Annotated in this window: 42 protein-coding genes (2 of these 42 only partly in view); 27 read left to right on the forward strand and 15 right to left on the reverse strand. The window is 66.2% G+C overall.

The window, feature by feature from the left end; genetic code table 11:
* The 4 genes from PQU89_RS00560 to PQU89_RS00575 all read right to left on the reverse strand — a co-directional run.
* On the reverse strand, positions 1 to 789 hold the 5' portion of the coding sequence (locus PQU89_RS00560) for a homoserine dehydrogenase (protein ID WP_272764122.1). It extends 279 nt beyond the left edge of the window; 789 of the gene's 1,068 nt are visible here — the first part of the coding sequence; it begins with the start codon at positions 787 to 789; its stop codon lies beyond the left edge, outside the window.
* A gap of 87 nt (positions 790 to 876) precedes the next feature.
* On the reverse strand, positions 877 to 1,389 hold the full coding sequence (locus PQU89_RS00565) for an Lrp/AsnC family transcriptional regulator (protein WP_272764123.1): 513 nt from the start codon (positions 1,387 to 1,389) through the stop codon (positions 877 to 879).
* Between the two features lie 16 nt (positions 1,390 to 1,405).
* On the reverse strand, positions 1,406 to 2,065 hold the full coding sequence (locus PQU89_RS00570; protein ID WP_272764124.1) for a hypothetical protein: 660 nt from the start codon (positions 2,063 to 2,065) through the stop codon (positions 1,406 to 1,408).
* A gap of 258 nt (positions 2,066 to 2,323) precedes the next feature.
* Positions 2,324 to 3,088 (reverse strand): transporter substrate-binding domain-containing protein, encoded by a 765-nt coding sequence (locus PQU89_RS00575; RefSeq protein ID WP_272758609.1) that lies wholly within the window; start codon positions 3,086 to 3,088, stop codon positions 2,324 to 2,326.
* 276 nt (positions 3,089 to 3,364) lie between these two features.
* Here PQU89_RS00575 and PQU89_RS00580 point away from each other — a divergent pair, with 276 nt between their 5' ends.
* The 6 genes from PQU89_RS00580 to astD all read left to right on the forward strand — a co-directional run bounded on the left by PQU89_RS00580 (position 3,365) and on the right by astD (position 10,300).
* The gene (locus PQU89_RS00580; RefSeq protein ID WP_272764344.1) at positions 3,365 to 3,595 is read left to right on the forward strand and encodes a DUF3079 domain-containing protein; all 231 of its coding nucleotides are present in this window, start codon (positions 3,365 to 3,367) and stop codon (positions 3,593 to 3,595) included.
* A gap of 528 nt (positions 3,596 to 4,123) precedes the next feature.
* On the forward strand, positions 4,124 to 5,095 hold the full coding sequence (locus tag PQU89_RS00585) for a GlxA family transcriptional regulator (protein WP_047965697.1): 972 nt from the start codon (positions 4,124 to 4,126) through the stop codon (positions 5,093 to 5,095).
* A 271-nt stretch (positions 5,096 to 5,366) separates the two neighbouring features.
* Entirely contained in the window at positions 5,367 to 6,608 is a 1,242-nt protein-coding gene (locus tag PQU89_RS00590) for an aspartate aminotransferase family protein (RefSeq protein ID WP_272764125.1), read from the forward strand.
* Between the two features lie 57 nt (positions 6,609 to 6,665).
* On the forward strand, positions 6,666 to 7,706 hold the full coding sequence (locus PQU89_RS00595; RefSeq protein WP_255908881.1) for an arginine N-succinyltransferase: 1,041 nt from the start codon (positions 6,666 to 6,668) through the stop codon (positions 7,704 to 7,706).
* On the forward strand, positions 7,706 to 8,731 hold the full coding sequence (astA, locus tag PQU89_RS00600; RefSeq protein WP_272764126.1) for an arginine N-succinyltransferase: 1,026 nt from the start codon (positions 7,706 to 7,708) through the stop codon (positions 8,729 to 8,731). The genes PQU89_RS00595 and astA overlap by 1 nt, the downstream gene beginning before the upstream one ends.
* A 102-nt stretch (positions 8,732 to 8,833) precedes the next feature.
* Positions 8,834 to 10,300 carry a succinylglutamate-semialdehyde dehydrogenase gene (gene astD / locus PQU89_RS00605; RefSeq protein ID WP_272764127.1) on the forward strand — a complete coding sequence of 489 codons (1,467 nt, stop codon included), beginning with the start codon at positions 8,834 to 8,836 and terminating at the stop codon, positions 10,298 to 10,300.
* A gap of 240 nt (positions 10,301 to 10,540) precedes the next feature.
* Here astD and PQU89_RS00610 read toward each other — a convergent pair whose 3' ends face one another.
* Positions 10,541 to 13,012: a bifunctional diguanylate cyclase/phosphodiesterase gene (locus PQU89_RS00610; protein ID WP_272764128.1), complete on the reverse strand. Its 2,472-nt coding sequence runs from the start codon at positions 13,010 to 13,012 to the stop codon at positions 10,541 to 10,543.
* Positions 13,013 to 13,421: 409 nt separating this feature from the next.
* Between PQU89_RS00610 and PQU89_RS00615 the strand changes: the two genes are divergently transcribed.
* Entirely contained in the window at positions 13,422 to 13,769 is a 348-nt protein-coding gene (locus PQU89_RS00615) for a hypothetical protein (protein WP_272764129.1), read from the forward strand.
* A gap of 116 nt (positions 13,770 to 13,885) precedes the next feature.
* Here the strand turns inward: PQU89_RS00615 and gcvA are convergent, their stop codons facing one another.
* The gene (gene gcvA / locus PQU89_RS00620) at positions 13,886 to 14,803 is read right to left on the reverse strand and encodes a transcriptional regulator GcvA (protein WP_272764130.1); all 918 of its coding nucleotides are present in this window, start codon (positions 14,801 to 14,803) and stop codon (positions 13,886 to 13,888) included.
* A gap of 151 nt (positions 14,804 to 14,954) precedes the next feature.
* On the opposite strand from gcvA, the gene PQU89_RS00625 reads away from it, so the two are divergent.
* The 4 genes from PQU89_RS00625 to PQU89_RS00640 all read left to right on the forward strand — a co-directional run bounded on the left by PQU89_RS00625 (position 14,955) and on the right by PQU89_RS00640 (position 21,926).
* Complete coding sequence (locus tag PQU89_RS00625; protein ID WP_272764131.1) at positions 14,955 to 16,001, forward strand: DUF1338 domain-containing protein; 1,047 nt, start codon at positions 14,955 to 14,957, stop codon at positions 15,999 to 16,001.
* 111 nt (positions 16,002 to 16,112) lie between these two features.
* On the forward strand, positions 16,113 to 19,187 hold the full coding sequence (gene ydiJ, locus PQU89_RS00630) for a D-2-hydroxyglutarate dehydrogenase YdiJ (RefSeq protein ID WP_272764132.1): 3,075 nt from the start codon (positions 16,113 to 16,115) through the stop codon (positions 19,185 to 19,187).
* Between the two features lie 318 nt (positions 19,188 to 19,505).
* A complete protein-coding gene (locus tag PQU89_RS00635) occupies positions 19,506 to 21,227 on the forward strand; it encodes a thiamine pyrophosphate-binding protein (protein ID WP_272764133.1) in 1,722 nt (573 codons plus the stop codon).
* Between the two features lie 189 nt (positions 21,228 to 21,416).
* Complete coding sequence (locus PQU89_RS00640) at positions 21,417 to 21,926, forward strand: DUF1993 domain-containing protein (protein WP_272764134.1); 510 nt, start codon at positions 21,417 to 21,419, stop codon at positions 21,924 to 21,926.
* 283 nt (positions 21,927 to 22,209) lie between these two features.
* Here the strand turns inward: PQU89_RS00640 and PQU89_RS00645 are convergent, their stop codons facing one another.
* On the reverse strand, positions 22,210 to 23,088 hold the full coding sequence (locus PQU89_RS00645; RefSeq protein ID WP_272764135.1) for a LysR substrate-binding domain-containing protein: 879 nt from the start codon (positions 23,086 to 23,088) through the stop codon (positions 22,210 to 22,212).
* A 194-nt stretch (positions 23,089 to 23,282) separates the two neighbouring features.
* On the opposite strand from PQU89_RS00645, the gene PQU89_RS00650 reads away from it, so the two are divergent.
* The 6 genes from PQU89_RS00650 to PQU89_RS00675 all read left to right on the forward strand — a co-directional run bounded on the left by PQU89_RS00650 (position 23,283) and on the right by PQU89_RS00675 (position 28,879).
* On the forward strand, positions 23,283 to 24,500 hold the full coding sequence (locus PQU89_RS00650) for a cyanate transporter (protein ID WP_272764136.1): 1,218 nt from the start codon (positions 23,283 to 23,285) through the stop codon (positions 24,498 to 24,500).
* Positions 24,501 to 24,634: 134 nt separating this feature from the next.
* Positions 24,635 to 25,402 (forward strand): ABC transporter substrate-binding protein, encoded by a 768-nt coding sequence (locus PQU89_RS00655; protein ID WP_272764137.1) that lies wholly within the window; start codon positions 24,635 to 24,637, stop codon positions 25,400 to 25,402.
* 45 nt (positions 25,403 to 25,447) lie between these two features.
* Positions 25,448 to 26,137 carry an ABC transporter permease gene (locus PQU89_RS00660; RefSeq protein WP_272764345.1) on the forward strand — a complete coding sequence of 230 codons (690 nt, stop codon included), beginning with the start codon at positions 25,448 to 25,450 and terminating at the stop codon, positions 26,135 to 26,137.
* Positions 26,134 to 26,856, forward strand: coding sequence for an ABC transporter permease (locus PQU89_RS00665; protein WP_272764138.1), 723 nt, complete (start codon positions 26,134 to 26,136; stop codon positions 26,854 to 26,856). The genes PQU89_RS00660 and PQU89_RS00665 overlap by 4 nt, the downstream gene beginning before the upstream one ends.
* Before the next feature lie 23 nt (positions 26,857 to 26,879).
* Positions 26,880 to 27,647: an ABC transporter ATP-binding protein gene (locus PQU89_RS00670; protein WP_272764139.1), complete on the forward strand. Its 768-nt coding sequence runs from the start codon at positions 26,880 to 26,882 to the stop codon at positions 27,645 to 27,647.
* 23 nt (positions 27,648 to 27,670) lie between these two features.
* Positions 27,671 to 28,879 (forward strand): amidohydrolase family protein, encoded by a 1,209-nt coding sequence (locus tag PQU89_RS00675; protein ID WP_272764140.1) that lies wholly within the window; start codon positions 27,671 to 27,673, stop codon positions 28,877 to 28,879.
* Positions 28,880 to 28,903: 24 nt separating this feature from the next.
* Here PQU89_RS00675 and PQU89_RS00680 read toward each other — a convergent pair whose 3' ends face one another.
* Together PQU89_RS00680 and PQU89_RS00685 are read right to left on the reverse strand one after the other, a co-directional pair.
* Positions 28,904 to 30,262 carry an MBL fold metallo-hydrolase RNA specificity domain-containing protein gene (locus tag PQU89_RS00680; RefSeq protein ID WP_272764141.1) on the reverse strand — a complete coding sequence of 453 codons (1,359 nt, stop codon included), beginning with the start codon at positions 30,260 to 30,262 and terminating at the stop codon, positions 28,904 to 28,906.
* A gap of 268 nt (positions 30,263 to 30,530) precedes the next feature.
* Positions 30,531 to 32,417 (reverse strand): methyl-accepting chemotaxis protein, encoded by a 1,887-nt coding sequence (locus PQU89_RS00685; RefSeq protein WP_272764142.1) that lies wholly within the window; start codon positions 32,415 to 32,417, stop codon positions 30,531 to 30,533.
* 441 nt (positions 32,418 to 32,858) lie between these two features.
* Between PQU89_RS00685 and PQU89_RS00690 the strand changes: the two genes are divergently transcribed.
* Positions 32,859 to 34,175 carry a methyl-accepting chemotaxis protein gene (locus PQU89_RS00690; protein WP_272764143.1) on the forward strand — a complete coding sequence of 439 codons (1,317 nt, stop codon included), beginning with the start codon at positions 32,859 to 32,861 and terminating at the stop codon, positions 34,173 to 34,175.
* 37 nt (positions 34,176 to 34,212) lie between these two features.
* On the opposite strand, the gene PQU89_RS00695 is transcribed toward PQU89_RS00690, so the two are convergent.
* A complete protein-coding gene (locus PQU89_RS00695; RefSeq protein ID WP_272764144.1) occupies positions 34,213 to 34,776 on the reverse strand; it encodes a lipocalin family protein in 564 nt (187 codons plus the stop codon).
* Positions 34,777 to 34,943: 167 nt separating this feature from the next.
* Between PQU89_RS00695 and ahpC the strand changes: the two genes are divergently transcribed.
* The 3 genes from ahpC to PQU89_RS00710 all read left to right on the forward strand — a co-directional run bounded on the left by ahpC (position 34,944) and on the right by PQU89_RS00710 (position 39,634).
* Positions 34,944 to 35,507, forward strand: coding sequence for an alkyl hydroperoxide reductase subunit C (gene ahpC, locus PQU89_RS00700; RefSeq protein WP_272764145.1), 564 nt, complete (start codon positions 34,944 to 34,946; stop codon positions 35,505 to 35,507).
* A gap of 175 nt (positions 35,508 to 35,682) precedes the next feature.
* Complete coding sequence (ahpF, locus tag PQU89_RS00705) at positions 35,683 to 37,257, forward strand: alkyl hydroperoxide reductase subunit F (protein ID WP_272764146.1); 1,575 nt, start codon at positions 35,683 to 35,685, stop codon at positions 37,255 to 37,257.
* 562 nt (positions 37,258 to 37,819) lie between these two features.
* A complete protein-coding gene (locus PQU89_RS00710) occupies positions 37,820 to 39,634 on the forward strand; it encodes a hypothetical protein (RefSeq protein WP_272764147.1) in 1,815 nt (604 codons plus the stop codon).
* 119 nt (positions 39,635 to 39,753) lie between these two features.
* On the opposite strand, the gene PQU89_RS00715 is transcribed toward PQU89_RS00710, so the two are convergent.
* Positions 39,754 to 41,412 (reverse strand): NEW3 domain-containing protein, encoded by a 1,659-nt coding sequence (locus PQU89_RS00715; protein ID WP_272764148.1) that lies wholly within the window; start codon positions 41,410 to 41,412, stop codon positions 39,754 to 39,756.
* Between the two features lie 940 nt (positions 41,413 to 42,352).
* Positions 42,353 to 43,066, reverse strand: coding sequence for a DsbC family protein (locus tag PQU89_RS00720; RefSeq protein WP_272764149.1), 714 nt, complete (start codon positions 43,064 to 43,066; stop codon positions 42,353 to 42,355).
* Positions 43,067 to 43,586: 520 nt separating this feature from the next.
* Between PQU89_RS00720 and PQU89_RS00725 the strand changes: the two genes are divergently transcribed.
* From PQU89_RS00725 to PQU89_RS00735, 3 genes are all read left to right on the forward strand, one after another.
* The gene (locus tag PQU89_RS00725; protein ID WP_272764150.1) at positions 43,587 to 43,997 is read left to right on the forward strand and encodes a hypothetical protein; all 411 of its coding nucleotides are present in this window, start codon (positions 43,587 to 43,589) and stop codon (positions 43,995 to 43,997) included.
* Between the two features lie 14 nt (positions 43,998 to 44,011).
* A complete protein-coding gene (locus PQU89_RS00730) occupies positions 44,012 to 45,802 on the forward strand; it encodes a PAS domain S-box protein (RefSeq protein ID WP_272764151.1) in 1,791 nt (596 codons plus the stop codon).
* 261 nt (positions 45,803 to 46,063) lie between these two features.
* Positions 46,064 to 46,441: a YkvA family protein gene (locus tag PQU89_RS00735; RefSeq protein WP_272764152.1), complete on the forward strand. Its 378-nt coding sequence runs from the start codon at positions 46,064 to 46,066 to the stop codon at positions 46,439 to 46,441.
* 157 nt (positions 46,442 to 46,598) lie between these two features.
* Here PQU89_RS00735 and chrA read toward each other — a convergent pair whose 3' ends face one another.
* Positions 46,599 to 47,963 (reverse strand): chromate efflux transporter, encoded by a 1,365-nt coding sequence (chrA, locus tag PQU89_RS00740; RefSeq protein WP_272764153.1) that lies wholly within the window; start codon positions 47,961 to 47,963, stop codon positions 46,599 to 46,601.
* Between the two features lie 415 nt (positions 47,964 to 48,378).
* On the opposite strand from chrA, the gene PQU89_RS00745 reads away from it, so the two are divergent.
* Together PQU89_RS00745 and PQU89_RS00750 are read left to right on the forward strand one after the other, a co-directional pair.
* Positions 48,379 to 51,777: an EAL domain-containing protein gene (locus PQU89_RS00745; RefSeq protein WP_272764154.1), complete on the forward strand. Its 3,399-nt coding sequence runs from the start codon at positions 48,379 to 48,381 to the stop codon at positions 51,775 to 51,777.
* Between the two features lie 57 nt (positions 51,778 to 51,834).
* A complete protein-coding gene (locus PQU89_RS00750) occupies positions 51,835 to 54,048 on the forward strand; it encodes an FUSC family protein (RefSeq protein WP_272764155.1) in 2,214 nt (737 codons plus the stop codon).
* A 14-nt stretch (positions 54,049 to 54,062) separates the two neighbouring features.
* Here the strand turns inward: PQU89_RS00750 and PQU89_RS00755 are convergent, their stop codons facing one another.
* On the reverse strand, positions 54,063 to 56,564 hold the full coding sequence (locus PQU89_RS00755) for a cation-translocating P-type ATPase (protein ID WP_272764156.1): 2,502 nt from the start codon (positions 56,562 to 56,564) through the stop codon (positions 54,063 to 54,065).
* 153 nt (positions 56,565 to 56,717) lie between these two features.
* Positions 56,718 to 57,488: a transporter substrate-binding domain-containing protein gene (locus PQU89_RS00760; protein ID WP_272764157.1), complete on the reverse strand. Its 771-nt coding sequence runs from the start codon at positions 57,486 to 57,488 to the stop codon at positions 56,718 to 56,720.
* Between the two features lie 140 nt (positions 57,489 to 57,628).
* Here PQU89_RS00760 and PQU89_RS00765 point away from each other — a divergent pair, with 140 nt between their 5' ends.
* Positions 57,629 to 57,671, forward strand: partial view of a fumarate hydratase gene (locus PQU89_RS00765; RefSeq protein ID WP_272758640.1) — the 5' end (the start) only. 1,484 nt of this gene lie beyond the right edge of the window; the window shows 43 of its 1,527 coding nt (coding positions 1-43); it begins with the start codon at positions 57,629 to 57,631; the stop codon falls past the right edge of the window.

Consider the following 57,671-nt stretch of genomic DNA (forward strand, 5'->3'; position numbering starts at 1 on the left):
GTGGATGTCGCTACTAGTGAGGCCGGTGATGCCGCGGCAGGGCACATCGGCGCGGGTCAGGCCGGCCTGCCACAGCGTATTGGCGAGAATCACCACCTTCAGCTGTACGTCGCCACCGCCGAGGTCGGCGCTGGGATCGGCCTCGGCGTAGCCGAGCGCCTGCGCCTCGCGCACCGCGGCGTCGAAGTCGTGGCCCTGCGCCAGCCGTTCCAGCACGAAGTTGGAGGTGCCGTTGAGGATGCCGGCAAAGCCGTTGATCTCGCAGCCGCGCAGCGTGGTGCCGATCTGGCGCAGCACCGGCGTGCCGCTCATCACTGCGCCCTCGTACTTGATGGCGGCACCGTTGGCCGCAGCCAGGGCGGTGAGCGACTGCTGTGCCAGCGCGATCGGGCCCTTGTTGGTGGTGATCACGTGCTTGCCGTGGCTCAGCGCGGCACGGCAGTGTGACAGCGCTGGCTCGCCAGTGTGCGGGTCGGTGAAGGTGGCCTCGACCACCACGTCGACGTAGTCGGCGGTGACCAGTTCGAGGGTGGCGGCGAGGTCGATGTGTTCGCTGATGCGGGTCGACGGATCGCGGCGCAGCGCGTCGGTGCTGAAGCCGCTGTCGGCGGTGGCCAGCAGTGCGTCCAGGTCGATGCCCTGCGGGTTGCTGACCACGCCCAGACGCAGGTCGGCCAGCGCAGTGATGCGGAAGTCGAGGCCGCCAAGCTTGCCTTGTTTTGCCTTGAGCAGAGCCACCAGGCCCTGGTTAACGCCGCCGAAACCAATCAGTGCCAATCGGAAAGTCATCGCTGGATCCCTTCGTATTCGAGTGTGGAACTTCATGTTACGGCGGCGAAATGTCGCAAACAATCGACTAATTGACGCTAAAAACGGTTATTTTGTTGCGTTTTGGCTGCTGTCGGCTGCGCTTTGCCCGTCGCCTTCCACCGGGATGAACAGCGAGGTTTTCAGCGTGTTGAGCACCACGTTGGTGGTGATGCGGCGGATCATCGGGTTGTTCTCCATCACCCGTGCCGTCAGGCGGTCGTAGGCCTCGACATCCTGGGCGGTGATGATGACGATCAGGTCGGCGGCACCGGTCACGTAGTAGATCTGCTGGATGGCGTCGATCTGCTTCGCCCACTCGCGGAAGCGGTTGACGGTGTCGTAGTTGTCGCGCTCGATTTCCATGGCGGCGACAAAGCTCATCGGCCGCCCAACCAGTGCGCGGTCGAGCACGGCCACTTCGGCGGTGATGATCTTTTCCGCGCGCAGCCGTTTGAGGCGCTTCTGCACGGCGGAGGCGGACAGGCCGATGGCCTCGGCGATCACCTCCGCCTTGATCGAGCAGTCGCGCTGCATGATGGTGAGGATCTTCTGGTCGAACGAATCAAGGCTTGTGCTCATGGCGGATACCGGAAAATTAGAGATAGAACGCGGTGGCCGAGCCGGCCCCCGCACCGCGGCGCACCTGGTCCAGCACCTGGATCAGTGCGCGCCTGCGCTCGGCGTCGAAGCCGTCCAGGCGCACCGCCGGCAGTTCGATGCGGTCAACGCCCGGTGGCAGCGGATAGGCCCGTTCCGAGCCTTGCTGGCGCTTGGCGATCAGCGCGCTGCCCTGCAGCGCCAGCAGCGTCATCTGCAGCGAGCAGGGCGCCGGCAGCGCCAGCGCGTCGGCCAGCGGCAGCAGCAGCGGGGTGATTTGCTGCAACAGCGGGATCTCGTACACCCCCGGCCACCAGGCGTGCGCGTGCGGCGGCCAGTAGCCGGTGGGCAGCACGGCGACCATTTCCACGCTGCGGTCGCCGCGCAGCAGCGCATAGGCCGGCACCCGGCCGTCGGCGTCGGCAGCGGCGTGACAGCACAGGCCCGCCGGGTGCGGCACCGGCGGCGCCAGCGTGATGCCGGCCGGACGCAATTGCTGCAGCAGCGCCAGCGCGTGTTGCCGCTGCAGGGCAGGCAGCGGGCGGCCGGCGACGCCGGGGGCCGGCAACAGCCGGCAGCGCCACTGCGGGCCGGGCGGCATCGCGATCCCGCCGTCGTGCGGCAGCGGCAATTCGCCGGCAAAAAATGGTTCACGCATACGACCCCTCCCGTCTTGCTGCCGCCCCGGACTCGGTCTCCGGCGGCGACACCTTGACTGTCATTATGCAGAGAGTGATCGCGGCGAAAGCGCAATGTGATGGGCTTTTGCTACGTCATCGCGCCAATTTTCCGATTTTTGTTCCGGTTGGCTGCGTTGATGACGGTGGCAAACGTTGGCCGCGGCAAAACAAAACCCGCACCGGGGCGGTGCGGGTTGCGGGGGTCCGGCGCGGCGCTGGCGCGCCGGCGGTAGTGCTTACTTGAACGGGTAGATGTCGTTGCTGAAGTACTTGTCCTGGATCTTCTTGTAGGTGCCGTCCTTCAGGATTTTCTTCAGTGCCACGTTGATCTTGGCCAGCAGTTCCTTGTTGCCTTTCTGTACCGCAATGCCGCAGCCCTGGTAGTACTTCGGATCGTTGAACACCGGGCCGACAAAGGCGTAGCCCTTGCCCTTGCCGGTTTTCAGGAAGTCTTCCTCACCGACGGTGGACTCCAGGAACACCGCGTCCAGGCGCTGGCTGGACAGGTCGAGGAAGGCGTCGGTGATCTTGCCGTAGACCTTGATCTGCGCGCCTTTCGGCTTCAGCTTGTCGTTGGCTTCCTGCTGCTGCACGGCGCTGCGCAGCACGCCGATGTTCTTGCCCTTGTACCAGGCGTCGTTGATCTGGGTGCCTTCCTTGGCCAGCAGGCGGCCGGGCACGTTGAAGTACATGTCGCTGAAATCGACGATCTTGGCGCGCTCTGGCGTGATGCTCATCGAGGCGATGGCGACTTCGAACTTCTTGGCCTGCAGTGCTGGCACGATGCCGTCGAAGTCCATCGCTTTCAGTTCGCACTGCAGCTTGGCCTCGGTACAGATGGCGCGGGCGATGTCCGGATCGAAGCCGGTGATGCTGCCGTCGGCGGCCTGTTTCGAGAACGGCGGGTAGCTGACATCGGTGACGATGCGGATGGTTTGGGCTTGTGCCAGCAGCGGCAGCGAGCAGATGGCGGTCAGCGCCAGCAGGTGTTTGTAGTTCATGGGGTCTCCGTTTTCCTTTGTCGTTGCGGTGTGTGTCGCACTCCGCGGCTGTTTCTATCTTAATCGCGGACGCGTGCCAACCGTGCGTCAATTGTGTATACATTTGTGCGGCTTTTTTGCCAGTGCGACATGAAAAATCCGGCGGCAGTGGTTTTCCGGCGCTTGACTGCCATCAATGCCGTGCTGGCGCGGGTGGCTACAATGGGCGCTGACCCGTCGCCGCCCAGCGCGACACCGGGCCGGGACGGCTTCCCGGCACCACGCCCGCACCACGCCATGGCCAAGAAATTCCCGCTGCACCCCAAGCACCCGGAGCGCATCTGCTGGGGCTGCGACAAGTACTGCCCGGCCAGCTCCTTGCAGTGTGGCAACGGTTCCGGCCGCACCCAGCACCCGGCCGAGATGCTCGGTGACGACTGGTATCTGTGGGGCGACTGGGGCATCACCCCGGACGACGATGCGGCGCAGCCGGCGCCCGTCACTGAGCCTGCCGCCAGCAGCAGCTGAACGCCGTCGCGGGCAAAGGTTGGCCGCAAGGCTGTGCCGGCCCGCTGCCAGCGCGACCGCGGCCAGGCGTCGCCGCACCGCCCGCCACTTGCGTACAGGTGACATCGCTGTACAGAAGCGGCACCGTCGCCGCTTGCCCTTTCTAGTAGTAAAAAATTTTATCTCCTTGATAAGGCTGGATAATTTTCCTGTTTTGGCCGATTGCTGCGTCGCGTCAATCTCGCCGCCGGCCGTTGTGGGGCGCGGGGATTGCTGAAATGATGCGTACGCAACAGGCTGGGTGCGTCCGTTCGCGCCGCCGGCACCGGTAACCGTCGTTGCCGCGCCGGGCGTCGCGGTGGCCGTGCCCCCGCCGTGCGCGTTGCGCGCCATCCCGATTCTTCCGCTGCCGCCGGCAGCGTCAGCCGCCAAGGAGTGAAGCATGTCCCTGCCCGTCATTGCCGCCCGGCAACTGCCCGTCGCCGCCGCTGGTGTGGCGCCGCCGTTCGCGGTGTCGGCCGGCAGCGCCTGCGCCGCGGGGGCGGGCCGATGACGGCGCCGCTGCAGCTGGCGGTGCTGCTGCTGCCGCCGTGTTCACCGTTCGGCATCGGCTGCTTTGCCGAGCCGTTCCTGCAGGCCAACCGTCTGGCCGGCAAGACCCTGTACCAGTTGCGCTTCTATAGCTGGAACGGCCAACCGCTGCCGATGGCCGGCGGCATGCGCTACCCGGTGAGCGGCGCGCTGCGCGACGCCGAAGCCTGCGACCAGCTGTTCGTGCTCAGCGAGGGCGTGCTGCCGTTCAGTGATGCCGCGCTGTGCTGCCATGCGCTGGCGCTGCTGGCGTCCCGCGTGTCGCTGCTGGGCGGGGTGCACTGCGGTGCCTGGTGGCTGGCCAGTGCCGGGCTGCTCGACGGCTACCACGCCACCATCCACTGGCCGGAACAGCCGGCCTTTGCCGAGCGCTTTCGCAGTGTGGTGGCGTCGCAGCACGTGTACGAGCTGGATCGCGGCCGCTTTACCTGTGCCGGCGGTCTGGCGCAGATCGACGGCACGCTGGCGCTGATCGGGCGCCAGCACGGCGTCGAGCTGGTGGAGTCCATCGCCGCGGTGCTGTGCGCCGAGCGCGTGCGCGGCAGCGACGAACGCCAGCGCGTGCCGCTGCTGGCGCGGGTGGGCGAGAAACACCCCAAGCTCACCGAGGCGGTGATGCTGATGGAAGCCAATATCGAGGAGCCGCTGACCACCGACGAGCTGGCGCGGCTCACCAACCAGTCGCGGCGCCAGCTGGCGCGCCTGTTCAAGCAGTACCTGGACGATTCGCCGTCGCGCTACTACCTGCAGCTGCGGCTGGAGCGCGCGCGGCAACTGCTGCGCAACACCGGCAAATCGGTGGTGCAGATCGGGCTCTTGTGCGGCTTTTCTTCCGGGCCGCACTTTTCCACCGTGTACCGGACTCATTTCGGCATCTCGCCGCGCGAGGAGCGCTTCCCCGGCGACAGCGACTTGGCCGACGAAGGCTGAGGCCGTCTGCGGCCAACGTTGGCCGCAGGTGACCCGGCTGCCCCAAGCCGTTCGTCGCCCGGATAAGCGCAGCGCCTCCGGGAACATCGGAGCCCCTCCCGGATGCGCCTGTGGCTTATCCGGGCTACTTGCTGACACGCGATGCGGCCAACGTTGGCCGCAAGCGACCCGGCTGGCCCAAACAGAAAGCTGCGTGTCTTGATTCTGGACGGAAAGTTTGACGCACCTGCCTAGAATGGCTCCATCTCAACGCCAGATGAAGGATTCCCAGATGTCCGCTCCCGTTACCCGCCAAACCTTTGATGAAGTGATGGTTCCCAACTACGCCCCGGCCGCGTTCGTACCGGTCAAGGGTGAAGGCTCCCGCCTGTGGGACCAGCAGGGCAAGGAATACATCGATTTCGCCAGCGGCATCGCCGTAACCAGCCTGGGCCATCTGCATCCGGAACTGACCAAGGTTCTGCACGAGCAGGTGGACCGCCTGTGGCACCTGTCCAATACCTTCACCAACGAGCCGGCACTGAAACTGGCGCGTCGCCTGACCGAGACCACCTTTGCCGAGAAGGTGTTCTTCTGCAACTCCGGCGCCGAAGCCAACGAAGCCGCGCTGAAGCTGGCCCGTCGTTACGCCTTCGACCATTTCGGTGGCAGCAAGACCGGCATCGTGTCCTGCAAACAGGCTTTCCACGGCCGTACCCTGTTCACCGTGTCGGTCGGCGGCCAGCCGAAGTACACCGAAGGCTTCGCCCCGCTGCCGGGTGACCTGAACCACATCGAATTCAACAATCTGGCAGCCGCCGAGGCCGCCATCAACGCCGGCACCTGCGCGGTGATCGTGGAGCCGGTACAGGGCGAGGGCGGCGTGCTGCCGGCCACCAAGGCCTACCTGCAGAAGCTGCGCGAGCTGTGCGACAAGCACAACGCGCTGCTGATTTTCGACGAAGTGCAGATCGGTGTCGGCCGCTCCGGCGCGCTGTACGCCTACCAGGCCTACGGCGTGACTCCGGACATCCTGACCAGCGCCAAGGCTCTGGGCAACGGCTTCCCGGTCGCCGCCATGCTGACCAGCAACAAGGTCGCCGCCTCCTTCGTGGTCGGCACCCACGGTTCCACCTACGGCGGCAACCCGATGGCTTGCGTCGTGGCCGACAAGGTGCTGGAACTGATCGACACCCCGGAAGTACTGGACGGCGTCAGCAAGCGTCACCAGCTGCTGAAGGACGGCCTGGCCGCCATTAATGCCAAGCACGGCGTGTTCAAGGAAGTGCGCGGCATGGGCCTGTTGATCGGCGCCGAGCTGCAGGGCGCGTTCCACAACAAGGCCAAGGACATCGTCAACGCCGCCGCCAAGCACGGCCTGCTGGTGCTGGTGGCCGGCACCAACGTGCTGCGCATCGTGCCGTCGCTGGTGATTCCGGAAGCCGACCTGAAGGAAGGTCTGGCGCGTCTGGACGCCACCATCGCCGAACTGGTGACCAAGGCGGAAACCGCCAAACAGGCGCAACCGGCCTAATGCCATACACGGCGGCGACCAAGTATCGCCGCCGTTTTTCCCTACAGAGGAATATCCATGCTCCTAGTCCGTCCGAGCAAGCTGTCCGACCTGCCGCAGATTGAACGCATGGCGCGTTCCGACGGCCCGGTACTGCACTCCCTGCCGCCCGACCGCGATCGCCTGCAGCAGCGGGTGGATGATTCCGTGCATTCGCTGCGCGCCGAGGTCGATTGCCCCGGCGAGGAAAGCTACCTGTTCGTGCTGGAAGACACCGCCACCGGCCAGCTGCACGGCACCGCCGGCATCATGGCCGTTGCCGGCTTCTCCGAGCCGTTCTACGCCTTCCGCAACGAAGTGCTGGTGCACGCTTCGCGCGAGCTGAAGGTGAACCACCGCGTGCACGCGCTGGTGACCTCGCACGAGCTGACCGGCCGCACCCGCCTGACCGGCTTTTACTTCGACGAAGCGGCGCTCGGTCGCGGCATGGCCGCGCCGCAGCTGCTGTCGCGAGCACGCATGATGTTCATCGCCCAGCACCGCGAACGCTTCAACAACGAGATCTTCTCGGTGCTGCCGGGCGTCACCGACGACAACGGCCGCTCGCCGTTCTGGGACGCGGTCGGCTTCAAGTTCTTCCGTCGCGACTTTGCCGAGATGGAGCTGGCCTCCGGTGGCCGCAGCCGCACCTTCATCGCCGAGATGATGCAGGTCGATCCGCTGTACGTGCCGCTGATCGCCGAGGAAGCGCAACGCGTGATGGGTGAGCCGCACAGCGGCGCGCGCACCAACTACCGCTGCCATCTGGCCGAAGGCCTGGAGCCGGATCATTTCGTCGACCTGTTCGACGCCGGCCCGGTGCTCACCGCACAGCTGGATGTCTGTCGCTCGGTGCGTTACAGCCGCCTGCACACCGCCCGCCGCGGCGTGGTCAGCGGCGCCACCGTGCCGTATCTGGTCAGCAACACGCTGACCGCCGAATTCCGTTGCCTGCTGGTGGACCTGCCGCCGCTGCAGGGCGACGAAGTCACGCTGCCGACCGCGGTAGCCGATGCGCTTGAGATCGTGGATGGCGACGCCGTGCGTTGCGTTCCGTTGCAGACCGAAGGGGGCCGCTGATGATCGTATTGAGAATGTGCCGGCCGGACGACGTCGACGCGCTGGTGATGCTGGGCCACAAGGCCGGCCCCGGCCTGACCACGCTGAAGCCGGACCCGGTCGCGCAGGGTGCGCGCCTTGAGCGCGTGCAGCGCACCATCGCCGGCGAACTACCACTGGCCGAGCAGGGCTATCTGTTCGTGCTGGAAGACACTGCCAGCGGCAAAGTGGTGGGGGTGTGCGGTATCGAAGTGGCCGTCGGCCTCGACCAGGCGTTCTGGACCTACCGCATGGATACCTTCGTGCACGCCAGCCGCGAGCTGGGGCTGTGGACGCGCATGGACAAGCTGCACATGTCGCATGGCCTGACCGGTTATTCCGAGCTGTGCACGCTGTTCCTCGACCCGGATTACCGCGTTAACGGCAACGGCTCGCTGCTGTCCAAGGCGCGCTTCATGTTCATCGGCCAGTTCCGCGAGCGCTTTGCCGAGCGCATCTGCGCCGAAATGCGTGGTTACTTCGACGAAAACGGCGAATCGCCGTTCTGGAAGGCGCTGGGTGCACACTTCTACCGTATCGACTTTCACGAGGCCGATCGCCTGGTGGCGCTGGGCAAGAAATCCTTCCTTGCCGAGCTGATGCCGCGCTACCCGGTGTACATCGACTTCCTGCCGCAGGACGCCCGCGACTGCATCGGCAAGGTGCACAAGGAAACCGAGCCGGCACGCCGGCTGCTGGAAGTGGAAGGCCTGCGCCTGGAACAGCACGTGGACATCTTCGAAGGCGGCCCGGTGCTGGAAGCGCGCATCGACGACCTGCGCGTGATGCGCGACAGCGGCCTGTACCAGGTGGAAATCGTGGCCGAAGCGGCTGCCGACGCTCCGCGCCAGCTGGTGGCCAACGCCGAGCTGGCCGACTTCCGCGTGATTCTGGCTGCGGCCAACGTGGCAGACGGCGTGGTGCACCTCACCGCCGAACAGGCACGCGCGCTGCAGGTGAAAGCCGGCGACCGCGTCCGCGTGATGCCGCAGAACCCGGCCAAATAAACCGAACATTTATTGCCGGCAGCCAGTGCTGCCGGTTTACCAACACAAACGGGCGCCTCGAAAAACGGGAATTTTTCGAGGTGTCCAGACAGGAATACAGCAATGAGCCAACTGTTCATCGACGGCGCCTGGACCACCGGTCGCGGCGCAACCTTCGTCTCGCTCAACCCGGCCAACGGCCAGCCGGTATGGGAAGGCCACTCGGCCGCCGCCGCCGACATCGACGCCGCCTTCGCCGCTGCGCGCCGCGCCTTTGACGACTGGCGCCGCCGCTCGCTGGACGAGCGCATCGCGCTGGTGCGCCGCTTTGCCGAAGTGCTGGGCGAGCACAAGGAAGACATGGCCCGCGCCATCGGCGTGGAAACCGGCAAGCCGCTGTGGGAGTCGCGCCAGGAAGTGGCGGCCATGGTGGGCAAGATCGACATCTCCATCCGCGCCTACAACGACCGCACCGGTGAAAAGCGTGGCGAGCTGGCCGGCGACACCACCGTGCTGCGCCACCGCCCGCACGGCGTGATGGCGGTGTACGGCCCGTACAACTTCCCCGGCCACCTGCCGAACGGCCACATCGTTCCGGCGCTGATCGCCGGCAACACCATCCTGTTCAAGCCGTCGGAACTCACCCCGCTGGTGGCCGAGCTCACCATCAAGCTGTGGGAAAAGGCCGGCGCACCGGCTGGCGTGATCAACCTGCTGCAGGGTGAGCGCGATACCGGTATCGCCCTGGCGCAGCACCCGGCGCTGGACGGCCTGCTGTTCACCGGCAGCTCCGCCACCGGCGTGGCACTGCACAAGCAGTTCGCCGGCCGCCCCGGCTTCATGCTGGCGCTGGAAATGGGTGGCAACAACCCGATGCTGGTGGCCGAGGTGGACAACCTGGACGGCGCCGTGCACCACGCCATCCAGTCGTCCTTCCTGTCGGCAGGCCAGCGCTGCACCTGCGCGCGCCGCCTGCTGGTGCCGCACGGCGAGTTCGGCGACCGCTTCATCGCCCGCTTTGCCGAAGTGGCCGCCAAGCTCACCATCGGTGAATACGATGCCGAGCAGCAGCCGTTCATGGGCGCCATGGTGTCGCTGAAGGCCGCGCAGGGCATGCTGGCCGCACAGGACAAGCTGCTGGCGCTGGGCGCCAAATCCATCCTGGCCATGCGCCAGCTGCAGGACGGCAAGGCCTTCGTGACCCCTGCCATCGTGGACGTGACTGACATCGCCGCCCAGCTGCCGGACGAGGAATACTTCGGCCCGCTGAGCCAGATCATCCGTTACCACGACTTCGACGAAGCGCTGCAGATCGCCAACAACACCCAGTACGGCCTGTCCGCCGCGCTGCTGGCCGACGACGCGGCGCTGTGGCAGCGCTTCAACCAGGACATCCGCGCCGGCGTGGTGAACTGGAACAAACCAACCAACGGCGCTTCATCCGCTGCACCGTTCGGTGGCACCGGCCTGTCCGGCAACCACCGCCCGGGCGCCTACTACGCCGCCGACTACTGCGCCTACCCGATGGCGTCGGTGGAAGCGGGCGAGCTGACGCTGCCGGCGCAGCTGTCGCCGGGCATGACTTTCTGAGGGTGTTGTTTCTGCTCCTTGACAGCCCGCCGCGTGCGGGCTTTTTTGCGTGCGGCCAACCTTGTGCAAGCTTGGCCGCACGCGCTCAGAACCTGTTCAAAGTCGCGCGCGCTCACGCGAGACAAGGCGAAAACGACGGAGAAAGCGGCGTTTAGCTGGATATAAACAAGCAGGCCGAAAGCGTTTTCAACGCGGTATCGCCCCATGTGAGATCAGTCGCAGCAGACATTGAACAGTTTCTCAGGACTTGCCACGCAGGTAGTCGGCGACCGCCGTCGGCGGCATGGGCCGCGCCTCGAGAAAACCCTGCATCTCGTCGCAGCCGTTGGCCAGCAGCCAGGCCTGCTGCGCCGGGGTTTCCACGCCCTCGGCCACGGTGCCGCAGGCCAGCTGTTGCGCTAGGGTGATGATGGTGCGCGCCACCGCGCGGCCTTCTTCGCGGTCGAGATTGCGCACGAAGGCGAGGTCGATCTTCAGCACCGACACCGGCAGCTGCTGCAGGTAGGCGAGCGAGGAGTAGCCGGTGCCGAAGTCGTCGAGCGCGAGGTGCAGCCCCAGTCCGCGCAGTTGCTGCAGCAGCGGCAGCGCCCACTGCAGGTTTTCCATTGCCGCGGTCTCGGTGATTTCCAGCTCCAGCTGCGCCGGTGCCACGCCGTGACGCTGGCAGCTTTGCAGCAGCCAGTCCTGCAGCCCGGCATCGCCGAGCTGGCGCGGCGACAGGTTGATCGCCATGCGGCCAACCTGGTAGCCGTCGCGCTGCCAGGCGGCACGCTGCGCGATGGCCTGATCCAGGGTCCAGCGCCCGAGGCGCAGGATGAAGCCGGTTTCTTCCGCCACCGGGATGAATTCGCCGGGGCTGATGGGGCCCTCGGCCGACTGCCAGCGCAGCAGCGCCTCGAAGCCGGCGACGCTGCCGTCGCGCAGCCGCACCCGCGGCTGGTACACCATCGCGAATTGCTGCTGCTGCAGCGCCAGCGCCATCTGGCCGGCCAGCTGCAGCCAGCGCCGGGTGCGTGCCGGCTCGCAATCGCTGAACGCCACCACCGGGGTGCTGATGCTGCGCTTGGCGGCGGTCATCGCCATCTCGGCGTTTTGCAGCAGCTGGCCGGGCTGGTCGCCGTCCTCCGGATAGCGACAGTAGCCGGCACGGGCGCCGGCCTGCAGTTCGATGCCGCCGGGCAGCACGAACGGTGCGGCAAAGGCTTCCAGCAGTTGCTGCGCGCGCGGCAGCGGCTGGCGCTGGCCCGGCATCAGCACGGCAAAGCTGTCGCCCTGCAGCCGCGTCAGCTGCTCGTCGGGGTGCAGCAGGCCTTGCAGGCGCTGGCTGCTGGCCACCAGCAGCGCATCGCCGCTGTCGTGGCCGAACACCTGGTTGATGCGCCCCAGTGCGTCGATATTGCACAGCAGCAGCGCGCCGTGCGGGCACTGCTGCAGGCTGGCGTCCAGCTTCTGGATGGTGGCATGGCGGTTGGGCAGCCCGGTTAGTTCGTCGTTGAGCGCCAGCCATTGCAGCTGCGAGGTCTGCTGCACCTGCACGCTGATGTCGCTGACAAAGGCCAGCACATAGGCGTGCTGGCCCCAGTGCAGCGGCGCCAGCTCGACGCTGGCGTGAAACTGGCTGCCATCACAGCGCTCGGCGGTCACCTGCTGGCGCTCGCCCATGCGGCGCACGCTGGCTGCGGCGTGGTAGCCGCCACGGTGCTGGCGGTGCGCGCCGCGCCGTGCGATCGGCACCAGCTGGTCGATGTGGCCGCCGTCGAGCGCGCCCGGCGCGGCATGGAACAGCTGTTCCGCCGCCGGATTGCTGCTGACGATGCGACCGTCCTGATCCACCACCAGAATGCCCAGCGGCGCGCCGGAAACCAGTGCGTGCAGGCGGTTGCGTGCGTCCTCGTGCGCGGTTTTTTCCACCGTCAGCTGCTGGTAGGGTTGCAGCAGGCGGGTTTCGATCACCCCGCGCAGGAAAAAGCCCTGGCCGATAACCTTGAACACGTGGCCGAGGCCGTTGGCGACGTCGTCCACCAGCTGGTAGAAGCAGAAAAACAGCTCGCCGAAGGCCAGCACCAGCAGGCCGGCGGTCAGCCACTGCCCGGCAAAGATCGACTGCTGCGCGCGGTGCACGCGAAAGGCCAGCAGCAGGTAGCCGCCCACCAGCAGCCATTCCAGCACGATCTTCAGCGAGGTCAGGCCGCTGCCGGGCTGGTACAGCACCGGTAGCCTGTTGTACAGGCCGACGCCGAGCAGCGCCACCAGCGCGCCGTACAGCCACAGCAGCGGAATGGCGCGCCGCTGTTGCGGGGGCGGCAGCAGCATGCACAGGATCGCTAGCGCCACCATCGTGCGTGCGCCCAGCCACAGCACGATGGCCTTTTGCGGCGTGTTGGCGGTGACGAAGGCCGGCAGCAGCGCGTAGGACACGGTGTGCAGGGTATCCAGTGCCGCGATCACCGCGAAGCCGACCGCCAGCACCCGTAGCGGGCGGCTGCTGTCGGTGCGGAACCAGGCCATCACCGCCACCAGCAGGCTCATGGCGATGGACAGGATCTCCAGCATGGTGTGGATGGCGGCGTAGCCGGGCAGGCGTGCCCAGCCCGGCGACACCAGCTGCAACAGCAGCATCAGCGAGATCAGGAAACACAGCAGCAGCGCCAGCGGCAGCGGGGTCGCGCTGTTGGCGGACGGCGTACTGGCGGGCCAGGACAGAGATAGCATGCGGACGGGCTTTCGGCTGGGGTCGCAAAAGGGGTCAGGCAGCGCCGCCCGATGCCGGCGGCAAATTATCACTTTACCTTAAGTCATGGCGGCCATGCCGCTACAGCATGCCGGAACTTGATTTGACCCCACTGCCAGTGTGGCAAGCAGGACAACTGTGTGCCCGGACAGCCGCGGCGGCGGCCCGGGTGGCAGCCATGCGCGGAATGGGCGCACCTTGTGGACGTCGGTGCCGGGTGGCGGTGTCTATAGTGTGAGCTAGGATCAGTTAATACTGATTTAATCGCGGCGGCCGGTTTTGCCCGGCCGCCGCGATAAAACAGGCGTTAACAGGCCCTCTGGCCGCAGCAACGGCGGACTACCCTGCAAGACGGCGGGCGCCGTTTTGGCACAAGCTGGAGGCACGATCATGCCCACTACGCCGGAACCCGGACTACTGCAGCTGTTGTATCTCTATTTCATCCCGTACTGGCTGTTTCGTGATGTCACCCACGGCGATCAAATGCTGCGCGAGCAGAACTACCGCTACAACCGCGAACAGCGTAAATACCTGCCCGGCTATCTGCTGAAGTGGGCGGTCCTGTGCGCCTTGCTGCTGGCCAGCCACCAGCTGGCCAAGGAGCTGGCGCTGCAGGTGCCGGACTGGGAGCAGCTGTTTCAGCTGTGGACGCTGTTTTCCGGCATCAGCTTCGCGGTCGGCGTTGCGCTGATGTCCAACATCATGGTGGCCTGGAGCTTCCTGACCTTCATCCCCTGAGGCCTGCCCGTGCGCCGTGTACGGCAAGCCTGGCCGCATGGCGGGTGAGCGCTTGCGGCCAACCTTGCTGCGCAATCCTTTCTCCCCCGCGTCCCGGATGCGCTGCGCTTATCCGGCTAGGAGAGGGCAGCCTCTTCCTGCGCCGCCTGCGCCAGCAGCCATTCGCGGAACACGCGTACCTTGTACACGTCGGTGCGGGTCGCCGGGTGCACCAGGTAGTAGGCATGCTGGCTGCGCACCGGCTGGTCCAGTGCCAGCTGCAGCCGACCGCTGGCCAGCTCCTCCGCCACCAGGAACTGCGGCAACACCGCGATGCCGAGGCCGGAGATCGCCGCCTGGATCACCATGAAGAAATGCTCGAAGCGCGGGCCGGACAGCAGGCTGGCCTGGTGGGTATCCATGTCCTGCAGGCCGGCGGCGGACAGCCAGTCGTTCCACGCCTGCGGCCGGGTGGTGTGCTGTAGCAGGGTGTAGTCCAGCAGCTCGCGTACGTCGGCGAGCGGTTTTTTCAGCAGGCCGGGCGCGCACACCGGCACGATGTCCTCGCCCATCAGCCGGTGACAGATGGCACCCGGCCACAGCGCCGGGCCGAAGTGAATCGCCACGTCGGCCTCCACCTTGTCGAAATCGAACGGCCGCACCTGGGTGACCAGGTTGAGCTGGATGTCCGGGTAGCGCGCGCTGAAATCCACCAGCCTTGGCACCAGCCAGCGCGAGCCGAAGGTGGGCAGCATCGCCACGGTGAGCACGCCGCCCTCGCCGCGATAGGCCATCAGCTGCAGTGTGGCGGCCTCGGCGCGATCGAGTACATCCTGGATTGCCGCGGCGTAAGCCTCGCCGGCCACGGTCAGCACCAGTCGCTGTTTGACGCGCTCGAACAAGGGGCGGCCGATGAAGTCTTCCAGCCCGCGGATCTGGCGGCTGACCGCGCTTTGCGTCAGGTTCAGTTCTTCGGCGGCGCGGGTAAAGCTCAGGTGGCGCACGGCGGCTTCGAAACACTGCAGGGCCATCAGCGAGGGGAGGGTGCGGCGCATGGTGAGTTCATGAGTTTAAGGAATGAAGTCAGCAGAATACATCGCTTGAGCGCGACAGGGAAAGCCGTGACACTTTGCTTCATCAACGCCGCGGAAAAGATCAGCAATAGATCGCCGGCGCCATCGCACACTCAGGGAAGGGTATTCACAAATGACACAAACTCAAGCGTCCGCCGCCAACAGCCAACTGCACAAACTGCTGCTACAGGTAGCCGGTGAAAAAGCCGCCGCCGAGCTGTTCACCATGATCAAGGTCGAAGACGTACTGCTGGCCGAGCAGGCCGGCGCCACCGTATCGCGCCTGGTACTGGCGCAGGCGATGAACATGCTGCTGTTCGCGAAGAACCTGGAAGCGGTGCCGGAAGGCAAGCGCTACGTGGCAGACAAGCTGGCTGCCGGCGGCCAGGTGGTGTTCGACCACGGCGCGCTGCGCACCGTGGCTGCGGCCAACACCGGCGCGCTGCCGCAGGGCGAGCTGGCCTTCAAGCGCCTGCTGGAGCCGCTGGGCTTTGCCGTAGCCGACGTGTACCCGCTGCCGCGCCTGAAGATGACCGGCCGCGCCTACTGTCATCAGGATGCACCGGAGCAGGTGGCGCAGTTCTTCGTGTCCGAACTGCACGTGGACCAGTTCTCGCCGGCCTTCCAGGCGGCGGTGAACAAGGTGGTATCCACCGCGCGCGATCCGCTGTCCGCCGAAGACAAGGCGCTGCTGGCCACGCTGTCTGACAAGCGCGAACTGCCGTTCGCCGATGCCGCCAGCCTGCTGCCCAAGCTGGTGGGCTGCTTCGACGTGCAGCACACTACCCCGGCACTGGCCGACTACCACACCCTGCTGCAGGAATCCGCCGAAATGGCGTGGATCTCCACCGAGGGCAACGCCTTCAACCACGCCACCGACCACGTGGCGGACGTATTCGCCACCGCCGACGAGCTGCGCGCCAAGGGCCAGCCGATCAAGGACAAGGTGGAAGTGTCCGCCAGCGGCCGCGTACGCCAGACCGCGTTCAAGGCAGCACAGGTGGAGCGCGAATTCATCGACGCCGATGGCCAGCGCGTCAGCCGCATCGTGCCGGGCTCGTTCTATGAATTCATCACCCGCGACCGTTACACCGACGAAGCGGGCCACAGCAAGCTGGACCTGCGCTTCGACAGCTCCAACGCGCAGGGCATCTTCAAGATGACCGCCGCTGCCTGCTGAGTGCAGTCTGATCTCTCTGGGTAACGGCTCCTTGTTGCCTGCTTGACCTGCCCTGCGTAACGGGGCAGGTCTTTTTCCGGCCTGCGGCCAACCTTTTGCCAGAACACACACATGATTCCCCGTCTGCATACCACCCCCACCAGCGACACGCTGTACCTCGACTTCGCGGCCGAACTGGCCGTGCGCGGCTTTGCCGGCGAGATCAGCCACGCTTATGCCGACCGGACCGTACTCTCCACCGACAACTCCATCTACCAGGTGCTGCCGCAGCTGGTGGTGTTCCCGCGCGATAACGACGACGTGATCCGCATCGCCCGCCTGGCCGGCGAGCCGCGCTTTCAGGGCCTGAGCTTCAACGCCCGTGGCGGCGGCACCGGCACCAATGGCCAGTCGCTGGGCCACGGCGTGATCGTGGACATCTCTCGCCACATGAACCGCATCCTGGAAATCAACGCCGCAGAGCGCTGGGTGCGGGTACAGGGCGGCGTGGTGAAAGACCAGCTCAATGCCGCGCTGAAGGCGCACGGGCTGTTCTTCGCGCCGGAGCTGTCCACCTCCAACCGGGCCACCATCGGCGGCATGATCAACACCGACGCCAGCGGCCAGGGCTCCTGCCTGTACGGCAAGACCCGCGACCACGTGCTGGCGCTGGACACCGTGCTATTGGACGGCACGCTGTGGCACTCCTCTCCGCTGGACGAGGCCGAGTTCGCCGCCATCAGCGGCCGCGACGACCGTGTCGGCATGGTGCACCGCCTGCTGGACGACATCCGCCGCGACGACGCGGCGCTGATCGCCGACAAGTTTCCCAAGCTCAACCGCTGCCTCACCGGCTACGACCTGGCGCACATCCGCGACGACGCCGGCCGCTTCAACCTCAACAACATCCTGTGCGGCTCGGAAGGCACGCTGGGCTTCATTGTGGAAGCCAGGCTGAACGTGCTGCCGATGCCGCGCGCCAGCGCGCTGGTAAACGTGCGCTACGCCAGCTTCGACGCCGCGCTGCGCGATGCGCCGGCGCTGATGCGCCTGGGGGCCGCCTCCATCGAAACGGTGGACTCCAAGGTGCTGAACCTGGCGCGGCAGGACATCGTGTGGCACGGGGTGCGCGAGTTCTTCCCCGACGACGCCACCCCGGCGCAGGGCATCAACCTGGTGGAATTCCTCGCCGACAGCGATGCCGCACTGGAAGCCACGCTGGCTGCCATCGGCGCGCAGCTGGACACCGAAGGCAGCAGCCATGGCCGTCAGGGCCACACCGTGGCGCGCGGCGCCGCGGTTGGCCGCATCTGGGGCATGCGCAAGAAATCGGTGGGTCTGCTCGGTAACGTCAACGACAGCCGGCGGCCGATCCCGTTCGTGGAAGACACCGCGGTACCGCCGGAACACCTGGCCGACTACATCGCCGAATTCCGCGCGCTCTTGGACAGCCATGACGTGAGCTACGGCATGTTCGGCCACGTGGATGCCGGCGTGCTGCATGTGCGCCCGGCCATCGACATGAAAGACCCGGCGCAGGAAGGCCTGGTGCGCAGCATCACCGACGGCGTGGTGGCGCTTACCCAGAAGTACCACGGCCTGCTGTGGGGCGAGCACGGCAAGGGTGTGCGCTCGGAGTACGCGCCGGCCTTCTTCGGCCCGCTGTACCCGCGGCTGCAGCAGATCAAGGCGGCGTTCGACCCGTACAACCAGCTCAACCCCGGCAAGATCGCCGCGCCGACGCCGGACGGGCTGTGGAAGGTGGACGGCGTGACCACCCGTGGCCAGCTGGACCGCACCATCCCCATCGCCGTGCGAGCGCACTACGACGAAGCGCTGCACTGCAACGGCAACGGCGCCTGCTACAACTTCGACCCCGACGACGCCATGTGCCCGTCGTGGAAGGGCACCCGCGAGCGCCGCCATTCGCCGAAAGGCCGCGCCTCGCTGCTGCGCGAGTGGCTGCGGCAGCTGGCCGCGCAGGGCAGTGACCCGGTGAGCGCCAGCCGCGCGCTGCGGGCGCGTGGCTTTGTCGCCGGCCTGCCGGCGCGCATCGCCAACACCCTGGGCCAGCGCCGTGGCGCCGCCGACTTCTCGCACGAGGTGAAGGAAGCAATGGACGGCTGCCTGGCGTGCAAGTCCTGCGTTGGCCAGTGCCCGGTGAAAGTGGACGTGCCAAGCTTCCGCGCCAAGTTTCTGGAGCTGTATTACGGCCGTTACTTGCGCCCGCTCAAGGACTATCTGATCGGCGGGCTGGAACATGCGCTGCCGCTGGCAGCACGCCTGCCGTGGCTGTACAACGGCGTGATCGGCAGCAAGCTTGGCCGCATGCTGATGCGCAAGCTGAACCTGGTGGCAAGCCCGCTGCTGTCCGGTATCAATCTGCAGGCCGAACTGGCGCGCCGTGGCGTGGCCGTGGCCAGCCCGCAGGCGCTGGCTGCACTGCCGGCGGCGGATCGCGCCCGCGCGGTGATTGTGGTGCAGGACGCCTTTACCAGCTACTTCGAAACCCCGCTGGTGCTGGATGTGTTCGCGCTGCTGCAACGGCTGGGCTTTGTGCCGCTGCTGGCGCCGTTCCGCGCCAACGGCAAGCCGCTGCACGTGCATGGCTTCCTCGCCCGCTTCGAGAAAGTGGCGGCGGCCAACGTGGCCAGCCTGCAACAGCTGGCGGCCAGCGGCCTGCCGCTGGTGGGCATCGACCCGTCGATGACGCTGACCTACCGCAGCGAATACGCCAAGCTGGCCGGGATTGGTGAGCTGGCGCCGGGTGAATTGCCCAAGGTGCAATTGCTGCAGGAATGGCTGGCCAGCCGACTGGCCGAGCTGCCGGCAGACGCACGAGCGGCCCAAAGTGATGATATCGGGCGCGCAAGCTTCACCCTGCTGCCGCACTGCACCGAGAAGACCAACGCCCCGGCGGCGGTGGGCGATTGGCAGCAGGTGTTTGCTGCCTGCGGCCTGAACCTGGCCACCCGCGCCAGCGGCTGCTGCGGCATGGCCGGCACCTTCGGCCACGAGGCAGACAAGCGTGCGCTGTCGGAAACCATCTATCGCCAGAGCTGGCAGGGCATTGTTGCCGGCCAGCGTGACGACAGCCCGCTGCTGGCCACCGGCTACTCCTGCCGCTGCCAGGTGGCGCTGATGGACGACGTGGCGCTGCCGCATCCAGCCAGTGCGCTGCTGAGGGCTTTGACGCCGGCTGCCTGACTGGAGTAATCACGATCTAGCGAGCTAGGGAGAGACAAGGCGAAAACGACTGAGGAAGCGGAGTTTACAAGTGGTAAGTGAGCATTCCGAAGTCGGTTTCAACGCCGTATCGCCGACGCGCAGCAGATCGTGGCCAGGCCCTGCCAGCGCCGTTGTACTGCATTTTGACCGGTGGCACACCGCCACCGGCCGTGACTGTTTTGCGGTGGGCCAAGCCGGCCTGCCAGGCGGGCGCCTCGAAAATTTTCGAACCGCCCGACGTGTGGCTGCCAAGGTTGGCCGCACGGTGACAACTCACCACCGACAAGGGGGTAATGCATGAACAGCAAGTTGGCAGGGCATCTGCTGGTGGAGTGCCTGGTGGCACAGGGTGTGGACATCGCCTTTGGCGTGCCGGGGGAAAGCTACCTGGCGGTGCTGGATGGCTTCTATCGTAGCCGCGAGCAGATCCGCTTCGTGGCCTGCCGCAACGAAGGCGGCGCCGCCTTCATGGCCGAGGCGCACGGCAAGCTCACGCGCCACCCCGGTGTGTGCCTGGTAACACGCGGCCCCGGCGCCACCAACGCCAGCATCGGCGTGCACACCGCGTTCCAGGATTCCACCCCCATGGTGCTGCTGGTGGGTGACGTGGGCAGCGATTGCCGCGACCGCGAAGCGTTCCAGGAAATGGACTACAGCGTGTACTTCGGCCCGTCCACCAAGGGCATGGCCAAGCGCGTGGAGCGCATCGACGACGCCAACCGCATCCCGGAATACATCAGCCGCGCCTTCGCCACCGCCATGAACGGCCGTCCCGGCCCGGTGGTGCTGGTGTTGCCGGAAGACATGCTGGTGCAGCCGGTGGCCGACAGCCTGCAGGCGCTGCCGCGGGTGGAGGCGGTAACACCACATCCGGACCCGGCCGGCATCGCCGCGCTGCAACGCCTGCTGCAGCAGGCCGAACGCCCGCTGCTGATCGCCGGTGGCAGTGGCTGGGATGCCGAAGGCGCCGCCGCGCTGCAAGTCTTTGCCGAACGCTGGCAGCTGCCGGTGGGCAATGCCTTCCGCTTCCAGGACAGCTTTGACAACCATCACCCGCTGTATGCCGGCGACGTCGGCATCGGCATCAACCCGCCGCTGGCGGCCAACATCCGCAACAGCGACCTGATCATCGCCATCGGCGCTCGCCTCGGCGAGATGACCACCGGCGGCTACACCCTGCTGCAGGCGCCGCGCAGCCAGCAGCAGCTGGTGCACATCCTGTCGCAGGGCGACGAACTGGACCGCGTGTACCAGGCCGACGTGGCGATCCAGTCCGGTGTCAACGCCGCCGCACAGGCGCTGGCCGCCTTGCCGGTGCCGGCCGCCACGCCGCGCTGGCAGGCCTGGAGCCAGCAGCTGAACGCCGACTACCGCGCCAACCTGGTGCCGCAGCGCCTGGCCGGGCTGAGCGACGGCATCAGCGGCGACATCGACCTGCCGCGCGTGATCGCCAGCCTGCAGCGCCAGCTGCCGGCCGATGCGGTAATCACCAACGGCGCCGGCAACTTCGCCAGCTGGATTCACCGCTACTTCCAGTACCACGGCGTGGTGAAAGGCCACAAAACCCAGCTGGCGCCCACCAACGGCGCCATGGGTTACGGCGTGCCGGCCGGCATTGCGGCCAACCTCGCCACCGGCCGCACCGCCTTCACCATCGCCGGTGACGGTGACTTCCTGATGAACGGCCAGGAACTGGCCACCGCGCTGCAGCACGGCGGCAAATCCATCATCCTGCTGCTCAACAACGGCGTGTACGGCACCATCCGCATGCACCAGGAGCGCGAGTACCCTAATCGCATCAGCGGCACCCAGCTGGGCAACCCGGACTTCTGCCAGCTGGCAAGCGCCTACGGCTACGCCGCCGAGCGCATCGCCAGCAACGACGAGTTCGACGCGGCGCTGGAACGAGCACTGGCGCGCGAGAGCGGCACGCTGCTGGAAATCCGCCTGCCGCCGGACATCATCAGCACCCGCGCCACGCTGTCCACCATCACCCAGGCGGCGCTGGCGCGCGATTGAGGTGGTTTCCTGATGTGACAAAACCGGCCTGCGGGCCGGTTTTTTCCTTGCGGGGTGGCGGTGGGTCGGTCAGCAAGGCACGGTGCAACGGGGCTTATTCTAGTCTTGGTCCCGGCTGCCATCGGCTATGGTGAAGTGTCCGCTGCGGCCAACGTTGGCCGCATGACCACCCATTGCAGGAGCCATATCATGTCTTTATCCATGTATCAGGCCGCGATACCGCCGCTGTTGCGCGCGCTGAATAATCTGTCCGCCATTCTCGACAAGACGCTGCTGAATGCAGAGAGCCGTCATTTCGATGCCGCCGTATTGCTGCAGGCGCGGCTGGCGCCGGACATGTTTCCGTTTATCCGTCAGGTGCAGATTGTCACTGACACTGCCAAGGGCTGCGGCGCGCGGCTGGCCGGGGTGGAGGTCCCCAGTTATCCGGATACCGAAACCAGCTTTGCCGAGCTGCAGCAGCGTATCGCCAAGACCGTGCTGTTTCTGCAGGGCTTGCCAGCGGCGCAGTTCGATGGCAGTGACGAGCGCGACATCGTGCTGAAATTTCCGCACCAGACCATGACCTTCCGCGGCCAGGACTACCTGCAGTATTTCGTACTGCCCAATTTCTACTTCCACCTCACCACCGCCTACGACATCCTGCGCCACAACGGTGTGCCGCTGGGCAAGGCGGACTACCTCGGTGCTGACGGTTAGCCACCGGCAATAGCGGCCTGATGGCGGGCGGGTACATGTGCGGCCGCGCCGGATCCGGACTTGAACTGTCCGCCCGGCAGGCTGGCTCCGTAAAGCCCGGCACTGACGGCATCCCCGGCCGCCACGGCGCGACGGCGCGACGGGCTGCCGCTGTTCCGGCACCGTGGCGTGTCGTGTCGCTCCAGGCCGATGCGGCGGCGCAGCGCGCCAGGGCAGTGTCTTCACCAGATCCCTGCCGCCGTGATCCACCCGGATCGCGGCGGCTTTTTCATGCCCGGCCGTGCTACGGCCGCGGCTCGGCCTGCATCACCGCATCGCACAGCACGATCAGGCGCTGTGCCAGATCACGCACCCGCTGCGGTACTTCCGGGCGGCTGTGCAGCACCAGCTCCAGCGCCGGCAGCACCGGGAAGCCCTGTGCCGGCGTCAGGCTGCGGTGGTCGGCGCGGGCGAGACGGGCCGGCAGCAGGCTGACGCCGAGGCCGCTGGCCACCGCGGCGCGGATGCTGACCAGGCTGGCGCTGCTGTAGCTGATGCGCCAGCGGCGGCCGCTGCTTTCCAGCGCGTGGATCATCTCGTCGCGGTACAGGCCGCCGACGGGAAACACCACCAGCGGCAGCGGTTCGCGCTCGAAGGTCGGCGTGTCGCGGCTGTCCAGCCAAGCCAGCGGCTCCGGCCACGCGGCGTCGCCGACGGTGTGGCCCTGGCGCTGCTTGACCAGCACCAGATCGTAGCTGCCGGCACTGAACTGCTGCCACAGCATATTGCTCAGCCCGCTGCTGACCTCCAGCCGCAGCGCCGGGTAGTCGCGGGCAAAGGCGCCCAGCAGCGGGGTCAGCAGGTCGGCGACGAAGTCTTCCGGCACGCCGAGGCGGATCTCGCCCTGCACCTCGCCCGCATGCAATTCCGCCACCGCCTCTTCCATTAGCGTCAGCAGCCGTCGCGCATGGCCCAGCAGGCGGGTGCCGCTTTCGGTGGTGACCACGTAGCGGCCGCTGCGGTCCAGTAGTTCGCTGCCCAGCTGCTCTTCCAGCCGCCGCAGGTGCTGGCTGACGGTGGACTGGCTCAGGTGGACCCGCTCGCCGGCGCGGGTGAAGCTGCCGCTCTCCACCACCGCGACAAAGCTCTTCAGCAGCACCGGGTCCAGCATCGGATTTGTCATTGCGTTTTCCACTGATGGTTAGTTGAACATTTAATTTCTGAATTATAGCGCGGCTCAGTAGACTCATCGCAAGCAATCACCCCCGCCACCGTGCGAAGCATTGAGGAGTCAAATCATGGCGCAGTCCCTGTCCACCCCCTTCATCAGCGCGAGCCTGCCGCGCCGAGCCGGCGATGCCGGCCGGAAAGTGCGCCGTGGCTGAATCGCGTGTCGTGGCTGCTCCCGCTGCGCTGGGCGCTGAATTGCCGCTGGCGGCACTGCTGCTGCTGGCGCTGGTGGCGCTCAACCTGCGGCCTTTCATCACCTCGGTCGGGCCGCTGCTGGAGCCGTTGCGCGCCGCCACCGGCCTCAGCTTCCGCGCCGCGGCGGTGATGACGGCGCTGCCGTTCCTGCTGATGGGGCTGCTGGCCTTTGTCGGCGCGCAGCTGGCGCAGCGCATCGGCGAGCGGCGCACGGTGGCGCTGGCGCTGCTGTTGCTGGCCGCCGGCTGCGCCTCGCGGTTGTGGGCGGCGGACAGTGCCGCGCTGATCGCCGGAGCCGGTGTTGCCGGTGCCGGGGTGGCGGCGATCCAGGCGTTGATGCCAGGGGTGGCCAAGCGACTGTTCCCGCAGCGGGTGGGGCTGGCGATGGGGATCTACTCGGCGGCGCTGGTCGGTGGCGGCGCGCTGGGCGCGATGGCCAGCCCGTGGCTGGAGCACTACGGCGGCTGGCGGCTGGGGCTGGCGGTATGGCTGCTGCCGGCGCTGCTGGGCCTCGGGCTGTGGCTGCAGCAGACCGCCGGCATGTCGCTGGCGGCGGGGCCGGGCGACGGCGGGCTGTCGATGCGCGGTTTCTTCCGCAACCGTCGGGCCTGGCAGCTGGCGCTGTATTTCGGCCTCACCAATAGCGGCTATTCCAGCCTGGTGGCGTGGCTGCCGTCGTTCTACCGCGAGCAGGGACAGGCGGCGCAGGCGGCGGCCAACCTGCTGGCGTGGATGGCGCTGCTGCAGGCGGCGGCGGCCTTTGCGCTGCCCTTCCTGTCGCGCCATCACCACGACCGCCGCGCCATGCTGTGGCTGGCGCTGGCCTGCCAAGCGGCCGGGTTTGCCGGTCTCGCGCTGCAGCCGCAGCTGGCGCCATGGCTGTGGGCGGCGCTGGCCGGCATCGGCCTTGGCGGCTTTTTCTCGCTGAGCCTGATCGTGGTGCTGGAGCACCTGCCCGATGTGCGCCAGGCCGGCCTGCTGGCCGCCTTCGTGCAGGGCTGCGGTTTCCTGATCACCGCCGTCGGGCCGTGGGTGCTGGGCTGGTTCCGCGATCGCGGCGGCAGCTTTGCCACCGGCTGGTGGTGGCACTGCGCCATCGTGCTGGCGATGGCGCTGCTGACGGTGTGCTTCGCGCCGGCCAGCTACCGCCGCAGCATGCGCGGCATCTGAGTCAAGGTTTTTCCGGTGCGCGGCCGTTGCGCCGCCGCCGGTTGCAGTACGGCCAACCCAAAGCAAAAGCGATAGCAAGGTTGGCCGCAACGGTGTGGTCGTCCACGCCTGTCTACATCAAGAGGAGATCTGTCATGAAAAAGCTTGCTCTGAGCGTGATGCTGGTTTGTGCATCCATGGGCGCGGTGGCGAAGGACTGGAAAGTCATCCGCTTCGGCGTCAATCCGAGTTACGCCCCGTTCGAGTCCAAGGCCGCCAGCGGCGAGCTGGTCGGCTTCGACATCGACCTGGGCAACGCGCTGTGCGCCAAGCTGAAGGCCAAGTGCGTGTGGGTGGAAAACGCCTGGGACGGCATTATCCCGGCGCTGAAGGCGAAGAAGTTCGACGCCATCCTGTCGTCGATGGCGGTAACCGAGAAGCGCCTGCAGCAGATCAGCTTCAGCGACAAGATCTACAACGTGCCGCCGCGGTTGGTGGCGAAGAAGGGCAACGCGCTGCAGCCGGCGACGGACACCCTGCGCGGCAAGCGCATCGGCGTGGAGCAGGGCTCCACCGCCGAGGCCTATGCCAAGGCCTACTGGGAGCCGAAGGGGGTGACGGTGACCTCGTATCAGAACCAGGACCAGGTGTACCAGGACCTGACCTCCGGCCGGCTGGATGCGGCGTTCCAGTCCTCGGTGCAGGCCGAGCTGGGCTTCCTCAAGACCGCCGCCGGGCGTGATTACGCCTTTGCCGGCAACGGTGTGGCCGACAGCAAGACCCTGGGCGTCGGCGCCGCCATCGGCCTGCGCAAGGAAGACGGCGATCTGGCGCAGCAGCTCAACCGCGCGCTGGCCGAGCTGCACAAGGACGGCACCTACAAGCGGCTGTCCGGCAAGTACTTCTCCTTCGACATCTACTAAGCCGCCGCCGGCATGGGGCGCGCAGCCCCGGCCGGCAAGGAGATCATCATGTTACAAGGCTATGGGCCGCTGATCGCCAGCGGCACCTGGATGACGCTGCAGCTGGCGCTGCTGGCCTTGGCGGCGGCGCTGCTGCTGGGCCTGCTTGGGGCCAGCGCGCGGCTGTCGGCCAGCCGCCTGCTGCAAACGTTGGCCGCAGGCTATACCACGCTGATCCGCAGCGTGCCGGATCTGGTCACCATGCTGCTGCTGTTCTACAGCCTGCAGATCGCGCTGAACCACCTGACTGAATGGGCCGGGCTGGCGCAGATCGACATCGACCCGTTCGTGGCCGGGGTGGTGACGCTGGGCATCATCTACGGCGCCTACTTCACCGAGACCTTCCGCGGCGCGTTCCAGGCGGTGCCGCGCGGCCAGCTGGAGGCGGCGGTGGCCTACGGCATGACGCCGTGGCAGGTGTTCCGCCGCGTGCTGTTCCCGCAGATGATGCGCTTCGCACTGCCCGGCATCGGCAACAACTGGCAGGTGATGATCAAGGCCACCGCGCTGGTGTCCATCATCGGTCTGTCCGACGTGGTGAAAGCCACCCAGGACGCCGGCAAGGGCTCGCTGCAGCTATTCTTCTTCAGCCTGGTGGCGGCGGCGATCTATCTCGCCATCACCACGGTGTCCACCCTGTTGCTGGCGTGGCTGGGCCGCCACTACGCCGCCGGTGTCAGAAAGGCCGAGCTATGAACGAGATCATTGCCATCGTGCAGGAATACGGCCAGGCCTACCTGTGGAGCGACGGCTACCGCCTGTCCGGGCTGGCCATGACGCTGTGGCTGCTGCTGTTGTCGATTGCCATCGGCTTCGTGATGTCGGTGCCGCTGGCGGTGGCGCGAGTGGCGCCCAACCGCTTCATCAGCGGCCCGGTGTGGCTGTATACCTATGTGTTCCGCGGCACGCCGCTGTATATCCAGCTGCTGATCATCTATTCCGGCATCTACAGCCTGGAGTCGGTGCGGACGCAGCCGCTGCTGGACGCCTTCTTCCGCGAAGGCTTCAACTGCACGCTGCTGGCGTTTGCGCTGAATACCTGCGCCTACACCACCGAGGTGTTCGCCGGCATGATCCGCGAAACCCCGCACGGCGAGATCGAGGCGGCGCGCGCCTTCGGCATGTCGCGCTTCACCCTGTACCGCCGCATCATCCTGCCGTCCGCCTTGCGCCGCGCGCTGCCGTCGTACAGCAATGAGGTGATCCTGATGCTGCACTCCACCTCCATCGCCTTTACCGCCACCGTGCCGGACCTGCTGAAAGTGGCGCGCGACGTGAACTCGGCCACCTACGCCTCGTTCGAGGCCTTCGGCCTCGCCGCCGTGCTGTACGCCAGTGTGGTGTTCGCGCTGGTGTGGCTGTTCCGCCGCTGCGAACGTCGCTGGCTGGCCTTCCTGCAACCGCGCGCCCACTAGCCGTGCGTACCGGAGAAAACACTATGTACCAATTGACCGTAGAAGAACTGCACAAGCAGTACGGCACGCACGAAGTGCTCAAGGGGGTATCGCTGCAGGCCAAGGCTGGCGATGTGATCAGCATCATCGGCTCCTCCGGCTCCGGTAAGAGTACCTTTCTGCGTTGCATCAACTTTCTGGAGCAGCCGAGCCAGGGCCGCATCCGGGTGGGCAACGAGGAAATCCGCACCGTGGCGGACAAGAACGGCGCGTTGCGCGCCGCCGACCCGCGCCAGCTGCAGCGGTTGCGCACCCGGCTGGCGATGGTGTTCCAGCATTTCAATCTGTGGGGGCACATGACGGTGCTGGAAAACGTGATCGAGGCGCCGGTGAACGTGCTGGGGCTGGAGCGCGCCGAAGCCATCGTCCGTGCGCGTCGTTACCTGGCCAAGGTCGGGCTGGCCGCCGCGGTGGAAGACAAGTACCCGTCGCACCTGTCCGGCGGCCAGCAGCAGCGGGTGGCCATCGCCCGTGCGCTGGCGATGGAGCCGGACGTGATGCTGTTCGACGAGCCGACCTCGGCGCTGGACCCGGAGCTGGTGGGCGAGGTGTTGAAAGTGATGCAGGCGCTGGCGGAGGAAGGCCGCACCATGGTGGTGGTCACCCACGAGATGGGCTTTGCCCGCGAGGTATCCAACCACGTGATCTTCCTGCACCAGGGCCGCATCGAGGAGCAGGGCGACCCGAAGCAGGTGCTGGTGGCGCCCAGGAGCGAACGCCTGGCGCAGTTTCTGTCCGGCAGCCTGAAGTAACCATGACCACAAGCGAGACGAGCATGCAACACCCATTTTGGCTGCGTAATGTGCGCCCCTACGGCGGCGCGGCAGAAGACATCGAAATCGTGGCCGGCCGCATCGGCGCGCGCCGCCCGGCGGCCAACCTGCCGCTGGCAGCGGACGACCTCGACGGCGGCGGCCAGCTGCTGACCCCGCCCTTGGTGGAGGCGCACACCCACCTCGACAAGACGCTGTGGAGCCTGCCGTGGCAGCCGCACAGCGCCGCCGACAACCTGCGCGCGCGCATCGACAACGAGCGCCGCATCCTGCGCGAGCAGACGGTGCCGATCGCCGCGCGCGCCGGCGCGCTGCTGGAGCACTGCATCGCGCAGGGCACCCAGCTGCTGCGCTGCCACGTGGATGCCGACCCGGAACTGGGCTGGTCGCATATCGACGCCATGCTGGCGCTGCGCGAACGCTATGCCGGGCTGATCGATATCGAGCTGGTCACCTTCCCGCAGGCTGGCCTCGTCACCCGCCCCGGCGCCGCTGAGCTGATGCGGCGGGCGCTGGAAGCCGGGGTGGAGGTGGTGGGCGGGCTGGACCCGTGCGGCATCGACGGCGACCCGGTCGCGCAGCTGACGCAGGTGTTCGAACTGGCCGCCGAGTTCGACCGCGGCGTGGACATCCACCTGCACGACGGTGGCGAGCTGGGACTGTGGCAGATCGCGCGCATCTGCGACTTTACCGAGCAGTACCGGCGGCAGGGGCGGGTGATGCTCAGCCACGCCTTTTGCCTCGGCATGCTGCCGTGGCCGAAAGTGGCGCCGCTGGCGGCAAGGTTGGCCGCAAACGGCATCAGCATCGTCACCACCGCGCCGGCGGACATCGGGGTGCCGCCGTTTGCCGAGCTGACGGCGGCGGGGGTGACGGTGTGCCTCGGCTCGGATGGCATCCGCGACGCCTGGTCGCCGATGGGCAACGGCGACATGCTGGAGCGGGTGATGCTGCAGGCCTACCGCTTCTACGAGCGCACCGACGAGGGGCTGCGGGCGGCGTTCGACGCCGGCACCGTCAACGGCGCCCGCGCCATGGGCCACGCCGACTACGGGCTGGCGCCGGGCAAGCCGGCCAACTTCCTGCTGCTGCCGGTGCAGACGGTGGGCGAGGCCATCGCGCTGCGCCCGCCGCAGCGCACACTGATCCGCCACGGCCGGGTGATCGTCCGTGACGGCGTGCTGCTCGACAGCCTGCTGGCGTTGCCGTAAGCGGGGGGCACCGGCGGCACAGCGCTACAGCGCGACGCGCTGCTGGTGTTCCGGCACCGTCGCGTGCCAGTTCAGCTCCAGGCTGATGCGGCGACGCAGTGCGTCGGCGGCCGCCGGCTCGCCGTGGATCACGAATACCTGTCGCGGCGCGCTGCTGAAGCCCGTCAGCCACTGCATGATCTCGTTGCCGTCGGCGTGGGCGGACAGGTGTTCCAGCGCCACCACTTCGGCATTGATCGGCACGTCCTGGCCGTGGATGCGTACCGAGTCGGCACCGGCCACGATCAGCGCGCCACGGGTGCCGCCGGCCTGGAAGCCGGAAAACAGCAGCGTGTTGCGCGGATTGGGCGCGAACGCCTTCAGGTGGTGCAGCACCCGCCCGCCGGTGGCCATGCCGCTGGCGGCGATGATGATCGATGGCTCTTTGGTCTGGTTCAGGCGCTTGGATTCGTCGACCGAGCGCACGATGTGGGCGACGCGGCACATGCCCTCGCACTCGCTCTCCGACAGCTTGTGCAGGTGGCGGAACTGCTGGTACAGCGCGGTGACGTCGCTGGCCATCGGGCTGTTGATGTACACCGGCAGCTGTTGCGGGATGCGGCCGCTCTGTTTCAGCTTATAGATGTAGTACATCAGCAGCTGGGCGCGGGCGACGGCAAAGGACGGGATCACGGTGATGCCGTGGCGGCCGACGGTGCGGTTGATGACCTCGGCGAGGATGTCTTTCACCGACTCAGCGGGGTGAGTGCGGTCGCCGTAGGTGGATTCCACCAGCAGGTAGTCGGCATTCTGGATCGGCTGCGGCGGCTGCATGATCGGGTCGTGCTGGCGGCCGAGGTCGCCGGAGCAGACCAGGGTGCTGCCTTCGGCCTCGATGGTGACGGTGGCGGCGCCGAGGATGTGGCCGGCCGGGCGCAGCAGCAGCTGGATGTCGGGGAAGATCTCGCGGCGCTGGTTGAACGGCAGCGGTCGCAGGTAGGCCAGCGCGCGTTCGGCGTCGGCCTCGGTGTACAGCGGCAGCGCCGGATGGTGCTTGGAGTAGCCGCGGCGGTTGGCGTATTCGGCTTCCTCTTCCAGCAGGTAGCCGCTGTCGGGCAGCAGGATCGCCGCCAGCTCGCAGCTGGCTTCGGTGGCGTACACCGGGCCGCGAAAGCCGTCGCGCACCAGTGCCGGCAGGTAGCCGCTGTGGTCGAGGTGGGCGTGGCTGAGCACCACCGCGTCGAGATCGGCCGGGGCGAACGGCAGCCCGGCCCAGTTGCGCAGCCGCAGCTGCTTGTAGCCCTGGAACAGGCCGCAATCGAGCAGGATCTTGCGGCCGCTGCATTCCAGCAGGTACTTGCTGCCGGTGACGGTGCCGGCGGCGCCGAGAAAGGTGAGGTGCATGAGCGTTTCCTGTGCCGCTGGGGCGCTGGTGGCTGGGGGCCGCGCAGCGGTGGCGGCACGGCGCTTCACTCTCCTTTATAGAGAGCCGTCGCGATGGCGGTGGCGCCGATTTGCGATGACACGCACCGGCTGGCCGTTGCTGGCCATATGGGTGGGATCGTGCGGGCGCGGGACCGCTGCTTTGCTGCGCTCGCGCCGGCGCGATAAAAAAAGGTTGGCCGCAGCGCGAACGCTGCGGCCAACCTTGTCATGCGGCGGATGCCGTGATTCAGATGCGGAAGCGCGCCACCATGTCATGCAGGTGGTTGGACAGCTGGTGCAGCTCGTCCACGGTGCGGGTGGCGTTCTGCACCGCCTGGTCGGTTTCGATCGCCATGTGGTTGGCCGTTTCCGCCGCGCGCGCCATGTCGGTGGTGGCGATTGACTGCTCGCGGGTGGCGTCGGCGATGTCGCGGATGGTCAGCACCACGCGCGCCACCTCGTCCTCGATGCCGGCCATCTGCCCGGCAACCTGGCGCGAGGCGCTGACCCCGTGCCGTACCGATTGCTGGGTGTGCTCCATATTGCCCAGCGCCGATTCCACGTCGTGGTGGGTGGCGTCGATCAGCTCGCCGATCTCCACCGTGGCCTTGGCGGTGCGCTCGGCCAGCTTGCGCACCTCGTCGGCCACCACGGCAAAGCCGCGGCCGGTCTCGCCGGCGCGCGCCGCCTCGATCGCCGCGTTCAGCGCCAAGAGGTTGGTCTGGTCGGCGATGTCCTTGATCACGTTGATGATCTGGTCCATCTGCGCCGAACGCTGCCCCAGGCCGCCGAGGGTGGTGGCCAGCTGGCCGACCTGGCCGGCGATGCGCTCGATCCCGCCGGCCAGCTCGCCCACCGCCTGCGCCGACTGGCGCGAGGTCTGTCCGGTCTGCACCACCACCTCTTCCGCCGAGGTGGCATTGCTGGCGATGTGGTTGATGCTGACGGTGATCTGTTCGATGGTGGCGGCGGTGGCGCTGGATGCGTCGGCCTGCTGCTGCGAATCGCTGGCCAGCTGGCGGGTGATGCCGTTCAGCGCGTCGATGCCGCCGTTGAGCGACACCGAGTGCTCGCGCACCTCCAGGAACATCTGCCGCAGGCTGCCGATGAAGCGGTTGAACGCCTCGGCGGTCTGGCCGATTTCGTCCTGCTTGTCCACGCTCAGCTGGTGGGTCAGGTCGGCGTGGCCGCTGGCGACATCCAGCAGCGCATCGCGCAGCCGCACCAGGCTGGCCAGCAGGCGGGTGATGGCGAAGTTGGCCAGCACGATGCCGGCCACCGCCACCGCGAGCCCGGCCAGCACCAGCGTCAGCAGCAGCTGCTGCAGCGGTGCCAGCATCGCGTCTTTTGCCACCACCGTGCCCAGCACCCAGTCGCTGCCGGCGATGCTGGCCACTTCGGCGTAGTGGCTGCGGCCGTCGATCTCTACTTCATGCAGCGTCGGGCTGTTGCCGGCGGCGCTGACCAGCGCGGCGTCAAAGCCCGGCATCACCTCGGCCACCGGCTTGAGGGTGGAGTCGGCCGCCGGGTGGCTGACGATCTTGCCGTCGCGCGTGGCCAGGAAGGCGTAGCCGTCGCCGCGCAGTCTGATCGCCTTCACCACCGCGGTCAGCCCGTCCAGCGAGATGTCACCGCCGACCACGCCAATCTGCGCGCCGCCGCGCAGGATCGGGCTGGCCACGGTCACGCCCAGCTTCTGTTTTTCTACAAAGGCATAGGGCGCGGTAACGGCGACGCCTTTTTGCGCGCTGGCCAGCTGGTACCACGGCCGCGCGGTCGGGTCGTAGCCGTCGGCCGGCAGTTTGTCTGGCGTGTGGTAGCGCATCACCTTGTCGGCGTAGCCGGCAAAGGTCTGGTCGAAGCCGCCGGCTTCCTTGCCCTGTTGCAGGAACGGGTAAGGTGCACTGGCATCGACGTCGCCGAGGCGGTTGGCCGTCGCCTGGATGGCGTCGCGGCGCTGGGCCAGCCAGCGGCCGAGCGCCTCGCCGTTGCCGGCGATGGCGGCGTCCAGCTCCTGCTGCACGCCGTGGATGATCTCGCTGCGCATGCGCTGGTAGGCGAGGGCGGATAGCACCGCGATGGCAATCGCCAGCAGGATGGCGACAAAAAACAGGAGTCGCTGTTTTAACGACATGGCATTCCTCGTGATAACGGGGCAACGCGGCGACTCGGGTGGTCGCCTGGCGTTGCCGGGGTCGGGTGGGTGTGTGTTGGTGTGCGTCTTGTTTTATGAAACTTTGTGATAAATCAGCGCGCGCGATGATAACAATCTATAACAGCTGCCGCCAGCCTCAAGCGCGGTGACGCCGCTGCGTGGGCAGGATTGCAACGCCGGTGGCCGGTGTGCGGACCGTGTCGCCGTGCGTGCCAAGATTGGCCGCAAGGCGCCGCGCCAGTGCCGGCGCTGCTCTCAGCGGTATGTGTGTAATAACTGGCCATCTCGATAAGTCGCGCTAGCGAGTTGTGTCGCTGCGATGCGTAATCAAACGACTACAATTTTTTGTAAATAAGAAGTTTGTACAATACAATAACTATACAAAAAAGGATAACCCGTTCGCCACCACGAGAAAACGCCATGTTCAATACCCGGCTCAAGCAGCAGATCAGCACGCTGCAACAGCAGCTGCGCACCCAGCAGGCGATTGCCAGCGCGCTGGAGCGTTCCTTTGCCAGCGTCCATTTTGATGTGGCGCGCAGGGTGGTGGCGGCCAACCAGAACTTTCTGGACACACTGGGTTACCGCCAGCTCGGCGATATCCTCGGCCAGCCGCACAGCCTGTTCTGCGCCAGCGACTATGTCGCGAGCCGTGATTACGCGCAGTTCTGGGCGCACTTGCAGCGCGGCGAGCCGTTCCAGGGCAAGGTGCAGCGCGTTACCGCCACGGGCGAGGTGGTGTGGCTGGAGGCGACGTACAGTCCGATCATCGACGCCGCCGGCCAGATCAGCGGCTACGTGAAGTTCGCAACCGACATCACCGCCCGCGTGCGCGAGGCGGCGCACAACCGCTCGGTGCTGCAGGCGCTGGATCGCGCGATGGCGACCATCGAATTCCGCCCCGATGGGACGATCGTCGGCGCCAACGACAATTTCCTGCGCACCATGGGCTACCGACTGGAGCAGCTGCGCGGCCAGCATCACCGTCTGCTGTGCGAGCGCGAGTTCGGCGACAGCGCGGAGTACGAGCAGCTGTGGCAGCGCCTGCGCCGCGGCGAGTTCTTCGCCGGCCAGATCCGGCGCCGCCACCACGACGGCCGCACGGTGTGGCTGGAGGCCAGCTACAACCCGGTGCTGGACGAAAACCAGCAGGTGGTCAGCGTGATCAAGTTCGCCACCGACATCAGCGCCCGCGTCGAGCAGGTACAGCAGGAGCGCGACAGCGCCCAGTTTGCCTACAGTTCGTCACGGCAGACGCTGGACTGGTCGGACAGCGGCGTGGCCGGCATCCGCCAGAGCGTGGACGAAATCCGGCAGATGGCCGGCAGCATCGAGGCGGCCAGCCACACGGTGCAGCAGCTGGGCGCGCGCTCGCTGCAGATCACCTCCATCGTGCAGACCATCAAGGACATCGCCGATCAGACCAACCTGCTGGCGCTGAACGCGGCGATCGAGGCGGCGCGCGCCGGCGAGACCGGACGCGGCTTCGCGGTGGTGGCCGACGAGGTGCGCAAGTTGGCGGAGCGCACCAGCGCGTCGACCACCGAAATTGCCGCCATGGTCGGCGACATCCAGCAACAGACTGGCAGCGCGGTGCAAAGCATGGCGCAGATCCTGCAACAGGCGCAGCACAGCGTGACGCTGACCCAGCGCGCCGGCAGCACCATCGCGCAGATCCGCGACGGCGCACACGCGGTGGTGGAAGCCATCGGCCGCTTTACCCATCTCAAGTCGTGAGCCGGCGCCGCTCGGCCTGCGCCGCCGCGGCGGCCGTTCAGTCGAGCTGCGGCGTGCGCTGCAGCTTGCCGGTATCAAACCCCTGCTGCCGCAGCCGGGCCAGCAGCGCGGCGTAGGCGGCCGGCGCCACGCTGCGATTGCGCGCCAGCACCCACAGGTAGTCGCGCTTCGGCTCGCTGACGGCGACCAGCTGGTAGTCCTTGTCCAGATCGATCACCCAGTAATCCCCCCACACCCACGGCAACCATGACAGCCAGGCCGGCGCGAAGCGCACCTGCAGCCTTGGCGAGCTGGCGCCGCCGATTTGCCGCGCGCTGCCGCTGGCGCTGCTGATGTCGCCATTGGCCTGCTGGCAGCGATTGTCCACCGCCACCGTGCCGTCCGCCTGCAGCCGGTAACGGGCGCTGGCATTGGCAACGCACTTTTGCTGAAACCAGTTGGGAAAGCGGGCGATCTCGTACCAGGTGCCCATGTAGCGCGGCACATCCAGCGCGGCAATGGTTTGCAGGTGGCCGTCGCCGGCAATGCCCGCCGGCTGCGGGCTGGCGCAGGCCGGCAGGGTGGCAAGGCATAGCAGGGCGGCAACAAGGGTCTTTTTCATGGGAGGGTTCCCGGCGGGCTGGCCAGCCGCGCGATCGATGTTGGGCGCGGTAATGGCGTGATAAAGAAAATAAAACTATACGAAATAAACATTCAATTGGAAATGGCTATTTCTATCCGGCATGATGGCATCCGTCAACAACGACTCACCCATCCAAGGAGCGAAGCATGTCCATCATCAACAGCCAGATCAAACCGTTTGCCAGCAAAGCCTTCCACAACGGCCAGTTCATCGACGTGACTGACGAGACCCTGCTGGGCAAGTGGTCCGTTGTCTTCTTCTACCCGGCCGACTTCACCTTCGTGTGCCCGACCGAGCTGGGCGACCTGGCTGACCTGTATCCGCAGTTCCGTGATATGGGCGTGGAAATCTACTCGGTGTCCACCGACACCCACTTCACCCACAAGGCGTGGCACGACACCTCCGACACCATCAAGAAGATCCAGTACCCGATGCTGGCCGACCCGACGCACCTGATCTCGCGCAACTTCGGCGTGCTGATCGAGGAAGCCGGCCTCGCCGACCGCGGAACCTTCGTGATCGATCCGGAAGGCAAAATCCAGATCGTGGAAATCAGCGCCGGCGGCGTGGGCCGCGATGCGTCCGAGCTGCTGCGCAAGATCAAGGCTGCCCAGTACGTGGCCGCGCACCCGGGTGAAGTGTGCCCGGCCAAGTGGAAAGAAGGCGATGCCACCTTGGCTCCGTCGCTGGACCTGGTAGGCAAAATTTAAGCCCTGCCCCACAGAGCTCTGAGTTCACGTAACTGCGCTGTACCGGATGGCCCGGCCGACTTCTCCCGGCCGTTGCCATCTCCACCCGACATTCATTGCCGGGTGCCCCGGAAAACGGCCTTGCGGCCAACCTTGAAGCCGCTTTCCCGGGTACCCGTATACCAAGGAGCACATCATGCTGGACAACAATATCAAGACCCAACTGCAAGCTTACCTGACCAACCTGCAGCACCCGATCGAGCTGGTCGCCAGCCTGGGCGGCGGGGCCAAGGACGAGGAAGTACGTGGCCTGCTGGCCGACATCGCCAGCCTGTCCGACAAGGTCAGCGTCCGCTTCGACGGCAACGATGCGCGCCAGCCTTCGTTCAGCGTTGGCCGCACGGGCGACGCCGCGCCGCGTGTGCAGTTTGCCGGTGTGCCGATGGGCCACGAGTTCACCTCGCTGGTGCTGGCGCTGCTGCAGGTGGGCGGTCATCCGTCCAAGGCCGGGCAGGAGCTGATCCAGCAGGTGAAAGATCTGCGCGGCGAATACACCTTCGAAACCTATATCTCGCTGTCGTGCCAGAACTGCCCGGACGTGGTGCAGGCGCTGAACCTGATGGCGGTGCTCAATCCGGGCATCCGCCACACCATGATCGACGGCGCGCTGTTCCAGGACGAGGTGGCCGCCCGCCAGATCATGTCGGTGCCCACCGTGTACCTGAACGGTGAAGTGTTCGGCCAGGGCCGCATGGGGCTGGAAGAAATCGTCGCCCGGCTGGATACCGGCGCGGCGGCACGCGAGGCGGAAAAAATCGCCGCCAAGGACGCATTTGATGTACTGGTGGTCGGCGGTGGGCCGGCCGGTGCCGCCGCAGCCATCTACACGGCGCGCAAGGGCATCCGCACCGGCGTGGTGGCGGAGCGTTTCGGCGGCCAGGTGCTGGACACCATGGGCATCGAAAACTTCATCTCGGTGAAGGAGACCGAAGGCCCGAAACTGGCGATGGCGCTGGAGCAGCACGTCAAGGAATACGACGTGGACGTGATGAACCTGCAGCGCGCCAGCAAGCTGGTGGCCGCCAGCGAAAGTGCCAGCGGCCTGACCGAAATCCAGCTGGAAAGCGGCGCCACGCTGAAGGCCAAGACCGTGATCATCGCTACCGGTGCCCGCTGGCGTGAAATGAACGTGCCGGGCGAAAAGGAATACCGCAACAAGGGCGTGGCCTACTGCCCGCATTGCGACGGCCCGCTGTTCAAGGGCAAGCGTGTGGCGGTGGTGGGTGGCGGCAACTCCGGCGTGGAAGCGGCCATCGACCTGGCCGGCATCGTGTCGCACGTCACCCTGCTGGAGTTCGGCGATGCCATGCGTGCCGACGCGGTGCTGCAGAACAAGCTGAAGAGCCTGCCCAACGTGACCATCGTCCTGCAGGCGCAGACCACCGCGGTGACGGGCGATGGCAGCAAGGTGAACGGCCTTGACTATATTGACCGTGCCAGCGGCGAAGCACGCCACATCGCGCTGGAAGGTATTTTCGTGCAGATCGGCCTGCTGCCGAACACCGACTGGCTGCGCGGCAGCGTCGAGCTGTCCAGCCGCGGCGAGATTCTGGTGGGCCGCCACCAGGACACCACCGTGCCCGGCGTGTTCGCCGCCGGGGATGTGACCGACGTGCCGTACAAGCAGATCATCATCGCCATGGGCGAGGGCGCCAAGGCCGCGCTCGGCGCCTTCGACCACCTGATCCGCAGCGACGTGTCCGCCAGCTGAGTCCAAGGTTGGCCGCCGCCTGCCTGCGGCCAACCTTTGAATCCCGGATGCAAGCTCCGTATCGGATGATGCGGGGCTTTTTGTCGCGCGCGACCGACGGTCGTGCAGTGGCCTATACTGCATTGCCGCCGTAGCGCGCTGGTCACCGGCGCGGTGTGCTGCGGCAAGCGGCTGGTTCTGTCTGTGCCGTTATCTGTCTGTTTCGTCGTTCCGCGTGGTGATTTCTGCCGCAAAAATGCTGATCAATACTGATTTTCCTGCCCGCTTTCCTGATGTTATATTTTCAACAGTTGCTTGAATCTGTTTTCACTGTAACCTACGATGAAGCGTAACAAAACCAGCCGGCATCAGGGAGGAGGGCTTTCATCACGGTTGGGATTGTCAGGACGAGGTGTAGTACCGATAGAGCTTTGGTGGTGGTGCCGGCGCCCGCTGGCGCAGTCGCCGCCATACAAGAGGCCATGCGGTGTGAACGTTTTCGGCACGTGCCATGAGGTGGGAATCACGCGTGCGATTCCTTGGCAGGAACCGCCTCTACATTGCGATCTAATGGAGGCACAACATGTTCTCATCAACCAAGCTAAGAAAGGCGCTGTCTGCCTTCGCCCTCTGCTGTCTGGGCGTCATGGGCATGGGCATCACGCCGTTCGCCTTAGCAGATAACCCGGCAAATTATTTCCAACTTGACGGCGACATGAAGGGCGGCACCCAAGAGAAGCCGGACTGGAGTGATGTCTTTGACAGCAATCTCCCTGCTGTCGGCGCCACCCCGAAAGCGTCGCTGCCTAGCGGCTTCAGTTCGCCAACCTTCGTCGTTGACTTTTTTCCAGCCACCAGCAACGACAACAGCCTGTTCGCTACCGGGAGTAAGGACACCCTGAACATCACCCCGGGCTGGCAGTGCAAGAAGACCAACAACGTCAATGACAAGACCGATATCAACAATGCCTACGCGGTTGCCTACATCAATCCAAACAATCACCTGATTGTCTACTTTGCTCTGGATGTGGCCTCCAATGACGGTACCAAGGATGTCGGTTTCTGGTTCCTCAAGGACCCGGACGTTAGCTGCCCGGCCGGTGGCGGCTCGACTCCCTTCGTCGGCAATCACACCGATGGTGACGTGCTGATCGTGTCCGAATTTACCAATGGTGGCCGCGTCAGCGAGATCAAGGCCTACCGCTGGAATGGCGGCGCGAATGGTTCGCTCGGCACGACTGCAATCGCCTCTGGCGGCGAGTGCAACGGCGATGCTTTTAACGTTTGTGCCAAGGTCAACACCGCGGTGCTCAACGGCGACGGTGCCAATGCCGATGTGCCCTGGCTGGTGAAAAGCAAGACCTCCAATCCTAGCGGCCCTGCTTACACCAGCAGCAAGGATCTGGACATCGGTATGTTCTTCGAGGGCGGCATTGACCTGACTGCGATTGGTATCTCCGGATGCTTCAACCGCTATCTGGCTGACACCCGTTCGTCGACCTCGCTCGGTGCCACCATTTTTGACTTCGCGCTGGGTGATTTCTCCAACTGCAGTATTGCCGCGACCAAGGCGTGTACCCAGGCAACCGTGAATAGCGACTTCGCCACCTTTACCAGTCCGTTTACGGCCACGGTCACCAACTCCAGTCCAAGCGGAATCATCTATGACGTAACCATTAACGAGAGCTTCAACTTTGCCAATACCGGCGAAACCAGCTGCACCATCACCAGCAACACTGGCGATCAGAGTGTCAACGGCACCGAACTCATTACCGGTACGCCGGTGAAAGTGGCCAGCAGTCTGGCGCCGGGAGCGAGCGTAACCGTCGGCATTTCGTGTACCGGTAGCCTGAACAGCTTCCAGAACGCTATCCATGCGGTGGCCGGCTCGGCACCGGGGCAGAGCGATATCACGAAGGATGCGGTGGTCAGTGCTGCCAGTGCCAGTGCTTGTCTGGCCACGGTGTCCGCGGATCTGGATATCACCAAAGCCTGCCAGGGGATGCAACTGGTGGCCGGCACCAATGGTCTGGTGGCGCTGCAAGCCGATGTCAGGGTTGAAGTGACCAACCCTAGTACCTCCAACCAGTCGGTGACCATCACCACTCCGGTCGATACCAAGGTCAGCACGCTGAACCAGGTTGATTGCACTACCGGGGTCGCCAAGTCGGATCTGGTGCTGTCGCCAAACGAGACTGCCTGCTTCCTGGGTAGTTACAACCCGACCAATGCCGATCTGGTCAACCCGCCGTCCAGCGCCGCGTTCACCGATGGCGTAAGTGTATCGGGTGAGGGCAGCATCTCCGGCACCTTCACCGCAGGACCGGCGAACGCCACCTGCTACCTGTGCGACACCGATGTTGATGGCATCCCTGATGTCCTTGACTTGAGTGACTGACCGGCAACAACTGCGGTAAACCGCTTTTTCCTGAGCATCGGGAAAAGCCAGGGCGATGGGTCGCAAGACCCATCGCCCTTTTCATCTGGCGACGGCTGCACGGGCACCGTCGTCTGCGCTTACTTGCCGCGACCCTTGCCCTTGGTCGTGGTGGTCGTGCTGCTGCCGATCACGTAGCTTGACGCGCCGCTGCCACTGTATGCGGTGGCACTGCTGTTGCTGGCCTTGGCCCCGATGCTGTAGCTCCCGGCCAGCGCCGAGCTTGGCGAGGTGACCGTCAGGGTGGTCGATGCGCTGCTGCCGGCGGCGAGGCTCAGGCTGGCATTTTTCCAGTTGCCGCTCCAGCCGCTGGGCAGGCTGCCTTGCAGGCTGAAGGTGGCGGCACTGCAGCTGCTGCTGTCGTTATTGGTGACCGCAACGGTGTAGGTCACCGCGGTACCGGCCACGACCGTGGTGCCTGGCGATGACATCAGCAGCGATGGATTGGCGCGGGTGCAGGTGCTTTTGGCAAACGTGACCTCCACGCCGATGCCGCTGCTGTTAGCCCAGGTCGGGGTGATGGTCACGCCTGCGCTGGTGTCGGTATAGCTTTGTCCGACCACCAGGGCAGGATCGGCCAGATCGGCGGTAGCGGAGTAGGAAAGGCTGCCCGGCGTCATGTCCAGTGCGTAGCTGCTCGACGCGGCACCGTCAGTGCCGGTGCGTACCCACACCCCCGCAAAGATATTGCCCGGCTGATAAATGCTGTTGGTGCTGAAGTAGTAGTCAGCCCCGATCGGCTGGCGGTATTCCAGGTAATACCAGGTTTTGGCGCCGGTAACAGGATCGGTACTCTTGAGAATCTTCAGCCCCTTGGCGTTGCTGCCGCCCGTCTCGATTGGCTCGATCACATAGCTGCCGCTGTTCTGCACCGTGGTGATGGCGGGAGAGGCGCTGTAGTTCAACCAGCCCAGTCTTTCCTTCTGGAAGGCATTCAGATGCCCCGTTTGCCATCCCATGATATCGACGCGGTCGCCATATTCGACATAGGTGCAGCTGTTGCCGGTGGCGCTGACATCGCAGTCGAGACCGTGCGAATGCCACAAGCCGAGGGCATGGCCCAGCTCGTGCCCGACCACGCTCAGCGACATGGTGCCGTTGATGAAGGACTGCGAGGGAACGCTGCCTACCGAGGACAAGCCGCCCCAGCTGCAGCTGCTGGTATTGGGAAACGCATACACAACGCGGGCATAGCCGGAGAGGTCAACCCCGGCGGCACTGGCTGCCGCCTTGGCGGCGCTGGCGATGTTGTCGCTGTTGCAGGTGTCGGTGCTGTTGAGTGGTAGCGTGTACCAGCCGAATACCTTGCCGCTGAACGAGGTCTGCTGGTAGGAGTTTTCCAGGTAGAAACTGTTGACGGAGCCGCTGCTGCTGCCGAACACGAAGCTGTCCCACTGCTCTGGCGTCCAGGGCTTGTTGGTGGGTTGATCCTGGAAGTTGACCAGCAGTACCGCCGTGCTTTGCACCCCGAGGGCATCGACCCCCGTTGCCGGTGCCGCCAGATACTGGTAGCTGGTGTCGCCACCAGTTTCCAGCATCAGGCTGTTGCCGCTCAGCGTGCCCTGTACCCGTACCTTGCTGCCTGGCTCATGCTGCGGCTGTTTTGTCTTGAATTTAAGCTCATAGCGTTGCCCCGCTGCGGTCTTCAGGAACTGCCGCGAGTGGCTCTTCTTGTTCTTGAAGTCATCTTCGGTCCACAGCTCCAGTTCGCCTTCAAGCTGGGTTTGCTTGGCGGCCACGCTAGCTGGCAAGGCCTGTGTTGTCTTGCCAGATGCCTGGGCAACACTTGGTGCAGCAAGCGGCAGAAGCAGCAAGCAGGCGCCTAGCAACGTCGTCGGCAGCCCGAAACGTTGGCCGCAGGCACGCATTGCGCGTTGAAGCATGACATTCCTCTCATCATCAAAAGAAAAGCCCATCCCCCGCAACGGCCTACACGGCTGATGACTGTACTCGTAGAACACACATTTTCTGAAAACAGAATAAATGTTTTCATTGATGCGGTTTTATTTGTATCAGTATCTGCTTACAAGTGTTTTATGGCGTTTGTTCAGCTATGCGCCGGTTAACTGCTGACCCGGACGGCGGGTGATGAATATTCCGAGAATTTACTTAATATTGAAGAGCGAACTATACACAACGCACAGGCAATGGCAATGTCGCCAAAAAGCAATCTCTGAAATATATGAATACGATTGTTTTTATTGTTGTTTTTTGATTTTGTCATGGATGTTTGTTTATTTTATATTAAACATAATGATACCAATCATTCCAATATTTTATTGATTTAAATTTGAATTCTATAATTCATAATCAATATAAATTACTTGGTGACGATAAATAACCCGGAATAGATCAAATGTAAATGCGGATAGGCGATGCCAGGATGACAGGACCGCATGCCGGCTCGCAGCGTGCTTGCTGCGGGGCGGTATGCGGAATGGGAACGGGGCAGGGTAGGTCGCAGGAAACATGGCGCAGCAACGCGCCGGCAGCGGGGCTGCGGCCAACGTTGGTGGGGCCGGGTGGGAAATGCGGGTATGGCGTGCGAATGCAGGCCGGCGGTGCGCTAGTGACGTCGGCGGGGCTTGCAAACGATGTCGGCGGGAGGACGTGGCGCACCTGGCTGGCCGCTGTGGCGGCTAGCCAGGTGCTACGCTGCGGCAGTGCTGCGGTGGCAGCTCAGGGCGTGGTGTTGCCCAGCAGCTGCTCTATCTTGGCCGCCGGGACGGCCCCGGCAACGCGCTCGTTATTGGCAAAGATCAGCGTCGGGGTGCCGGTAATGCGGTGGGTTCGCGCCAGTTTCGCCAGGTTGGTGATCGGGTTGTCGCACTCGCCGCTGCCCTCCGGCACGGTGTTGTCGTGCACCGACGCCAGCCAGGCCTTGGCGCGGTCCGGTGCGCACCAGATCTTGCGCGACTTCAGCGTCGCGCCGGGGTGCAGCTGCTCGATGGGGTACAGGAATACGTAGATGGTGACATCGTTGACCTTCTGCAGCTCGCGTTCCAGCTGCTTGCAGAACGGGCAATCCGGGTCCTCGAATACCGCCAGCTGGCGTTTGCCGTTGCCCTTGACGATCTTGATCGCCTGCTCGAAAGGCAGCTTGTTGAAGCTGATCTCGGACAGTACTTTCATGCGCTCGGCGCTCAGGCTTTGCCGGGTCTGGGCATTGATCAGATTGCCCTGGATCGCGTAGCTGACCTTTTCATCAACATAGAATAACTGGCCGACGGCATAAACCTCGTACAAGCCGGTCAGTGCCTCTTTTTTCACCGAGGCCACCTCTGCGCCGGGGAAGCGTTCTTCGAATGAGCGTTTCACCGATTGCTCGTCCGCTACCGCCAGTGCCGACAGCAAGGCGGTAATCAGCAGTGAACTGCGCAGCAGTATTCTCATGATGAATCTCCTGGTGGCCGATAAATGCAGAAAAGATCAATCCGATATAGTTCAGATTGGGTTTTGCTGCCGACTATTCATCATCTGTAATGGGCAGATTCATGTTTAATGGTGACTGTTTGTCATGGCTGGTTTTTATCGACATTGTCACAATGGCGGTGACACGGCTTTAGCGCGGGCATCTTCAGGTCACCCGTTTATCAACGATGTTCGTTGCCCTGCAGCGGCCTTTGCATGGCGACCAGTTGCGGTCCCGGCTTGCGGCAACCTTGTCGCCACGGCGTGCGTCGCTGGCCTGGCCGGCTGCTGGTAACGCGTAGTGGCATTACCGGTATGGTGATCATTGTTTTTAATTGGGCGCCATTTCAATAATATTGCCGATTGAATGTCATGGTGCCGTGCTGTTTCAGTTGAGTACACCTTTTGCCGGCCAAGTGTTTCGCCGTGGCGGCAAGGCCCGTGGCGCGACTGCAAGTTTTTAACATGTCATGAAATTTAAAATTAATGGGTGGCTTATTTGATGAGTGGCGCTGCCAGCACGGCGCAATCCGTCGCGCTGCCCGGACGTGACGCGCACCTGGCTGGTGCTGCCGGTGGCACCGCTACGGTGCAAGCCAGGCCTGACTTTGTGCGGGTTGAGCGGCAGGCGTTGTCTGTTGCTGGTGGTCAGTGGCTGCCGGATAAGGACGAGGCCTACCCGCTGCTGGCATGGCTGAAATGCGCTCTGTGCCAGGTGTTAAATACTGGTTATTTCCTTTGTAGAAAACTTTATTTCTTATTGCGTGTTACCGGTATTTTTAACATCAATAAATTATTTGATTTTCATGAACTGACCGCTAAGATCAATTTGAGTTTGCAGCAATGCGGTGGTGGCTGTCCGGGCCGGGGAGGCGGCGGATTGGCGATTGCGGCTGATTACAAAGCGATCTAAAGGGGAAGTGAGCTATGGGAAGCCGTCAGTCAATTGCGCGGTTGCTGCGCCTGAATCTGGGTGACACCACGCGGCAGATACTGGACCAGGCCGTCGATGCCGTGGTCAGTATTGATGACAATGACAATATCACCTATTTCAACCCCGCCGCCGAGCGGCTGTGGGGCTACAGCGCGCTGGAGGTGCTGGGCCAGAACGTGAAGCTGCTTGTGCCGCAGCTGATCCGCCACGATCACGACCGGCTGGTGAACGCCAACCGCGAAACCGGTGTCGACAAGATCGTCGGCAGCAGCCGCGAGGTGCTGATCGAGCGCAAGGATGGTGGCAAGGTGTGGGGCAGCCTGTCGCTGTCCAAGGTGCAGCAGGGCAGGTCGATCACCTACACCGCCTTCGTGCGCGACATCACCGCCGAACACACGGCGCGCGAAAGCATCCGGCAGACGCTGGAGCAGGCGCTGGATGCGGTGGTCAGCATCGACGAGCACAACCTGATCACCTTTTTCAATGCCGCGGCCGAGCGGCTGTGGGGCTACGCGCGCAGCGAGGTGCTGGGGCAGAACATCAAGATGCTGGTGCCCAAGGACATCCAGGGCAGCCACGACGGCTACGTCAACGCCAATCGCCATACCGGCCAGGACAAGATCGTCGGCACCAGCCGCGACGTGCCGGTCTTCCGCAAGGACGGCTCCCAGCTGTGGGGCAATCTGTCGCTGTCCAAGGTGGAGATCGAGGGTCGCATCACCTACACCGCCTTCGTCAAGGACATCACTAGGGAGCGCCAGGTGCGCGAGGCGCTGAACCAGACGCTGGAACAGGCACTGGACGCGGTGGTCAGCATCGATCCGGACAACAACGTCACCTTTTTCAACGCGGCGGCGGAGCTGCTGTGGGGCTACGACCGCAAGGAGGTGATCGGCCACAACGTGAAGATGCTGGTGCCGCAGATGATCCAGTCGCAGCACGACGAGCTGGTCAACGCCAACCGCCGCACCGGCGTCGACAAGATCGTCGGTACCAGCCGCGAGGTCTGCATCGAGCGCAAGGACGGCAGCAAGGTGTGGGGCAGCCTGTCGCTGTCGCGGGTGCGCTGCGGCGAGTACATCAGCTACACCGCCTTCGTGAAGGACGTGACCCGCGAGCGCGAGGCGCGCGAGATGATGAACCAGACGCTGGAGCAGGCGCTGGACGCGGTGGTCGCCATCGACGAGCACAATCTGGTCACCTTTTTCAACGCGGCAGCGGAGCGGCTGTGGGGTTACGACCGCAAGGAAGTGATCGGCCACAACGTGAAGATGCTGGTGCCGCAGGCGATCCAGAGTAATCACGACCATCTGGTCAACGCCAACCGCAGCAGCGGCCAGGACAAGATCGTCGGCACCAGCCGCGAGGTGGCCATTGAGCGCAAGGACGGCAGCAAGGTGTGGGGCATGCTGTCGTTGTCCAAGATCCGGCTGGAAGGGCGCATTGCCTACACCGCGTTCGTGAAGAACGTGCAGGGCGAGCACGAGAGCCGCGACACCACCGACGGCGCGATGAACGCGGTGCTGGCCTCCAGCAACCAGATCGGCCAGATCGTGTCGGTGATCGACGAGATCGCGGCGCAGACCAATCTGCTGTCGCTGAACGCGGCGATCGAGGCGGCGCGGGCCGGCGAGGCCGGTCGCGGCTTTGCCGTGGTGGCGGACGAGGTGCGCAAGCTGGCCTCGCGCTCGTCGTCCTCGGCCAAGGAGATCAACGGTCTGGTGGATGAAACCAAGCAGCGCATCAGCGAGCTGGCCAATTCGCTGCAGCGCCTGTCTGGCTAGCGCGCGCCGGCGCTTGTCGATGCGGCACGCCGACCGTCTGCCGACGGTCGGCGTTGTCATTGGCGGGGCGCCCTCAATTGCGCGCGACGATCTTGCCGCCGCCGCTTGGTCTGGCCCCATGGGGCCGCGCGCGATCATGCGCACCATTGTCAGGGCGGCAGAAACTGGCGTCGTCCGCAAGCACGCGCCTGACAAGTGCCGGCGGTCGCGGCATGATGGCGGCGGGCCGGAGCATGCTTGCGGCCAACCTTTGGAGCCGCCATGTCCTTGCTTGCTACCACTCGCCGCTGGGCGCATCAGCTAAAGCGCGATGTCGTCACCGTCTACTTCGCCGCACGCCATCCGGCCACGCCGCGCTGGCTGCGGCTGCTGGCCTTGCTGGTGGCCGCCTACGCGCTGAGCCCGATCGACCTGATCCCCGATTTTGTGCCGTTGCTCGGTTATGTCGATGACTTGCTGCTGCTGCCGCTCGGCTTGCTGCTGGTGCTGCGCTGTCTGCCGCCGGCGGTGCTGGCCGCCTGTCGCGAACAGGCGGCACAGCTGCTGACGCGACCGCGCAGCCACCGCGCGGCGGTGGTGATCGTCGGCCTGTGGCTGGGCAGCGCGCTGGCGCTGGCGTGGTACTACTGGCCGCGCTGAGCGCCTAGGTACCGGTTCTCGCGTTGCCGCAACTGATCTCAATGGCGCAATACGGCGTCAAGTACGCGCCAGGAAGGCGCCATTAGCACTGGTAAACGCCGCTTCCTCTGTCGTTTTCCCCTGTCTCGCGTGAGCGGGCGAGATCGTGAGCACGCTCTTACAGCAGCGTTTTCAGCGCCAGCCCGAGCACGGCGCAGCCGGCGATGACGTGGATCACGTTGCGCTTGAAGCGGAACAGCGCCACGGCCGCCAGCAGCGCAATCAGCAGCGACGGCCAGTCGAGGCCGCCGGCAAAGCCGTGCGGCCACAGTACGTGGTAGCCGAAGAACAGCGCCAGATTGAGGATCACGCCGACGACGGCGGCGGTGATGGCGGTCAGCGGTGCGGTGAACTTGAGGTCGCCATGGGTGGCCTCCACCAGCGGCCCGCCGGCGAGGATGAACAGGAAGGAGGGCAGGAAGGTGAACCAGGTCACCACGCCGGCGGCGACGGCCCCGGCGGCAAACAGCGCCTCCGGCCCGAACAGCGCCTGGCTGTAGGCGCCGACAAAACCGACGAAGGCCACCACCATGATCAGCGGCCCGGGCGTGGTTTCGCCCAGCGCCAGGCCGTCGATCATCTGCGTCGCCGTCAGCCAGCCGAAGTGCTCCACCGCGCCCTGATAGACATAGGGCAGCACCGCGTAGGCACCGCCGAAGGTCAGCAGCGCCGCCTTGCTGAAGAACCAGCCCATCTGCGGCAGCGTGTGCGACCAACCGTACGCCAGCGTCAGCAGCGCCATCGGCAGCAGCCACAGCAGCGCACCCACCACCAGCACCAGCCCCAGCCGGCGCCAGCGGAAGCGCGCGTGTGGCGGTGGCGGGGTGTCGTCGTCGATCAGCGCCGTACCGTAGGACTTGCCGGCGGCGGCGTGACCACCCGCACCGTGGAACGCGGCCGGCGCCAGGCGACCGCCGACATGGCCGGCCAGCGCGGCGGCGGCCACGATCAGCGGAAACGGCAGCCGCAGCACGAAGATGGCGACAAAGGACGCCGCCGCGATGCCCCACAGCAGCCGGTGGCGCAGCGCGCGCAGGCCGATGCGGTGCGCGGCCTGCAGCACGATGGCGGTGACCGCCGGCTTGATGCCGTAGAACAGGCCGGCCACCAGCGGCACCTCGCCGAAGGCGACGTACAGCCACGACAGCAGGATCAGCAGCAGCAGCGACGGCAGCACGAACAGCGCGCCGGCGATGATGCCGCCCACGCTGCGGTGCATCAGCCAGCCGATGTAGGTGGCCAGCTGCTGCGCCTCCGGGCCGGGCAGCAGCATGCAGTAGTTCAGCGCGTGCAGGAAACGGCGCTCGGACAGCCAGCGCCGCTTTTCCACCAGCTCCTGGTGCATGATGGCGATCTGTCCGGCCGGGCCGCCAAAGCTGATCAGCCCCAGCTTCAGCCAGAAACGGAAGGCCTGCCACAGGCTGACGGGGGCGGGGGGATCGCTGGTGGCGAGCTTGGCGGCGGTGGTATCGGGTGGCGTCATGGCGGTGGATGATCGGGGGTGACAGGCGCGGGCGCTTGCCCGGGCTTGCGGTTAACTTATCTTGCGGCCAACGTTGGCCGCACGGCGGTGCCGGCTGGCGGCATTGCTGGTCGCGGCAATGGCCTGCCAGCTTAGCGCGTTTGGCGTCACGCCGAAACGCCACCGCACGCCGCTGGCAAGCGCGCCCGTGCCGGCGATGGGCGAAGGCGGCACCATTATCTATGCTGTATAAAAGCCACGCCCGGCCGCGGCCGGCTGCATGGTCGGCCAGCGCTTCGGGTAACATGCGTGTCGAGGCCGGCGCGATGCCGGCCGGCGTGTTTGCGGCGCTTGTGTGTGGCACGGCCGCCGCTGTCGTTTCACCTGTCCCCTGCCGGTGCGGTATGGCCGGAGCGTAATCGAGGATCAATGTGGCATGACAGGTCATCCCCGTAATCGTTTTATCCTGCTGTCGATCACCAGCTACGTGTTGTGCGGGCTGTTGTGGATCCTGTTGTCCGATCACCTGTTGCTGCTGTTTGCCGATGCCGACGCGCTGACCCGGCTGTCGACCGCCAAGGGCATGTTCTTTGTCGTCGCCACCGCGGCGGTGTTCTTTTTCCTGCTGCGCGCGGTGCCGCCGGCTGAGGCGACGCAACGTGAATCGCTGCTCGCCACGCTGACGCTCAGCATCGACCGCGAGCGACGGCCGCACTGGTTCCTGTATCTGTTTGCGGTGGTGATCACCGCCGCGGTAATGCTGCTGCGCCTCAACATCCCGGTCGATTTCGCCGTGCGGCCGATGCTGATCCTGTTCATGCTGCCTATCGTGCTGTGCGCGCTGCTCGGCGGCCTCGGGCCGGGGCTGTTTGCCACCGCGCTTACCGCACTGGCCACCGATCTGGCGGCAGAGCCGCACTTCCACAGCACGGCCTCGTCCCCCTACGTGCAGCTGCAATGGGCGTCGCTGGTGCTCAACGGTATCGGCGTCAGCCTGCTCAGCGCCTTGCTGCGCCAGTCGCTGGCCAAGCAGGAGGTCAACCGCCGCCTGCTGGATGCGGTGGTGTCCGGCACCACCGACGCGGTGTTCGTCAAGGACGAGCAGGGCCGCTACCTGCTGGTCAATGCCGCCGCCGCCGCCTTTGTCGGCAAGCCGGTGCGCGACATCCTCGGCCGCGACGACCGTGAACTGTTCGACGCCGCCTCGGCACAGATGCTGATGGCCAAGGACCGCGAGGTGATGGCCGCCGGCGCGGTGCAGACCGCCGAAGAGCAGCTGACGCTGCCGGACGGCAAGGCGATGGTGTTTCTGGTCACCAAGGGGCCGATGTTCGATGGCAACGGTCGCATCAACGGCCTGTTCGGCATCTCGCGCGACATCACCGAGCGCAAGCGCATCGACGACGAGCTGCGCTATGTGCTGAACGAGGCCAGCGATGCGATCTGGGTGACCGCGGCCGACGGCCGCTTCCTGTTTGCCAACCCGGCCGCCTGCCGCCTGAGCGGCCTCCCGCTGCCACTGCTGGAGCAGCTGCACTTTATCGAGATCCTGGCGCCCGAGAGCCAGGCCGAGCTGCCGGCGCACCTGCAGCAGCTGCAGGCCGCCGCCTTCCTGCGCCGTGAATGGCAGCTGCGCCATGCCGACGGTCATCCGCTCACCGTCGAGCTGACCACCGGCCGCATGCAGGATGGCCGCTACATGATCTTCGGCCGCGATCTCTCCGAGAAAATGCGCGCCGAACTGGCGCTGCAGGAGCGCGAGCAGCAGCTGGCGCGGGTGATCAACGGCTCCGACCAGGGCTACTGGGACTGGAACCTGCAAACTAATGTCTTCGATGTCAGCGCGCGCTGGGAAACTATGCTCGGCTACGCGCCGGGGGAAACGGTGATCACCGTCGACCGCTGGCCGGACTACGTGCATCCGGAAGACCTGCCGCGGGCGATCGACTCCATCCAGCGCCATCTGTCCGGCGCGGCGCCCAGCCACGAGGTGGAGATCCGCTGCCTGTGCAAATCCGGCGCCTGGCGCTGGATGCTGTCGCGCGGCCGCATCGTGTCGTGGGACGCGCACGGCCTGCCGCTGATGATGTCCGGCACCCATACCGACATCACCGAGCGCAAGCTGTTCGAGCTGGCGCTGAAAGAGGCGGCGGTGGTGTTCGACAGCAGCTACGAGGGCATCATGGTGGTCAGCCCGGCCGGGCTGATCACCAAGGTCAACGCCGCTTTTTCGCGCATTACCGGCTACCGTTCGGACGAGGCGGTCGGCCAGTCGCCGAAGCTGCTGTCATCCGGCCAGCACGACGCCGCCTTTTACCGCGAGATGTGGGATTCGGTGCGGCAGCATGACTTCTGGCGTGGCGAAATCTGGAACCGGCGCCAGAACGGTGACTGCTACCCCGAACTGCTGTCCATCTCGGTGGTGCGCGACGAGCTGGGCCAGGTGCGCCACTACGTCGGCATCTTCTCCGACATCAGCCAGCTGAAGGCGCACGAGGCCGAGCTGGAGCGCATCGCCCACTTCGACCCGCTGACCGGCCTGCCGAACCGGCGCCTGCTGTCGGACCGGCTGGGGCAGGCGATCCGGCACACCGCGCGCAGCGGCAAATCCTGCGCCGTCTGCTTCCTCGACCTGGACGGCTTCAAGGCGATCAACGACCAGTACGGCCATGCCGCCGGCGACCAGCTGCTGATCGGCGTCACCGACAACCTGAAGGCGGTGCTGCGCGCCGACGACACCCTGGCGCGGCTGGGCGGCGACGAGTTCGTGGTGCTGCTGGTGGACGTGGCCGGCAGCGAGGAGTGCGCGCTGGTGCTGGAGCGGCTGCTGGCGGCGATCCAGCAGGAAGTCCGCCTTGGCGATGCGGTGGTGCGCGCCTCGGCCAGCATCGGCGTCAGCCTCTATCCGCAAGACAATGCCGACGCCGATACCCTGCTGCGCCATGCCGACCAGGCGATGTACCTGGCCAAGGATGCCGGCAAGAACCGCTACCAGATGTTCGACCCGGAAAGCGACCGCAAGGCGCAGGCACACCGCAAGGAGCTGGAGCTGCTGCGCCACGCGCTGGACAACGGCGAGTTCGTGCTCTACTACCAGCCGAAGGTGGACCTGGAGAACGGCGACATCATCGGCGCCGAGGCACTGATCCGCTGGCGCCACCCCGAGCGCGGCCTGCTGCCGCCGGGCGCCTTCCTGCCGCTGCTGCACGGCAGCGAGCTGGAAAACGCGGTCGACGAGTGGGTGATCAACGCCGCGCTGGCGCAGGCGTCGGCGTGGCACGACGCCGGGCTGGTGATGCGCGTCAGCGTCAATGTCAGTGCCGGCTACCTGCTGGCGCCGACCTTCTATCCCGATCTGGCGCGTGCGCTGCACCGCCACGGCAATGTGCCGCCGGCACACCTGGAGCTGGAGGTGCTGGAGACGGCGGCCATCGCCGACATGGAACAGGCGGTCGCCATCCTGCAGCGTTGCCGCCAGCTGGGCGTGCACTTTGCGCTGGATGACTTCGGCACCGGCTATTCGTCGCTGACCTATCTGCGCAAGCTGCCGGTCGACACCCTCAAGATCGACCAGAGCTTCGTGCGCGACATGCTCACCGACGCCGACGATCTGGGCATCGTCGAGGGCGTGATCCAGCTGGCGACGGTGTTCGAGCGGCAGGTGATCGCCGAAGGGGTGGAAACGCTGCAGCACGGCGCGGTGCTGCGCCGGCTCGGCTGCCGGCTGGTGCAGGGCTACGGCATTGCGCGGCCGCTGGCCGCCGACGCCTTTCCGCACTGGTGCCGGCAGTGGCAGACCGATGCCGCCTGGCGCGCGCTCACCGAGGCCTCCTGAGCGCCGGCGCAGGCCGCCGGCACATTGTCCATCCCCATTTTCCGGGTCGATTCCGCCATGCCGAGATTTGCCTTTTCCCCGCCGCATCCCCGCCTCGCGTTGCGCGTGGCGCTCAGCCACCACGTCGCCAACGGCCTGTCGGCGGCGCTGGGGCTGCTGCTGATCTCCGCCGCGGTGCACCTGTGGCTGGGCGCCATCGCTGCTGCGGCGGCCTCGGTCGGCGTGGTGGTGTGCATTCCGCCGGACCAGCCGGCGCCGCGCCGCGGCAAGCTGCGGCAACTGCTGCCGGCGGCGCTGCTCGGCCTGCCGCTGTTCCTCGGCGTGCGGCTGCTGCATGCCGATCCTCTGCAGCTTGGCTTGCTGCTGCTGCCGGCCACCTTCATCGCCTTTCTTGCCGCCGCCTGGGGCAAGCGCGGCATTCCGCTGTCGGTGTCGATCATGTTCGCGATGCTGTTTGCAATGGCGATGCCGGCGCACGACGGCACCGCGCCGGTGCTGGCCAGCAGCCTGCACTTCGCGCTCGGCGCCGGCCTGTACCTGCTGTGGGCGACGCTGGCCAATGCGCTGCTTAACGGCCGTTACCGGGTGCAGCTGCTGGCCGATACCCTGCTGGCGCTGGCGGAGCTGATGCAGCTGCAGGCACAGCAATTCCTGCCGCCGGACAGCGACGAGCGGCGTCGGGCGCCGTTGATCGGCCGCCTGCTGCGTGAACAGGCGGCGCTGACCGACCAGCTGCAAAGCGCGCGCAACATCCTGCTGGAGTCGCCGCGCACGCCACGGCGGCAACAGCTGGCGGCGATGCTGCTGCAGGTGCTGGAAATGCGCGACCACCTGCTGGCCTGCGAGCTGGATCTGGACGCGCTGAAATCCCGCCCCGGTCACGCGCCGGTGCTGGGTGTGCTGCACGAGGTGCTCCAAACGTTGGCCGCAGACATTGCGCAGCTGGCCGACAAGCTGCTGTACGGGCGCACGCCATCGCCGGTCGCCAGCCTGCGGCCGCTGCTGGCCACGCTGCACTGGGCGGAAACGGCGCCGGCCGAGGCACAGATGCCATCGGCGGCGATGCTGGCGCGCGGGCTGGCCAACCGCGTCGGCAACATCAACGACGAGGTGGTGCGGCTGGTGGCGCTGGCGCGCGGCGAGCAGGCGCCGGATCTGGCGGGGGTGCGCGCCAGCTGGCAACTGTTCGTCAGCCCCACCGCGTGGTCGTGGCGGCCGTTTGCCGGGCTGTGGCGCTGGGATGCGCCGCCGCTGCGTCACGCCATCCGTGCCGCGCTGGCGGTCGGCGCCGCCTATGCGCTGGCGCAGGTGCTGCCGTGGGTGGCGCACGATTACTGGATCCTGCTGACCATCGTGGTGGTGCTGCGTGGCAGTCTGGCGCAGACGCTGGAGCGGCGTAACAGCCGCGTTGCCGGTACCCTGCTCGGTTGCGTGATTGCCGGCGCGTTGCTGGCGCTGCAGCCGTCGCCGTGGCTGTTGCTGCTGGCGGTGACGCTGGCGCAGGCCTTCGCCCATGCCTTTGCCGTGCGCCGCTACCTGGTGACGGCGGTGGCCGCTACCGTGCTCGGCCTGTTGCAGGCGCACATGCTGCACGCCGGCGCCAGCCCGGTGTTCGGCGTGCCGGAGCGCATTGCCGACACCCTGATCGGCGTGGCCATCGCCTGGGCGTGCAGCTATGTGCTGCCGTCGTGGGAGCGGCATCAGATCCCGGCGCTGGTGGCGCGCACCCTCGGCGCGCAGGCGCGCCATGCCCGCGTGGCACTGGGGCTGGGCCAGTTGCAGGCGATCGACAACGATCCGGAGCTGGCTTGGCGCCTGGCGCGGCGCGAGGCCTACGACAGCCTGTCGGCGCTGGTGCAGGCGACGCAGCGCTCGCTGGCCGAGCCGCGCGCGGTGCGACCGCCGCTGGCGCCACTGGGGCTGCTGCTGGCGCACAGTTACCAGCTGTTGGCGCAGCTGACGGCGGTGAAGAGCATGCTGCTGTTGCGCCGCGACCGCCTGCAGCCGGAGCAGATCCGCCAGCCGCTGCAGCAGGCGGCGCTGTCCATCGACAGCGCGCTGCAGCACGCCGGTGGCGCGGCGGTCGCGGCGGCGGAAGCGGCACCGGGGCCGGTGCTGCTGCCCGATCCGTTCGAGAGCGATCTCAGTCCGTGGCTGCTGCGCCGGCTGGAGCTGGCGACCCGCCTCGCCGGCCAGCTGCGGCAGGATGCCGATCAGGTGCTGGCGCCGCCGGCACGGGCCAAACCGGCCGCCGCGGCCGAACAAGATTGAACAGGCACTCGCTTTCAGCGCCGCCAGGCGGCGACGCGCTTGCTGCCTTCCAGCAGCAGCAGGGTGGCGCAGCCCAGCGCAAACGCCGCCAGCCATAGCCCCGGCGCCGGCGGCACGAAGCCGAAGGCGCCGGCCAGTGCCGGGATACTGGTGATCAGCAACAGGCTGAGCAGGGTGCCGCCCAGCACCCACGCCGCCACCGTCGACAGACCACCGAACAACGCCTGCCAGCCGCTCTGTGCCGAGCGGTTGGGCAGGATCAGCAGCGCATTGGCGCTGACCAGCACAATGAAGGTCAGCGCCCGCGCCGTCGCGTCGTCGAGTGCCGCCGCCAGGCTGGCGGCGTAGGCGACGCCGCAGCTGAGCAGCACCAGCGTGCCCTGCGCCAGTGCCAGCAGCAGCTGTGGTCGCGACAGCAGCGTTTCGTCGGCGCGGCGTGGCGGCTGCTGCATCTGCTGCGCCCGTTCCGGCTCGGCCTCGAACACGATGGAGCAGGCGGGGTCGATCAGCAGCTCCAGAAAGGCGATGTGGATCGGCGCCAGGATCAGCGGCATGCCGAACAGCAGCGGCAGCATCGACAGCCCGATGATCGGTATGTGCACCGCCAGCGTGTAGCTCATCGCCTGGCGCAGGTTGGCGAAGATGCGCCGCCCGAGGCGGATCGCCGTCACGATGGCGGTGAAGTCGTCGTCCAGCAGCACCAGTGCGGCGGCCTCGCGCGCCACGTCGGTGCCGCGCTTGCCCATCGCGATGCCGATGTGCGCGGCCTTCAGCGCCGGCGCGTCGTTGACGCCGTCGCCGGTCATCGCCACCACCTCGCCGGCGGCCTTCAGCGCGTTGACGATGGCCAGCTTCTGCTGCGGCGTGACCCGCGCGTACACGTTGACGCCGGCCAGCTGCCGCCCAAGGTTGGCCGCATTGTCGCCCAGTGCCGCAAGCTCGGCGCCGGTCAGCGTGCCGCGACTGGCGATGCCGGCCTGGCGGGCGATGGCGCGCGCGGTGTGCGGGTGGTCGCCGGTGATCATCAGCACGCGGATGCCAGCCTGCTGGCACTCGCGGATGGCGGCGGGCACTTCCGGGCGCAGCGGATCGGCAAAGCCGACCAGGCCGAGCAGCTCGAAGTCAAAATCATGCTGCAGCGACGGCCACTCCCGGTGCGGACTGTGGCGTGCCTTGGCGATGCCCAGCACGCGCAGGCCGCGGTCGGCAAGCGTCGCCGCGTCCGCGATCAGGCGTGCACGCGCCGCGTCCGGCAGGTGGCACAGCTCGGCAATCGCCTCTGGTGCGCCCTTGGCGGCGACCACGTCGTCGTCGTCGCTGTCCTGCCGCCACAGGTGCGACATCGCCAGCAGCGCCGGCGACAGCTCGTACTCGCGCGCCAGCGACCACGCCGGGTGCAGGTGTTCGGTATCGGCCAGATAGGTGCGCGCATAGTGGTGAAAGGCCTGTTCCATCGGGTCGTGCGGTTCGATCTCGCTGGCCAGCACCGCGTACTCCAGCAGCTCGTGATAGGCCTCCGGCAGCTCGCCGCCGGGCAGCTGGCCGGTGTCCAGCAGCTGGCCGTCCACCGCCAGTGCCGCCAGCGCCATGCGGTTCTGCGTCAGGGTGCCGGTCTTGTCGACACACAGCACCGTGGTTTCCCCCAGCGTCTCGATGGCGTTCAGGCGCCGCGTCAGCACCTGGTGGCTGGCGATGCGGCGCGCGCCCAGCGCCAGGAACACGATCATGATCACCGGGAATTCCTGCGGCAGGATGCCCATCGCCAGTGTGATGCCGGCCAGCAGCGCGTCCAGCCAGCTGTCGCGCAGCAGCCAGTACAGCAGCGCCAGCAGCAGGCACAGGCCGACGCCCAAGAGCGCCAGCTGCCGCGTCAGCCGCGCGATCTCGTCGCGCAGCGGCGAGGCCTCGACGGCGATGGTGGTCAGTGATTTGCCGATGCGGCCCAGCTCGGTGCGCTGGCCGGTGGCGCACACCTGCAGCAGCCCCTGGCCGCGCACCACCAGCGTGCCGGCGTAGGCCGGCTCGCGCTGGCCGAACTTGGCCACCGGCTCCGATTCTCCGCTGAGCATCGATTCGTCGGTGGCCAGCTCGTGCGCCTGCAGCACCACGCCGTCGGCCGGAATGCGGTCGCCCTCGCTGAGGATCAGGATGTCGTCGCGCACTACCTCGCGCCCGGCGATGCGCTGCGCCTCTCCGTCGCGGATCACCAGCGCGCGCGGGCTGGACAGATCGCGCAGTGCCTCCAGCGCGTTCTCGGTGCGCCGCTCCTGCACGATGGTGACGGTCATGATGATGGCGACGAAGCCGAGCAGGATCAGCGCCTCGTGTGCGTCGCCCATCGCCAGGTAGATGGCGCCGGCACCCAGCAGTAGCAGGAACATCGGCTCGCGCACCACCTCGCCGGCGATGGCGGCCAGGCTGCGGCGCTGCTCGGTGCCCAGCTCGTTGGCGCCTTCGGCGGCCAGCCGGGCGCGGGCAACGCTGTGGCTGAGTCCGCGGGGAAAGGCTTCGCTCATGACGGCTCCGGCAGGGGAAACAGGACAGGGATGCGTATAGCGGTTATAGCAACTGCTGCCGGCATTGGCGGTAGGGAGAGGCGTTCGCTTTTGGCGGGCGGTGCCGGCTGACGCCGCTTACCGCGGGCGCAGGGCGTGCAGGGAGGAAACGGCTCAGTCGCCGGGCAGCGTCGCGCGTGGCAGTTGCAGCCGCTGGCGCAGGCGGTCGAGTACGCCTTCGCGCTGCAGCTGGCGGAACAGGCTGGCATAACGGCGGCTTAGCTGTGGCGCGGTGCCGGGGCTGAACGCGAGGTACAGCGGGGTGGACAGCGCCGGCAGCGGCAACACCGGCTGCAGCAGCCGTGGATCCAGGCCCAGCTCGCGCGTTCGCCAGGCCAGCACCAGGGAGTTGGAGAACGGCAGCAGGTCGATGCGGCCGGCGTACAGCTTGCGGATATTGGACTGGTCGTCGCTGCTTTGCTGCAGGTTGCGCTCGTAGGCAAAGCCCTGCTGCAGCAGGTAGTCCGCCTTCATGTCCCGTGCGGTCACCCCCAGCTGCCAGCGCTGAGCCTGTTGCAGCGTGACGGGGTTGACCTCGGGGCGGTCGGCAAGGCGCCACAGTTTGGCATCACCGCTGGCGATGCGGCCGACCCAGCCGTAGCGCGCTTCACGTTGCGGTGTGCGGCCAAGACAGAAGATCAGCAGTCCGGGCGTGGTTTCCGCCATCTGGTAGGCGCGCGGCCACGGCAGGAACTGCACCGCCAGCGTATCGCCGTTGCGCGCCGCCAGCGCTTGCGCCGCTTCCAGCGCCAGCCCCCACGGCGCCGGCTGCTCGCTCTGGAATGGCGGGAATTCGGTGGTGACGGCGTGGATGACGGCCGCCGTGGCCGGAGTGGACAACAATAGCAGGCACAACAACAGCGATAACAGCGGGCGCGGCATCATGATGCCCTGATGATTTTTTGATAAACGGCAGCATGAACGCAAGCCGGGCAATCTTCAAGCATTCCAGCATGGCGCAGCGCAGCGTAAGTCCCTAAAATGGGGCGGTTATCCCCACAGCCGCTACGCTGGAGAACACATCAATGGCTATCATCCGTCAGGAAGACTTTATCCAGAGCATCGCCG

Origin of the sequence: Vogesella indigofera (genome assembly GCF_028548395.1) — a bacterium.
GTDB classification, from domain to species: Bacteria; Pseudomonadota; Gammaproteobacteria; order Burkholderiales; family Chromobacteriaceae; genus Vogesella; species Vogesella indigofera_A.

Coding starts and splice junctions, on each gene's coding strand:
- PQU89_RS00565 (WP_272764123.1), bottom strand. CDS start 1,389: ATGAGCACAAGCCTTGATTCGTTCGACCAGAAGATCCTCACCATCATG.
- PQU89_RS00570 (WP_272764124.1), bottom strand. CDS start 2,065: ATGCGTGAACCATTTTTTGCCGGCGAATTGCCGCTGCCGCACGACGGC.
- PQU89_RS00575 (WP_272758609.1), bottom strand. CDS start 3,088: ATGAACTACAAACACCTGCTGGCGCTGACCGCCATCTGCTCGCTGCCG.
- PQU89_RS00580 (WP_272764344.1), top strand. CDS start 3,365: ATGGCCAAGAAATTCCCGCTGCACCCCAAGCACCCGGAGCGCATCTGC.
- PQU89_RS00585 (WP_047965697.1), top strand. CDS start 4,124: ATGACGGCGCCGCTGCAGCTGGCGGTGCTGCTGCTGCCGCCGTGTTCA.
- PQU89_RS00590 (WP_272764125.1), top strand. CDS start 5,367: ATGTCCGCTCCCGTTACCCGCCAAACCTTTGATGAAGTGATGGTTCCC.
- PQU89_RS00595 (WP_255908881.1), top strand. CDS start 6,666: ATGCTCCTAGTCCGTCCGAGCAAGCTGTCCGACCTGCCGCAGATTGAA.
- astA (WP_272764126.1), top strand. CDS start 7,706: ATGATCGTATTGAGAATGTGCCGGCCGGACGACGTCGACGCGCTGGTG.
- astD (WP_272764127.1), top strand. CDS start 8,834: ATGAGCCAACTGTTCATCGACGGCGCCTGGACCACCGGTCGCGGCGCA.
- PQU89_RS00610 (WP_272764128.1), bottom strand. CDS start 13,012: ATGCTATCTCTGTCCTGGCCCGCCAGTACGCCGTCCGCCAACAGCGCG.
- PQU89_RS00615 (WP_272764129.1), top strand. CDS start 13,422: ATGCCCACTACGCCGGAACCCGGACTACTGCAGCTGTTGTATCTCTAT.
- gcvA (WP_272764130.1), bottom strand. CDS start 14,803: ATGCGCCGCACCCTCCCCTCGCTGATGGCCCTGCAGTGTTTCGAAGCC.
- PQU89_RS00625 (WP_272764131.1), top strand. CDS start 14,955: ATGACACAAACTCAAGCGTCCGCCGCCAACAGCCAACTGCACAAACTG.
- ydiJ (WP_272764132.1), top strand. CDS start 16,113: ATGATTCCCCGTCTGCATACCACCCCCACCAGCGACACGCTGTACCTC.
- PQU89_RS00635 (WP_272764133.1), top strand. CDS start 19,506: ATGAACAGCAAGTTGGCAGGGCATCTGCTGGTGGAGTGCCTGGTGGCA.
- PQU89_RS00640 (WP_272764134.1), top strand. CDS start 21,417: ATGTCTTTATCCATGTATCAGGCCGCGATACCGCCGCTGTTGCGCGCG.
- PQU89_RS00645 (WP_272764135.1), bottom strand. CDS start 23,088: ATGACAAATCCGATGCTGGACCCGGTGCTGCTGAAGAGCTTTGTCGCG.
- PQU89_RS00655 (WP_272764137.1), top strand. CDS start 24,635: ATGAAAAAGCTTGCTCTGAGCGTGATGCTGGTTTGTGCATCCATGGGC.
- PQU89_RS00665 (WP_272764138.1), top strand. CDS start 26,134: ATGAACGAGATCATTGCCATCGTGCAGGAATACGGCCAGGCCTACCTG.
- PQU89_RS00670 (WP_272764139.1), top strand. CDS start 26,880: ATGTACCAATTGACCGTAGAAGAACTGCACAAGCAGTACGGCACGCAC.
- PQU89_RS00675 (WP_272764140.1), top strand. CDS start 27,671: ATGCAACACCCATTTTGGCTGCGTAATGTGCGCCCCTACGGCGGCGCG.
- PQU89_RS00680 (WP_272764141.1), bottom strand. CDS start 30,262: ATGCACCTCACCTTTCTCGGCGCCGCCGGCACCGTCACCGGCAGCAAG.
- PQU89_RS00685 (WP_272764142.1), bottom strand. CDS start 32,417: ATGTCGTTAAAACAGCGACTCCTGTTTTTTGTCGCCATCCTGCTGGCG.
- PQU89_RS00690 (WP_272764143.1), top strand. CDS start 32,859: ATGTTCAATACCCGGCTCAAGCAGCAGATCAGCACGCTGCAACAGCAG.
- PQU89_RS00695 (WP_272764144.1), bottom strand. CDS start 34,776: ATGAAAAAGACCCTTGTTGCCGCCCTGCTATGCCTTGCCACCCTGCCG.
- ahpC (WP_272764145.1), top strand. CDS start 34,944: ATGTCCATCATCAACAGCCAGATCAAACCGTTTGCCAGCAAAGCCTTC.
- ahpF (WP_272764146.1), top strand. CDS start 35,683: ATGCTGGACAACAATATCAAGACCCAACTGCAAGCTTACCTGACCAAC.
- PQU89_RS00710 (WP_272764147.1), top strand. CDS start 37,820: ATGTTCTCATCAACCAAGCTAAGAAAGGCGCTGTCTGCCTTCGCCCTC.
- PQU89_RS00720 (WP_272764149.1), bottom strand. CDS start 43,066: ATGAGAATACTGCTGCGCAGTTCACTGCTGATTACCGCCTTGCTGTCG.
- PQU89_RS00725 (WP_272764150.1), top strand. CDS start 43,587: ATGAGTGGCGCTGCCAGCACGGCGCAATCCGTCGCGCTGCCCGGACGT.
- PQU89_RS00730 (WP_272764151.1), top strand. CDS start 44,012: ATGGGAAGCCGTCAGTCAATTGCGCGGTTGCTGCGCCTGAATCTGGGT.
- PQU89_RS00735 (WP_272764152.1), top strand. CDS start 46,064: ATGTCCTTGCTTGCTACCACTCGCCGCTGGGCGCATCAGCTAAAGCGC.
- chrA (WP_272764153.1), bottom strand. CDS start 47,963: ATGACGCCACCCGATACCACCGCCGCCAAGCTCGCCACCAGCGATCCC.
- PQU89_RS00745 (WP_272764154.1), top strand. CDS start 48,379: ATGACAGGTCATCCCCGTAATCGTTTTATCCTGCTGTCGATCACCAGC.
- PQU89_RS00750 (WP_272764155.1), top strand. CDS start 51,835: ATGCCGAGATTTGCCTTTTCCCCGCCGCATCCCCGCCTCGCGTTGCGC.
- PQU89_RS00755 (WP_272764156.1), bottom strand. CDS start 56,564: ATGAGCGAAGCCTTTCCCCGCGGACTCAGCCACAGCGTTGCCCGCGCC.
- PQU89_RS00760 (WP_272764157.1), bottom strand. CDS start 57,488: ATGATGCCGCGCCCGCTGTTATCGCTGTTGTTGTGCCTGCTATTGTTG.